General features: G+C 60.0%; 57 protein-coding genes, 1 tRNA gene and 3 pseudogenes (1 of these 61 cut by a window edge). 27 read left to right on the top strand and 34 right to left on the bottom strand.

Annotated features, from left to right (window positions below; all coding sequences use genetic code 11):
• The first annotated feature begins 460 nt into the window (after positions 1–460).
• The 4 genes and pseudogenes from BLW22_RS14340 to BLW22_RS35995 all read left to right on the top strand — a co-directional run bounded on the left by BLW22_RS14340 (position 461) and on the right by BLW22_RS35995 (position 5311).
• Positions 461–1561, top strand: a complete 1101-nt coding sequence (locus BLW22_RS14340) for an ABC transporter substrate-binding protein (protein WP_141691311.1) — start codon at positions 461–463, stop codon at positions 1559–1561.
• Positions 1562–1585: 24 nt separating this feature from the next.
• A pseudogene (locus BLW22_RS36005) lies at positions 1586–3898 on the top strand (ATP-binding protein); the annotation flags it as partial.
• A gap of 78 nt (positions 3899–3976) precedes the next feature.
• Positions 3977–4447, top strand: a pseudogene (locus tag BLW22_RS36000) (response regulator transcription factor); the annotation flags it as partial.
• Positions 4448–5311, top strand: coding sequence for an ATP-binding protein (locus BLW22_RS35995; protein ID WP_413038078.1), 864 nt, complete (start codon positions 4448–4450; stop codon positions 5309–5311).
• 119 nt (positions 5312–5430) lie between these two features.
• Here BLW22_RS35995 and BLW22_RS14330 read toward each other — a convergent pair whose 3' ends face one another.
• On the bottom strand, positions 5431–6264 hold the full coding sequence (locus BLW22_RS14330) for a glycosyltransferase family 2 protein (protein WP_065927461.1): 834 nt from the start codon (positions 6262–6264) through the stop codon (positions 5431–5433).
• A 320-nt stretch (positions 6265–6584) separates the two neighbouring features.
• On the opposite strand from BLW22_RS14330, the gene BLW22_RS34475 reads away from it, so the two are divergent.
• Complete coding sequence (locus BLW22_RS34475; RefSeq protein ID WP_143045135.1) at positions 6585–6932, top strand: hypothetical protein; 348 nt, start codon at positions 6585–6587, stop codon at positions 6930–6932.
• 98 nt (positions 6933–7030) lie between these two features.
• Here the strand turns inward: BLW22_RS34475 and BLW22_RS14325 are convergent, their stop codons facing one another.
• Complete coding sequence (locus BLW22_RS14325) at positions 7031–7579, bottom strand: thioesterase family protein (RefSeq protein ID WP_074846839.1); 549 nt, start codon at positions 7577–7579, stop codon at positions 7031–7033.
• 502 nt (positions 7580–8081) lie between these two features.
• Here BLW22_RS14325 and BLW22_RS14320 point away from each other — a divergent pair.
• Positions 8082–8489, top strand: a complete 408-nt coding sequence (locus BLW22_RS14320; RefSeq protein ID WP_074846838.1) for a hypothetical protein — start codon at positions 8082–8084, stop codon at positions 8487–8489.
• 184 nt (positions 8490–8673) lie between these two features.
• On the opposite strand, the gene BLW22_RS14315 is transcribed toward BLW22_RS14320, so the two are convergent.
• From BLW22_RS14315 to BLW22_RS14300, 5 genes are all read right to left on the bottom strand, one after another.
• The gene (locus BLW22_RS14315) at positions 8674–9039 is read right to left on the bottom strand and encodes a hypothetical protein (protein WP_074846837.1); all 366 of its coding nucleotides are present in this window, start codon (positions 9037–9039) and stop codon (positions 8674–8676) included.
• A 306-nt stretch (positions 9040–9345) separates the two neighbouring features.
• Complete coding sequence (locus tag BLW22_RS34470; RefSeq protein ID WP_143045134.1) at positions 9346–9786, bottom strand: hypothetical protein; 441 nt, start codon at positions 9784–9786, stop codon at positions 9346–9348.
• Positions 9787–9853: 67 nt separating this feature from the next.
• Positions 9854–10291, bottom strand: coding sequence for a hypothetical protein (locus BLW22_RS14310; protein WP_074846836.1), 438 nt, complete (start codon positions 10289–10291; stop codon positions 9854–9856).
• Between the two features lie 53 nt (positions 10292–10344).
• Positions 10345–10650, bottom strand: coding sequence for an NIPSNAP family protein (locus BLW22_RS14305; RefSeq protein WP_074846835.1), 306 nt, complete (start codon positions 10648–10650; stop codon positions 10345–10347).
• Positions 10651–10833: 183 nt separating this feature from the next.
• A tRNA-Leu gene (locus tag BLW22_RS14300) sits at positions 10834–10920 on the bottom strand.
• Positions 10921–11171: 251 nt separating this feature from the next.
• Here BLW22_RS14300 and BLW22_RS14295 point away from each other — a divergent pair.
• Both BLW22_RS14295 and BLW22_RS14290 read left to right on the top strand, forming a co-directional pair.
• Positions 11172–11609: a hypothetical protein gene (locus BLW22_RS14295; RefSeq protein WP_235865590.1), complete on the top strand. Its 438-nt coding sequence runs from the start codon at positions 11172–11174 to the stop codon at positions 11607–11609.
• Between the two features lie 95 nt (positions 11610–11704).
• On the top strand, positions 11705–11896 hold the full coding sequence (locus BLW22_RS14290) for a hypothetical protein (RefSeq protein WP_027606617.1): 192 nt from the start codon (positions 11705–11707) through the stop codon (positions 11894–11896).
• A 44-nt stretch (positions 11897–11940) separates the two neighbouring features.
• Here the strand turns inward: BLW22_RS14290 and BLW22_RS14285 are convergent.
• Positions 11941–12135, bottom strand: a pseudogene (locus BLW22_RS14285) (hypothetical protein); the annotation flags it as partial.
• A 116-nt stretch (positions 12136–12251) separates the two neighbouring features.
• On the opposite strand from BLW22_RS14285, the gene BLW22_RS14280 reads away from it, so the two are divergent.
• On the top strand, positions 12252–12710 hold the full coding sequence (locus tag BLW22_RS14280; protein ID WP_065927465.1) for a GFA family protein: 459 nt from the start codon (positions 12252–12254) through the stop codon (positions 12708–12710).
• Positions 12711–12712: 2 nt separating this feature from the next.
• On the opposite strand, the gene BLW22_RS14275 is transcribed toward BLW22_RS14280, so the two are convergent.
• From BLW22_RS14275 to BLW22_RS14240, 8 genes are all read right to left on the bottom strand, one after another.
• Positions 12713–13240 (bottom strand): DinB family protein, encoded by a 528-nt coding sequence (locus BLW22_RS14275; protein ID WP_065927466.1) that lies wholly within the window; start codon positions 13238–13240, stop codon positions 12713–12715.
• Positions 13241–13334: 94 nt separating this feature from the next.
• The gene (locus BLW22_RS14270) at positions 13335–14156 is read right to left on the bottom strand and encodes a hypothetical protein (RefSeq protein WP_074846834.1); all 822 of its coding nucleotides are present in this window, start codon (positions 14154–14156) and stop codon (positions 13335–13337) included.
• A gap of 19 nt (positions 14157–14175) precedes the next feature.
• Positions 14176–14523: a DUF2493 domain-containing protein gene (locus tag BLW22_RS14265; RefSeq protein WP_065927468.1), complete on the bottom strand. Its 348-nt coding sequence runs from the start codon at positions 14521–14523 to the stop codon at positions 14176–14178.
• Positions 14524–14588: 65 nt separating this feature from the next.
• Positions 14589–17303 carry a magnesium-translocating P-type ATPase gene (gene mgtA / locus BLW22_RS14260; RefSeq protein ID WP_074846833.1) on the bottom strand — a complete coding sequence of 905 codons (2715 nt, stop codon included), beginning with the start codon at positions 17301–17303 and terminating at the stop codon, positions 14589–14591.
• Between the two features lie 725 nt (positions 17304–18028).
• Positions 18029–18640: a LysE family transporter gene (locus BLW22_RS14255; RefSeq protein WP_027606610.1), complete on the bottom strand. Its 612-nt coding sequence runs from the start codon at positions 18638–18640 to the stop codon at positions 18029–18031.
• A gap of 84 nt (positions 18641–18724) precedes the next feature.
• Positions 18725–19210 carry an arsenate reductase ArsC gene (locus BLW22_RS14250; protein ID WP_065946958.1) on the bottom strand — a complete coding sequence of 162 codons (486 nt, stop codon included), beginning with the start codon at positions 19208–19210 and terminating at the stop codon, positions 18725–18727.
• Between the two features lie 13 nt (positions 19211–19223).
• A complete protein-coding gene (locus tag BLW22_RS14245; protein ID WP_074846832.1) occupies positions 19224–20507 on the bottom strand; it encodes an arsenic transporter in 1284 nt (427 codons plus the stop codon).
• A gap of 19 nt (positions 20508–20526) precedes the next feature.
• Entirely contained in the window at positions 20527–20883 is a 357-nt protein-coding gene (locus BLW22_RS14240) for a metalloregulator ArsR/SmtB family transcription factor (RefSeq protein WP_065927472.1), read from the bottom strand.
• A gap of 176 nt (positions 20884–21059) precedes the next feature.
• Between BLW22_RS14240 and BLW22_RS14235 the strand changes: the two genes are divergently transcribed.
• From BLW22_RS14235 to BLW22_RS14220, 4 genes are all read left to right on the top strand, one after another.
• The gene (locus BLW22_RS14235) at positions 21060–21275 is read left to right on the top strand and encodes a hypothetical protein (RefSeq protein WP_025856028.1); all 216 of its coding nucleotides are present in this window, start codon (positions 21060–21062) and stop codon (positions 21273–21275) included.
• Positions 21276–21346: 71 nt separating this feature from the next.
• Entirely contained in the window at positions 21347–22042 is a 696-nt protein-coding gene (locus BLW22_RS14230; RefSeq protein WP_027606606.1) for an AzlC family ABC transporter permease, read from the top strand.
• A complete protein-coding gene (locus BLW22_RS14225) occupies positions 22039–22350 on the top strand; it encodes an AzlD domain-containing protein (protein WP_065927473.1) in 312 nt (103 codons plus the stop codon). Before BLW22_RS14230 ends, BLW22_RS14225 begins: the two co-directional genes overlap by 4 nt.
• Positions 22351–22520: 170 nt before the next feature.
• The gene (locus tag BLW22_RS14220) at positions 22521–22874 is read left to right on the top strand and encodes a hypothetical protein (RefSeq protein ID WP_027606604.1); all 354 of its coding nucleotides are present in this window, start codon (positions 22521–22523) and stop codon (positions 22872–22874) included.
• 144 nt (positions 22875–23018) lie between these two features.
• Here BLW22_RS14220 and BLW22_RS14215 read toward each other — a convergent pair whose 3' ends face one another.
• The 6 genes from BLW22_RS14215 to modA form a co-directional block, all read right to left on the bottom strand.
• On the bottom strand, positions 23019–23723 hold the full coding sequence (locus BLW22_RS14215) for a YoaK family protein (protein WP_065946959.1): 705 nt from the start codon (positions 23721–23723) through the stop codon (positions 23019–23021).
• Between the two features lie 69 nt (positions 23724–23792).
• On the bottom strand, positions 23793–25415 hold the full coding sequence (locus tag BLW22_RS14210) for an ABC-F family ATP-binding cassette domain-containing protein (RefSeq protein WP_074846831.1): 1623 nt from the start codon (positions 25413–25415) through the stop codon (positions 23793–23795).
• 124 nt (positions 25416–25539) lie between these two features.
• Positions 25540–26589 carry a DNA topoisomerase IB gene (locus BLW22_RS14205; RefSeq protein WP_074846830.1) on the bottom strand — a complete coding sequence of 350 codons (1050 nt, stop codon included), beginning with the start codon at positions 26587–26589 and terminating at the stop codon, positions 25540–25542.
• 78 nt (positions 26590–26667) lie between these two features.
• The gene (modC, locus tag BLW22_RS14200) at positions 26668–27747 is read right to left on the bottom strand and encodes a molybdenum ABC transporter ATP-binding protein (protein ID WP_074848158.1); all 1080 of its coding nucleotides are present in this window, start codon (positions 27745–27747) and stop codon (positions 26668–26670) included.
• A gap of 5 nt (positions 27748–27752) precedes the next feature.
• The gene (gene modB / locus BLW22_RS14195) at positions 27753–28433 is read right to left on the bottom strand and encodes a molybdate ABC transporter permease subunit (protein WP_065927477.1); all 681 of its coding nucleotides are present in this window, start codon (positions 28431–28433) and stop codon (positions 27753–27755) included.
• Positions 28434–29207, bottom strand: coding sequence for a molybdate ABC transporter substrate-binding protein (modA, locus tag BLW22_RS14190; RefSeq protein ID WP_065946962.1), 774 nt, complete (start codon positions 29205–29207; stop codon positions 28434–28436).
• 232 nt (positions 29208–29439) lie between these two features.
• Here modA and BLW22_RS14185 point away from each other — a divergent pair, with 232 nt between their 5' ends.
• Complete coding sequence (locus BLW22_RS14185) at positions 29440–33189, top strand: hypothetical protein (protein WP_074846829.1); 3750 nt, start codon at positions 29440–29442, stop codon at positions 33187–33189.
• Here BLW22_RS14185 and BLW22_RS14180 read toward each other — a convergent pair.
• The 5 genes from BLW22_RS14180 to BLW22_RS14165 all read right to left on the bottom strand — a co-directional run bounded on the left by BLW22_RS14180 (position 33186) and on the right by BLW22_RS14165 (position 36649).
• Positions 33186–34256, bottom strand: a complete 1071-nt coding sequence (locus tag BLW22_RS14180) for an NAD(P)H-dependent flavin oxidoreductase (protein WP_065927480.1) — start codon at positions 34254–34256, stop codon at positions 33186–33188. The two genes, BLW22_RS14185 and BLW22_RS14180, sit on opposite strands and share 4 nt — an antisense overlap.
• A 105-nt stretch (positions 34257–34361) precedes the next feature.
• Positions 34362–35408, bottom strand: coding sequence for a bifunctional DNA-binding transcriptional regulator/O6-methylguanine-DNA methyltransferase Ada (gene ada / locus BLW22_RS14175; protein WP_065927481.1), 1047 nt, complete (start codon positions 35406–35408; stop codon positions 34362–34364).
• Between the two features lie 75 nt (positions 35409–35483).
• A complete protein-coding gene (gene alkB, locus BLW22_RS14170; protein WP_074846828.1) occupies positions 35484–36149 on the bottom strand; it encodes a DNA oxidative demethylase AlkB in 666 nt (221 codons plus the stop codon).
• 4 nt (positions 36150–36153) lie between these two features.
• Complete coding sequence (locus tag BLW22_RS34995) at positions 36154–36321, bottom strand: hypothetical protein (RefSeq protein ID WP_162844264.1); 168 nt, start codon at positions 36319–36321, stop codon at positions 36154–36156.
• A 25-nt stretch (positions 36322–36346) separates the two neighbouring features.
• The gene (locus tag BLW22_RS14165; protein ID WP_003173824.1) at positions 36347–36649 is read right to left on the bottom strand and encodes a DUF1883 domain-containing protein; all 303 of its coding nucleotides are present in this window, start codon (positions 36647–36649) and stop codon (positions 36347–36349) included.
• Positions 36650–36861: 212 nt separating this feature from the next.
• Here BLW22_RS14165 and BLW22_RS14160 point away from each other — a divergent pair, with 212 nt between their 5' ends.
• Positions 36862–37212, top strand: a complete 351-nt coding sequence (locus BLW22_RS14160; RefSeq protein ID WP_027606592.1) for a hypothetical protein — start codon at positions 36862–36864, stop codon at positions 37210–37212.
• A 20-nt stretch (positions 37213–37232) separates the two neighbouring features.
• Positions 37233–37463: a hypothetical protein gene (locus tag BLW22_RS14155; RefSeq protein ID WP_027606591.1), complete on the top strand. Its 231-nt coding sequence runs from the start codon at positions 37233–37235 to the stop codon at positions 37461–37463.
• A 9-nt stretch (positions 37464–37472) separates the two neighbouring features.
• On the opposite strand, the gene BLW22_RS14150 is transcribed toward BLW22_RS14155, so the two are convergent.
• Together BLW22_RS14150 and BLW22_RS14145 are read right to left on the bottom strand one after the other, a co-directional pair.
• Positions 37473–37754, bottom strand: coding sequence for a hypothetical protein (locus BLW22_RS14150; protein ID WP_065927483.1), 282 nt, complete (start codon positions 37752–37754; stop codon positions 37473–37475).
• Between the two features lie 141 nt (positions 37755–37895).
• The gene (locus BLW22_RS14145; protein WP_017528082.1) at positions 37896–38081 is read right to left on the bottom strand and encodes a hypothetical protein; all 186 of its coding nucleotides are present in this window, start codon (positions 38079–38081) and stop codon (positions 37896–37898) included.
• Between the two features lie 308 nt (positions 38082–38389).
• Here BLW22_RS14145 and galU point away from each other — a divergent pair, with 308 nt between their 5' ends.
• Positions 38390–39229: a UTP--glucose-1-phosphate uridylyltransferase GalU gene (gene galU / locus BLW22_RS14140; protein WP_003212579.1), complete on the top strand. Its 840-nt coding sequence runs from the start codon at positions 38390–38392 to the stop codon at positions 39227–39229.
• A 100-nt stretch (positions 39230–39329) separates the two neighbouring features.
• On the top strand, positions 39330–40688 hold the full coding sequence (gene gorA, locus BLW22_RS14135; protein ID WP_074846827.1) for a glutathione-disulfide reductase: 1359 nt from the start codon (positions 39330–39332) through the stop codon (positions 40686–40688).
• On the opposite strand, the gene BLW22_RS14130 is transcribed toward gorA, so the two are convergent.
• Complete coding sequence (locus BLW22_RS14130) at positions 40689–41696, bottom strand: DNA-binding protein (protein WP_074846826.1); 1008 nt, start codon at positions 41694–41696, stop codon at positions 40689–40691.
• A gap of 170 nt (positions 41697–41866) precedes the next feature.
• Between BLW22_RS14130 and BLW22_RS14125 the strand changes: the two genes are divergently transcribed.
• The 3 genes from BLW22_RS14125 to ahpF all read left to right on the top strand — a co-directional run bounded on the left by BLW22_RS14125 (position 41867) and on the right by ahpF (position 45192).
• Positions 41867–42799: a site-specific integrase gene (locus BLW22_RS14125; protein WP_065927486.1), complete on the top strand. Its 933-nt coding sequence runs from the start codon at positions 41867–41869 to the stop codon at positions 42797–42799.
• 133 nt (positions 42800–42932) lie between these two features.
• Entirely contained in the window at positions 42933–43496 is a 564-nt protein-coding gene (gene ahpC, locus BLW22_RS14120) for an alkyl hydroperoxide reductase subunit C (protein ID WP_003173835.1), read from the top strand.
• Between the two features lie 130 nt (positions 43497–43626).
• On the top strand, positions 43627–45192 hold the full coding sequence (gene ahpF, locus BLW22_RS14115; RefSeq protein ID WP_074846825.1) for an alkyl hydroperoxide reductase subunit F: 1566 nt from the start codon (positions 43627–43629) through the stop codon (positions 45190–45192).
• Positions 45193–45253: 61 nt separating this feature from the next.
• Here ahpF and gloA read toward each other — a convergent pair whose 3' ends face one another.
• Positions 45254–45775 (bottom strand): lactoylglutathione lyase, encoded by a 522-nt coding sequence (gene gloA, locus BLW22_RS14110; protein ID WP_053129696.1) that lies wholly within the window; start codon positions 45773–45775, stop codon positions 45254–45256.
• Between the two features lie 199 nt (positions 45776–45974).
• Between gloA and BLW22_RS14105 the strand changes: the two genes are divergently transcribed.
• Positions 45975–46511 carry a DUF4946 domain-containing protein gene (locus BLW22_RS14105; protein WP_065947029.1) on the top strand — a complete coding sequence of 179 codons (537 nt, stop codon included), beginning with the start codon at positions 45975–45977 and terminating at the stop codon, positions 46509–46511.
• 111 nt (positions 46512–46622) lie between these two features.
• Here the strand turns inward: BLW22_RS14105 and BLW22_RS14100 are convergent, their stop codons facing one another.
• The 3 genes from BLW22_RS14100 to BLW22_RS14090 form a co-directional block, all read right to left on the bottom strand.
• Positions 46623–46988 carry a histone-like nucleoid-structuring protein, MvaT/MvaU family gene (locus BLW22_RS14100; RefSeq protein WP_027606583.1) on the bottom strand — a complete coding sequence of 122 codons (366 nt, stop codon included), beginning with the start codon at positions 46986–46988 and terminating at the stop codon, positions 46623–46625.
• 183 nt (positions 46989–47171) lie between these two features.
• A complete protein-coding gene (locus BLW22_RS14095) occupies positions 47172–48728 on the bottom strand; it encodes an EAL domain-containing protein (RefSeq protein WP_074846824.1) in 1557 nt (518 codons plus the stop codon).
• A 31-nt stretch (positions 48729–48759) separates the two neighbouring features.
• Positions 48760–49686, bottom strand: coding sequence for a LysR family transcriptional regulator (locus BLW22_RS14090; RefSeq protein WP_065927490.1), 927 nt, complete (start codon positions 49684–49686; stop codon positions 48760–48762).
• Positions 49687–49763: 77 nt separating this feature from the next.
• Between BLW22_RS14090 and BLW22_RS14085 the strand changes: the two genes are divergently transcribed.
• The 5 genes from BLW22_RS14085 to BLW22_RS14065 form a co-directional block, all read left to right on the top strand.
• The gene (locus BLW22_RS14085) at positions 49764–50687 is read left to right on the top strand and encodes a DMT family transporter (protein WP_074846823.1); all 924 of its coding nucleotides are present in this window, start codon (positions 49764–49766) and stop codon (positions 50685–50687) included.
• A gap of 246 nt (positions 50688–50933) precedes the next feature.
• Positions 50934–52010, top strand: coding sequence for a 4-hydroxyphenylpyruvate dioxygenase (gene hppD / locus BLW22_RS14080; protein WP_027606579.1), 1077 nt, complete (start codon positions 50934–50936; stop codon positions 52008–52010).
• Positions 52011–52240: 230 nt separating this feature from the next.
• On the top strand, positions 52241–52804 hold the full coding sequence (locus BLW22_RS14075) for a fimbrial protein (RefSeq protein WP_065927492.1): 564 nt from the start codon (positions 52241–52243) through the stop codon (positions 52802–52804).
• 84 nt (positions 52805–52888) lie between these two features.
• Complete coding sequence (locus BLW22_RS14070) at positions 52889–53680, top strand: fimbrial biogenesis chaperone (protein ID WP_235865589.1); 792 nt, start codon at positions 52889–52891, stop codon at positions 53678–53680.
• A 167-nt stretch (positions 53681–53847) separates the two neighbouring features.
• Positions 53848–55216, top strand: partial view of a fimbria/pilus outer membrane usher protein gene (locus tag BLW22_RS14065; RefSeq protein ID WP_235865588.1) — the 5' portion only. Its footprint extends 1205 nt past the window's final position; 1369 of the gene's 2574 nt are visible here — the first part of the coding sequence; it begins with the start codon at positions 53848–53850; the stop codon falls past the right edge of the window.

Genomic DNA, 55216 nt, shown 5'->3' with positions numbered 1-55216 from the left:
CGGGTCTCCGATAAGTGGGTCGAGCAACAAGCGTAGAACAGCAGGCAGGGTTGAGTGGGGCGGCAGTCAAACACAAAACTATGGCTCGGAACGCCGCATCCGTTCACAGACCGCGAGCAAAGCGGGCACTTTGATACTATGCTCATTGCCAATGCGAGCCATCTACGGGTTTCAATGTTCGGCCGCCAAGGGCACCGACCCTGGCAAAATCATTGACGTTGGCCAGCAGCCTTGTATCGGCAAGACAGCCGGTGGGCGGGCTTCAGGCGTTTTCAACGGCTCACGCAACAACCCGCACGCGGCATACAGGGAAACGTTCAATGCCTGCCTCAAACCTCACCTGCTCGAAAATCTCCAATGTAGGGGCCAACGGCTCCAACCAGAACACGCCGTCGATCCAGGCTGTAAGCCGGTACGGGTGGATGACTGTTGGTAAATGCCAAGCACGATGGAGAACAGCATGAACACCCAGTCGATCCACAAGACCTTGGGGCGCTTCGCCGGCTGCGTGGCGGGGCTGGCGATAGTTGCCGCCAATCCGGCCCAGGCTGCCGCCGACGGCATCGCCAGCGGCCCTACCGCGAGCTACAGCATTGCCTTCAGCAATTCCTACGCAGGTAGCGATTTTCGCAAGGTGATGGTGCGCAACTGGCAGGAAATTGCGCTCCAGGCGCAAAAGGAGGGCTTGATCCGTGAGGCTCCCGTCGTCAGCGCCAATAACTCGGCTTCGGAACAGGCGGCTCATATCCAGGACATGATCGTCAAGGGCGTCGATGCCATCGTGATCCTCGCTGCCTCCGACACGGCCCTCAACGGGGTGATCCGCGATGCCTGCAACGCCGGCATCGTGGTGGTCGTCATGGCCAGCCTGGTCACCGAGCCCTGTGTCTATACCGTGGATTACAACTGGTCCGCCATGGGCCGTGTGGAAATGGACTACATCGCCGAGCGCCTGAAGGGCAACGGGACATTACTGGAGATCCGCGGCATCGCTGGCGATGCCACGGATAAAAACATCAGCGATGGCATTCGCAAGGCCGCCAGCGACTATCCGGGCCTGAAATTCGTCAAGACCGTATACGGGAACTGGACGGCTTCTGTCGCCCGCAGGGAAGTCACGCTGGCGCTGCCGTCGCTGCCCACCATTGATGCCGTGGCTACCCAGGGTGGCGACGGATATGGTGCGGCCATGGCGTTCAAGGCGGCGGGTCGCCCTTTACCGATCATCGTGATGGGGAACCGTCAGGACGAACTTGCCCTGTGGAAACAGGAACGCGATGCCAATGGCTACGAGACCGTCTCTGTCTCTGCCTCCCCGAGCGTCTCCCAGATGGGGTTCTGGGTGGCCCAGCAGATACTGGCGGGCAAGCAGGTGCCGAAGTTCGTCGAAGTGCCGCTGGTACGTATTGATGCCAAAGACCTGGACGCCTGGCTTGCCACTATGCCGGTGGGCGGTGCCGCCAATCCGTTCTACGGCCAGGCTTCCGTTGCGGCGATGATCGATGCGGCCATCAACCATACGGCGCCGCCGGCGCCTTTGCCGGAGGTGACGAAACAGTAGCGGCGGGCTAGGAGGCGAGGCCCCATGTTGACATTCAAATCAGCCACGGCCAGGCCTATTGCCGTCAGGATCGGCCTGGCGGTTGCCGCACTGGTGTTGCTGATGCTGGCGGTATCGCTCGTGAACCTCTACGGCCTGCGAGGCATGGTTCGTGCGGTGGATTCCGCCAGCCATTCCGCGGAAATTCTGGCCTCGGTCAACGGGGCTACCGGGCGGGTGGAAAACTTCATTGCCACCCGCGACCAGGACAGCGTGTCCCAGGCCGAAGGCTTGGTCGCGACGGCTATCAACGGCCTTAACGCCATCCCGGCGGCAGAGGCGCAATCGCTCAAGGGCAGCCTGGATAGGCTCGCTGCGGCGATCGCGTCCTTGCGGGTGGCGACGCTGACCATGGATGGCGAAACCGAGAATATGACCGCTCATTACGCTCGGATGCGAGAGGCGACGGCCCTCGTTGAACAGGGCATCGCCGCTGGGCTGAAGGGCCTGGACTCCCGCGCCGCCGACCACCAGGCGCGAGTGAGCAACGCCCAGAGCGCCCATCGCATCCTGGATATCCTGCGCAACGGCGAACGTATCATTACCGCCAATGTGGCCCAGGTGCTGGTGACCGGTGATGGTGCGGCCGCCACTGCGGCGCGCAACGCCTGTGCGGCGCTGCCGCCTGTGGTCGAGCAATTGCGTGAGTTAATGGGGGCGCCGCAACAGGTGGAGACCCTGGAGCAGTTGGCGACGGCGGTGGCTGCAGCCAGCCTGGCGCTCGAGCAGCTTGGCGAGGCTCCCAGGCTCCGGGGCGGCGAGGCTTTGCGGCATCTGGGGGCTGTTGGAGGCGTGGCAGAGCGCCTTGAAGTCATGTTGGCTGAAGTGGACGAGCACATTGCCCATGACGCCAGTGACATTCAGGCCGCCATCGGTTTGCTGCAAAACGCCGCCGCGTTGTCCAAGCGTTTCGCCGAACGTGTTGCCACCCTGGAGGCGCAGACCTTGTCGTTTCGCCTGGCGCCGTCGGCCGAGGTCGCCAGTTCTGTAGGCGTCATCCTCGATGAACTCTCCCGTCTCGCCCGGGTTCTGCCTTCGTCTGTGGGGCAGCAGGCCAGCGCTACGCCCCTGACGGTCAGCGATCAGATTGCTGGCTACCGGGCGGCATTTGCCGGGTTCCATCAGGCGAGCAACGCCTTGGGCGACGCGCGCGACCAGGTTCGTATCGAGGCACGCAGCGCTGGCCTGTTGGTTGCGCGCTTCGCAGGCGAAGCGCGTTCAGACGCCTTGGTCCACAAGGATCGCGGCATGCTGGCGACAATAGTCGCTGGCGCCGTCGCCATCCTGCTGGCCGGAGCCATCGCCTGGAGCACCTCGCGGTTTGTCGCGCAGCCCATCGTCGCCCTGGCTTCGGTCATGCGCCGGCTGGCTGCCGGTGACTTGACCGCCGAAATCGCCAGTGCTGGACGCGGCGATGAGATTGGGATCATGACTCGCGCCGTCCGGGTGTTCCAGGAGAATGCCTTGCGCATCCGGGTGCTGGAGGCCGAGGCCGAAGCCGAAAGACAGCAGGTACAGGCCTCTCTGGAGAGAATGGTCGCCGAGCGGACCGACACGCTGCACCGACAGACCGAGGTGCTGGAGGCGCAGGCGGTTGCACTTATTCAGGCGCGCAACCAGGCCGAGACGGCCAACCAGGCAAAGAGTGATTTCGTCGCCACGGTCAGCCACGAACTGCGCACCCCTTTGACCCTTATTCTCGCCCCGTTGGAGCAGCTCTCGGTGGCGATCACGCCGCCGGCGGACTGGCGCGTGCAAATCGAGCGCGCACAACGAAACGCACTGCGCCTGATGAACCGCGTGAACGATATCCTTGACTTCTCCAAGGCCGAAGCAGGCAAGTTTGAGCTGTGTCCGGCGCCCGTTGATTTGAACAAGGCGGTGGGTGTGCTGGCCGAGGACGCCGCCATGGTGGCCAAGGGCAAAGGCTGCACGTTGACCTGCAGCATCGATCCTGCCCTCGGCACCGTGTTCCTGGACCCTCGACACTTCGAGAAGATTCTGCTCAACCTGGTGAGTAATGCCATCAAGTTCACCCCTGCTGGCGGTACGGTGCATCTGGCAGTCACTGCGCTTGATGACGAGCGATTTGAGCTCGCGGTGCAAGACTCGGGCATTGGCATCGCGCCTGACAAATTACCCCTGCTGTTCCAGCGTTTTTCCCAGATCGACAATTCCGCCACGCGGCATTACAGCGGTACAGGCATCGGCCTGGCCCTGGTCAAGGATCTGGTCGAACTGATGGGGGGCGAAGTCAGCGTCAACAGTGAGCCTGGAAAGGGGTCGTGCTTCCTTGTTCGATTTCCTCGAGGAACCGAGCAAAACACGGTGCCGACCGAAGCCGGTCATCTGCATGAGGGATCGTCATCCACCGCAATGATCACAACCGAGCAGCGCCACTTGCTGTTCGATGACGGCCGCCGTGGCAGTAGCAACGACCAGGCGTCCATGGGCGATGCAGACAACGAGCAGCACCCGGAACGCACCTCGCAGTCCAGGGTCCTGGTGGTCGATGACAGCCCGGAAATGCTTGGCTACCTCAGCGAGCTTTTGCGCGACGACTACAGCGTCATCACCGCCGCTGATGGAGAGCAGGCCTGGGCCATGCTGCAGCGTCAACCGATCAATGTCGTTCTCTCGGATGTGATGATGCCGGAGCTTGACGGCTTTGGCCTGACCGCCAGAATCAAGGCGAGCGCCGGTTTTGCCCATCTGCCCGTCATCCTGTTGACCGCCCGCGGCGGCAGCGAGGCTTGCATCTCCGGGCTGGAGAGTGGCGCCGATGACTATATCGCCAAACCTTTCTCGCCATTGGAGCTCAAGGCTCGCGTACGCGCGGCGCTACGCATGAGCCAGGTGCAATCCGAACTGAATGCGAAATCCCGTCAGGCGGGCATGGCCGAGATCGCCACGACGGTGCTGCACAATGTCGGCAACGTCCTCAACAGCGTGAACGTTTCGGCCGAGTTGGTCAGCAGCCAGATGCGCACCTCCAAGGCCCAGGGCCTGGGCAAGGTGGCGCAGATGATGAACGAACACATCCATGAGCTGAGCGATTTTCTCACCCAGGACCAGAGGGGAAAGATGCTGCCCGACTACCTGCTCAAGCTGGCGAAGGCGGTGGCGGCAGAGCAGCAGGGCATCATCGAAGAGCTCGAGCAACTCACCAAAGGCATTGACCACATCAAGACCATTGTCGCTGCCCAGCAGTCCTATGCCGTTGCCGTCAGTGTCGTCGAGACAATACCGGTCTCGGAATTAATCGATGATGCCTGGCGCATGAGTGCCGGCTCACGGATGAATCAGGAGGTGACGGTGGTCAAGGACATTGCCGACTTGCCCCTGCTGTCGCTGGACCGGCACCGGGTGCTGCTGATTCTGGTAAACCTGATCAAAAACGCCAGGCAGGCGTTGGACTGCGTGGTCGATCGCAGCCCGTGCATCACGTTCAGCGCCTCCCTTATCGGTGACGGAGCAGTCTTGCGTATCACGGTGGCCGACAATGGCAACGGGATTACGCCAGAGCACCTGACGCGTATCTTTTCCCATGGCTTCACGACTCGCAAAGACGGTCACGGTTTCGGCCTGCACAGCTGCGCGCTCGCTGCACAGGAAATGGGTGGCAGCTTGACCGTGCACAGCGACGGGGAAGGGCAGGGCGCAACCTTCATCCTCGAGATCCCTCTTGATGCGCAGCAGAGTAAGCGATGAGTATCGAACAAGCGCCCTATGGGCTGGGCCGTGGATAAAGCCCTATCAGGTTCGATTTTCAAGCCAGCTGTGCGCTCCCACTCAGTTCGAATCTCGGGGGCCGGTCTTATCAGCAACCGTCATTTTTCCGTGCTGGTCGTTTTCGCGTCATTTGACGCCTCTTTTTGAAAGCGCAGCAGGGTATCGTGATACGTTTTTCTTCGACGATGGTCCGTGTCATAGCCGCCGTTAGCGGCGACAGTGCCGGCTTGAATATGGTCCAGATAACTGAACAATCTTCGTGCTGACAGAAAGCTGATCGCATAACCCAGCTTGACCATCTTGTCTTGTAGAGCGTATCCCGGTACCCGGTTATCCATCATGAAGCGCAAGTTATGTTGTTTAATTACATCGCAGTTCCATAAGGTGCAAAAACTTTTCAAGTGGGTTTCTCTGAAAGGCTTGGGGTTTTTAGAGGGTAGCCCCACGTAACGCATGAGCGTTCGGTAGTGGTACTTCATCAGTCGAGTACCGAACCGCCAGGCAGTTCTTAAAAAACCGCGATTGATCTGTTCTGTACAACCGACTGCCACTGTACGCGGCGTTGCAGTACTTTGGCTCATCATCATGCTGAACACATCGGTATCAAATACAAATGTGTCCGTATGAAGCAGGAATAAGTACGGAGTTTCAACGTATCCCAAAATCAGATCAAGGGCTTTACCATGCGCGATGTATCCGGCCTCTCGAGGGTGGGGAATCCGCTCTACCAAGTTGATCCAGTCAAGTGTCCGCAGGTAGTGGGTGCTTTCATCGGCGGAACCGTTATCCACTACCCAGACCGGAACTTGATGGTATATAGCGTAGTCGCGTAGCAATCCTAAGCAAAGGCGTGTCATGTGCAGCGTTTTATAATTAACCAGGGCGATACTGTACGAGGCATGTTTTGCCGAATGAGCGTTGTCGTCAGGCATTAGTCAAACACTCCAGAATGATATATCGGTAGTGCGTCGTTTTCGACTGGGCCGGCAGGCTTGATGGTGCGCCATCACCTCATGAGTGGCCGGGGGCAGGAGAGGCGCATCAGCCAAGCTTAATAGGTTGCTCTGTTTGGTAGCGTTAATTTATGGTTAAGGTGGGTAAATAACAGAGTGGGAAGTAACTCGGAGTGCTCGTGGTATTTACCATTACCTTACCGACTTCTGACATTTTTCAGGCTGGCTACGTCGTAAGCTTGTTCGTGATAGTGCGCAGTAGTGCTGGCACTGCGTAACCGATAAAAGTGGAGATGGTTATGTTGAGTAAACAATTCGCCAATGGCCCGTGTGCGTCTCGGCAGCTGGAAATATCTGGCTTGCACCAAGACAGTCTTCAGGATCAATTACGTAAGCTCCTCGGTCATGGTTTTAATCTGGTGTTATTTTGCAGCAGCGGCCAATATGGTGGTCGATACTGCCATGTGCAAATACACCATGACAAAAGTGGGATGGAGCTTGAGTTGCATGGCGTATTCGACGAACGCTTCGTGCATGAGGCGTGCCTGGCCATAGAGGAAATAAAGAAGCAAGTGCGCTTGGTGATAGGGCCACTTCGAGGTATACCAGCACCTGCTCGGAGAAAAGCACATACAGCCCGTTATTGACGAATTACACGGGCTGGCGAAGTTACGCCGCACACGCCAACGGCGGAGCAATCAACGGTCCCAATAGCGCACTGGTCATGGGCTGACTGCATGTCAAGTCAATCATTGGTGCTTTCTTCATCCCTGAGTTGCCGACTCATGGCATCGCAGCTCTGCGCCCACGAGGTCAGCCATTCCGGCATCTCTGGCGACCGTTCGGGCAGTCCCAGTTCTCGAACAAACTCGCTTGGCGGAACAATACCTTTCGCTGAACGGAATAGACCTCGCATTACGACAACGCCGATCACTCTGCCTTTACTCACAAATCGATGCTCCATGAAGCTCCACTTGTCGTCCCAGCCAAGCATCCTTGTGTGGATTTCAAACGCTTCAAACAGTCTAAGCTCGCGACGAAATTTACCCCAAGTATCTCCGACGATGGGCAGCGCCTTTGCTCTAATAGCTACTCGATAGGCGCCACTGCGCAAAACGAAATCCATGCGTCCGACATCGGCCAGGGTGAAATATCGGCCGTTGGTGACATGTCGATTGAAGTCGAGGTCCAGTGGCCAGACGCGCATTCGGATAACGGTCGAATCCAGCGCTTTTGCCGGTTTGCGCCAAGGTCGACGAAGCAGCATGATGAGAAGTCGAAACCAGAGATTCATACAGACGCCGATAGTTGAATGATTGGCGTACTTTAAAGTGCTGAGGGCTGAGCCAGGTAGGTCCCTAAATGACTTAATTCTGCGCAAAAGTACATTCCGATCACTCATTCTATGGTTTAAGTCTTTCGAGCGGGTTTCGCAGGCGCCAGTTTCACAAGCATTTCGATCAAATCACGCCCGTGCCCAATCCGCCGCTCTTTGAACATTATTCTCGCTATCGTGATGCTCTCCCTGGGCCAGAATTCATGAAGACGAGGAAACGCTCGGAAGTACCGAGTCGGGATGTTTCCCGGAAATAACGCTAGTGAATCTCGCGGCTTCGTGAGCATCAACAGTTGTTCATCCGCACAGGCCGGGATAGGGAAGGCGACTTCGCTGGACGGTTACGCACAGTCATTTCGTTTACCTCAGGTAAACGCCGCCCTCCAGTGAGTGGTTGGTGGCAATTTGATATGGTTTGGGGTTGAATGCTGCACTCATCCACATGGATTTGGAGGCTGGTATGTCGAAGGCGCGCGCGTTGCGATTATTCGGATTGGCTCTGATGATCACTCTCACCAGTGGTTGCATCTGCTACACCGAAAAAGCAGCGGAAGGGCTACCGGATTCTGACGTTGCGCGTATCGGTCTAACTGACAAGTCACTGTTCATTGCCACCATTGATGGCCGTAAAACCAATTTCGCGCTTGCTACCCAAACAGTATATCGACTCACTGCCGGTAGACATCGACTGGAACTCAGGCATTGGGCGGGCACCACCGTTTCTCTGGATCGAAAGTTCCGTGACGTTAATCTTGTCGCTGGCCGCACATACAAGCTCACAACCGCCCCGAGTAATACTTGGTGGGACATGATCATTGTCGACACGAGCACTGGGGCGCGAGTAGATGAGTACGTCCCGTCCAAGTAATCGCCAGGCTGCTGCGTCCGGTAAGGTTCAGGATTAAAGCCAGCAATGCTGATGTATTTGCCAAATGTCCAGCCGCTACTGCAAACGTGTTTTCGCTCATTTGACCTCCAGGTCATAAGTGCGCCGATATTGGCACTCCCCCATTCCTTGGGCTGCGGGCGAGGGGCTGGAGAAATCCATAAATTCAAAGACCAAGATCCATCCCTAGCAACTCGCCTTTGAGCCTGATCGGGCTACTACAATCAGGATTGTTCTCTCTAGCCGATAGGTAGTGGGCTAACTCATTTCCTAATTCGGCTGACCGTAAAGGATCTTCGTTTTCTAAAGGTGCTATGAGATCCATAATTTCTTGCAGATTCGAAAGTCGATGAGCGAAACGTTCGTTGCCCTTGAGAGCGTTTATCCGTTCCGCTGAAAGAGATAGGCGCATGCCCTCGCGGTCCTTGAAATCTTCAATTTCTAACATGATCGCGTAGCGCAGCCCACGGATCCACTGATGATCTTTGGCGGGTGCTACAGAGAATTGTCTTATCTTGTCACCTATTGCCATGGCTTCCTCATGCGCTCGATAAATTAGTGTGGCGCAACGCTATCATTTCGTAATGGACGTAGTTACTGGCATTCCATACACACTGGATGCCTGGCCAGGAAGATTGTAGATTCAGCCCTAAAGGATGATGCAAACCCGTGGAGTGGATTTTTTGCGCAAACTGATTGTTGTGCTTATGCTCGGTTTTCCGTGCAGTTTTCCCGCAATCGCTGGTGATGGCAGGGCGGTCAAGGTTTCGGCCTTTGGAGTAATTGTTTCATCGAGCCTAGCTGTGACTCTTTTCCCCGTTACGCTTACCGAAGACAGTCAAGAAAGTAGCCGCAATAGTTCAAAGAGAGGCGACACAAAGATAGTTGCCGCATCGCAATGATGCTGCAGCTTTCGTCGCGAGTGATGGGGCTTCTCGCTCACGATTGCAAAGCCTGCGCCAATTAAGGCTCCATGAAAGCTGAAGAAGTAACCCAGCCAAGCCATGGAATCAGCGTTCCTACCAGAAAACCAGAAGGCGAAAACACTCAAATACAGGGCCAACGCTATAGCTATTCCGCCCACTGATTCTCGGGAGGTCTTGCACGCCAGAGCCAGAGCAAGCACGGCTGCTTGCGGTAACCAGAGGTATGTAAAATTACCCAGGAAATACTCGTTTTTAGGGCTTATGTAGACGGCAACGGCTAGGCCCAGAGCAATACCTACTACTGCTATTGATATACCGGTAGATCTTGCTGCGTCCTTTTCTGCTGAACTCATTCCTCGTGACCTTTGTGACGTGCCGAAGGTGCAAAACGCCATGACCGAGTTGCAATGTCATCCCGTTTTACGAGCTTGCGGTCAGTGAGCGTCTTTTATCACGTTGAAGTTCAATAACAGAGGTGGCGGCAAGCCATGCAAAAGAAAGCATCCAAACGTAAAATCCGTAGCTGTAGCTTGTGATGCTTATCCTTCCGGCGCCATCGTTCCAGATGCTGGTGTAGGAGAACGAGGTTAGGCCCATCGCGATTGCTATGATTGAGCAAATCAGCGACTTTCTTGCATTCCTGTATAGATACGCCGGTATGAACGCGATGTTTGCAAGCCACGCGATGCCTCCGTCCATGACCGCAAGAATACCTGACAGCAAAATATGCCAGCCATATGAGTATGGGCTTACGTCGAAAACCTCATGATGCTCGTTTGTAGCCGGCAGCATCAGGCTCAGGCCGTAAAGCGCGAGAGCGAAGTCTTTCAACTCAAACTGGAGTGGGCGGATTTTCATCGGCAATCCGTTTTTTTCACGGTATGAAAGAGCCCGGCGGGCCGGGCCCTGGGTCAGTCGAGCACCGGCCGCAAGAAGGTTCTCTCGTAGCTGACGATGAATCGCTTCTCTGTTGCCAGCGCGAATGTGCTGACACATTCCGGATCAGTCTCTGATTCTTTGCGATAGCGCTCATAATCCGAAAGGCTCGGAAAGCTGAAAAGGCAATAGGCGACGTTATTGGCGCCCTCGGCAGGAAGGAAATAACCGTGGTGGGTGCCCCCCATTCGGTTGACTATGCCAATCCATAGTCTCGAATAGTTTTCAAAGGCGGGGATTTGATAGGGGTCAATCTGATACTTCAGATGGCAGGTGATCACGCGAGTCGTCCTTGTCCAGTTTGAATGAGCAGCTTACTGGACATCCATGTGATTGGTAAAACTCGACTGGATGCTAAGTTTTTGCGCAGTTGTATAAAGGGAATTGCGGTGCAGGGTCTAAAATTGCGGAGCCAAAAAGATAAGGGCCTGCATGAAGTTCATCATGCAAGCCCTTGATATATATGGTGCCCGAACCCGGAATCGAACCGGGACGCCCTTACGAGCGGGGGATTTTAAGTCCCATGCGTCTACCAGTTTCGCCATTCGGGCGGTAGCGCGTTGTTACAGGGTTGGGAATATATAGATCCAGGCGCTTCGACGCAAGGTCGGTCTGCCGCTTTCTTGCATGGACGGCGCCTGAAAAAGCTTGGCAGATCAGTGATCTACATCGGCTTTAACAGGCGAACCGGAGGATTCCTACAGTACGGGAACAAGCGGTATAAATGACAGTCATAGCGATATGCCATCTAGGCAATCTGGAAAGGAATCAGTTGATGCTCAGTGTTCGCAGGCGCTATTGGATGGTTATTGCAGGTGTCGTGGGACTGTTGGCCGGTACGGCACAGGCTGGGAGTGCGGTGAAGTGGGGGGATTTCAGCGCGTCAGGCGGTGATCGGTTGACGGGGACTTCGCTGGAGGCGGGCAATCAGTATGTGTTGAAGGCGTCGAGCATTTCGGTGGGGGATATTGAACAGCTGCAGGCTGCGCAGAAACGTACCGAGAGTGAGGTGCAAGGCCTGAAAGGCAAGCTGGAGGGGCAGGACCGCGCGTTCGATGAGTTCAAGCGCAGGGACGGTTCGAGCGCCAGTTCCAGTGACAGCCAGTTGGCGAGCCTCAAGCGCACGGTCGAGGATCAGAACAGCACGATCGAACGGCAGAAAAGCGATATCGAAGGTTTGAAGCGCAGCCTGGATGATCTCAAACGCAGCGTGGATACCTTGAGCAGCAAGGTCAAGTAGCCTGGCCGCATGCGACATGCGGTCGGTCATGAGCCTGGATGCGGGTGTAAGGTAGGGCGTGCAACGCTGGGAAATCTCAGGAAAGCGAGGTGACTATGAGCGCTCCACTGCTGAAGAAGCTGCATCTGAATGGGTACGACATCGTGCAGGTCAATTTCGGGCCATGGCGGGTGTGTACGCCCCAGGATCGGCTGGCGTCCTTCAATTCCCGTGAACAGGCACTGGCGTATGCCGCCACGTTGCCGGGTTACCAGGCACGCAACAGGCCGGTGTCCAATGATGATTGATTGAAAACGAAGCCCCGGTTTGTCCGGGGCTTCTGCGTTTCTGCTTATACGAAAGGCTGTGCGCCGAAGCCGCGGGGCAGGCGCTGTCGCCCTGGCAGATCGGTCAGGCGCTGCGTCCAGGCACTGCGCCAGTCGGTGCTGGTGTGGGTCTTGGCCTGGCGCGAAGCACGGCGTGCGGCGTTGCGCTGGTTGCGGCGCGCTTCCTTGTAGGCATCGGTGTTGCGGCAGGTGCGGCACTTACCTGAGGTTACGACCCCCATGGGCGCAGCAGCGTTCGGTTTTGCCCCTGGACCTGTTCAACACCCCCGCCTCGGCGCTACCCTGCCATGCCACTGATCATGAAAAGGAGTGTGTGATGAGCGTCGAGACCCTGCCCCTGGAAGGCAGTTGCCGTTGTAACCGGGTGCGCTTCAGCGTGAGCCAGGCGCCGGTGATTACCATGGCGTGCCACTGCACCGGCTGCCAGAAGATGACCGCCAGTGCGTTCTCCCTCAGTGCACTGATTCCCGCCAGCGCGTTCACGGTGACCCAGGGCTGCCCGGTGGTCGGCGGCCTGCACGGGGTCGATCGTCACTATTGCTGCCCGCACTGCATGAGCTGGCTGTTTACCCGCCCCCATGGCATCGATGAGTTCGTCAACGTGCGTGCGACGCTGTTGGATAATGCTGCGGAGTACGTGCCCTTTATGGAAACCTGGACCCGCGAAAAACTGGCCTGGGCTACCACGCCGGCAGTCGAAAGCTTCGAGCAGTTGCCGCAACCCGAGGACTTTGCACGGTTGCTGCAGGCCTATGCCGAATTCAGCGCTCGCTGAGTTCAGTCAATCAAGGCGAGCAGGTCCGTATCGCCCACGTCCTGCCCGGCCTGGGTCAGCAGCGTGGTGACCTGGCCTCTATGGTGGGTCTGGTGATTGAAAAAATGCACCAGCAGGGCGCCGAATGTCTTGCTGGCCGCCGCGCCGCGCATGTTGTGGTAGTGCAGGCGATGGTCGAGGTCGGGTTCGCGCAGGGTGTGCACCCAATCGATGATCAATTGGTCCAGCCAACGCCGCCGGGCGGCGAGTTCACCCAGGTCGGCGAACGCCAGTTGCTTGAGGTCCGACGGCGCGGCGATGCTGTTCAGCGGCGCCAGCGTCGCGTAGCCGGCGGGGTGCAGGGCAAAGCGTTTGAGCCAGACGGTGTCGCCCAACGTGAGATGGTTGAGCGTGCCGAAGACCGAGCCGAAAAACGCTTGGCGGTCCACGCGCAACTCATCGTCCGTAAGCCTGGCAGCCGCGTCATAGACCTTGCGGTTCATCCACTGGTTGTAGGTCGCCAGCAGCGTCATTTGTTCGATACGGTCCACGTGCTTTACCCCTCGTTGGCAATGGTGCCGCCATCATAAGGTAATTACCTGGACGACCCGCCACGGCAACTGCACCGGGAGCAGCAGGCCAGGCCTAAAACCTGAGCGTCGCACCGGTGGTCAGCCATTGATTGCGTTCACCGCCCAGGTAGCGCCCGAGCACCAGGTCGACGTCGACAAACTCCCCGAAGTGCAGGCGCGGCCCTGCTTGCCAGGCCTGGTCACCGCCTTCCTGGCCGTAACGTTCAGCGATCAACGTGAGGGCATCCATCAGTTGATACTCGACGCCGGTGCCCCAGCTCAGGCGCTGGTTTTGCTCGCCGTCGTTGTAGGCATGGGCCCAGCCGGCATTCAGGTTCAAGCGCAGGGGCGCCAGCGGTTGCCAGGTCAAGGGGAGGGTGAAGTCGGCGCCGTCGAACCCGTGTCGTCGATCAAGGGCAAGATGCGCCCCGGCGGAGATCGCCATTTCCAGCCCCAGGTCTTGCCGTGACAGCACCTGCGCCTTGAGTTGCGGACTCACCTGGGTCTCGCCCCGGCCTGCGCTGTCGGCCCGTGACAGCGCCGCGCCCCACTGCACCGAAGGCAGTACGCTGAACGTGCACGCGGGAGACAGCGTTGCCGTGTGCGTGTTGCCGGCGTGCCGGTCGGCGCTGTACCAGGCGTCGAGATTGCAGGCACCCGGTGCGTTGATTGCGCCGTCATCGACCACATAGGCGCCACCGGCGGCATGGGCCTTGGACACCAGGGCAATTAACAGGATCGAACCCAGGGTGATACCGATAAACAGCAGGTTGCGCCGCAGCGCCCGCTGTTTTGCCGGCGGCAACAGCAGCAGGGTCTGGCGCGCGCCGCGATAGTGCCGCGCACGGTATTTGGCAAACCCGTCCGGGCGCTTCGGGGTGTGTTTGTTGTGCATGATGCACCTCGCTTGAATGTCAGTTCTCTACGGTCAGCACCGAAATGCCGCTGGCCCTGGCCTGGCAGACCAGCTCCGACGTGTCGTCACCACCTGGCAGCGCGATGACCACATCCGCGCGGCTGTCGGTCAGCATGAAATGGTTGCGCTGGCGCTCCGCCTGCTTGCCGTGGCGTTGCCAGTTGGGCGGGTAGCGCACCACGTCGATGCCGAGTTCCCGCGCCCAGTCCTCGATGGCGCTGCCGAGGAACTGGTTGCCGCCGTGAATCAGCACCTGCACGGGGCGCAGGCGGTGGTAAGCGTCCAGCACTTGGCGGGACTTTTTGCAGTCGGCGTAATGACGACCGGCACAGATCAAGACGCGCATGATCCTATTCCTTGTAATGCACGGTGGCGGCCGGGCGACCGCCACCGTTTAAACGGCGGGGGAACTCAGTACCACTGCTTGAAGCGGCGGATGTAGAGGGTTTTCATCAGTTGGGCCACGCAGCAATAGCTGAGCAGCGTGCCGACCAGCCACGGGAAGTACGCCAGCGGCAGCGGTTGCAGGCCCACCAGGGCGCCCAGGGGCGAGAACGGTACGTAGATGCCCAGCGCAATCACCACGCCGGTCATCATCAGCACCGGCCATGCCGCCGTGCTCTGGAAGAACGGAATCTTGCGGGTGCGCAGCATGTGCACCACCAGGGTTTGCGAGAGCAGGCCCTCGATAAACCAGCCGGACTGGAACAGGGTCTGCATTTCCACGCTGTTGGCGGCGAACACGTACCACATCAGGGCAAAGGTGGTGATGTCGAAGATCGACGAGGTCGGCCCGATCCAGATCATGAAGCGGCCGATGTTCCTGGCGTCCCACTTGCGCGGTTTGGCCAGGTACTCCTTGTCCATCTTGTCCCACGGCAGGGCCAGTTGGGAGATGTCGTACATCAGGTTCTGCAGCAGCAGGTGAATCGACAGCATCGGCAGGAACGGGATGAATGCACTGGCCACCAGCACCGAAAACACGTTGCCGAAGTTGGAACTGGCGGTCATGTTCAGGTACTTCATGATATTGCCGAAGGTTTCGCGGCCTTTGAGCACGCCTTCTTCCAGCACCATCAGGCTCTTTTCGAGCAGGATGATGTCGGCCGATTCCTTGGCGATGTCCGTGCCGCTGTCTACCGAGATACCCACGTCGGCATCCCGCAATGCCGGTGCGTCGTTGATGCCGTCGCCGAGGAAGCCGACGGTGTGGCCGTTGGCTTGCAGGGCCTTGAGCACCCGGGATTTCTGTAGCGGCGTGAGCTTGGCAAATACCGTGCGCTCCTCCACATGGCGCGCCAGGGTGGCGTCGTCCATAAGCTCGATCTCCACCCCCAACAGCGGCCGGCCTGGTTCGAGGCCGACCTGGCGGCAGATCTTGCTGGTGACCACGGCGTTGTCGCCGGTGAGGACTTTGACCGTCACGCCGATCTGCTGCAGGGCTGCAATCGCCGGGCCGGCGGTTTCCTTGGGCGGATCGAGGAAGGTCAGGAAGCCCTGGATCACCAGGTTGCGCTCATCGGCGGTGGTGTACTGCTGGCGGGCCAGGGCCTTTGGAATGTTGCGCGTGGCCACCACCAGCACGCGGAAGCCGTCTTCGTTGTAGTCATTGGCGATCGCCAGCAACTCCTCGCGGCGGTGCTCATCCAGAGGCACTGCACTGCCGGCCTCCATCACGTGGGTGGCAATGTCCAGCATCTCCTCGACGGCGCCTTTGCACACCAGCAGATGGTCGTGGACAGCGTCCTTGACCACGATGGAGAGGCGACGGCGCACAAAGTCGAACGGCAATTCATCGACCTTGCTGTAGGCAAACGGCAGCTGGAACCTCGGGTTCTGCTCCGAGAACTGCACCACGGCCTGGTCCATCAGGTTTTTCATGCCGCTCTGGTGGTAGCTGTTGAGCCAGGCCAGGGACAGCACCGCATCATCGCGCTGGCCGAAGGCGTTGACGTGATGCTCGAGGATGATCTTGTCCTGGGTCAGGGTGCCGGTCTTGTCGGTGCACAGCACGTCCATCGAGCCGAAGTTCTGGATCGCGTTGAGGCGCTTGACCACTACTTTGCGCTTGGCCATCGCCGTGGCGCCCTTGGCCAGGTTGGCGCTGACGATCATCGGCAGCATTTCCGGGGTCAGGCCCACGGCAACCGCCAGGGCGAACAGGAACGCATCGCCCCAGTCACCCTTGGAGAAGCCGTTGAGGAAGAACACGATCGGTACCATCACCAGCATGAAGCGGATCAGCAGCCAGCTGACGCTGTTCACCCCGCGATCGAATGCGGTCTGTACCCGGGAGCCGACAATCGCCTTGGCCAGGGAGCCAAAGTAGGTGCGCGGCCCGGTCGCCACCACCACAGCTTTGGCGCGGCCGCTGACCACATTGGTGCCCATGAAGCAGATGTTCGGCAGGTCCAGCAGGTTGCCCTGGTCGGCGGCGACCGGCCCGGCGGATTTTTGCGTGACGTCGCCGAGGGTGTCGTACTTCTCCACCGGCAAGGCTTCGCCGGTGAGCACCGCCTGGCTGATAAACAGGTCCCGGGACTCGATCAGGCGGATGTCGGCAGGGATCATGTCACCGGCCGACAACTGCACGATATCGCCGGCCACCAACTCGCGCATCGGCACTTCGCGCAGGGTGGGCTGGCTGCCCACTTGCTCACGGCGCAGCACCGTGGCAGTGGTGCGGACCATGGCTTTCAAGGCTTCGGCGGACTTGGTCGAACGGTGCTCCTGCCAGAAGCGCAGCAGGCTGCTGAGCAGGACCATGGTCATGATGATGACGACCTTGGTGGGATCGGCTTCTTCACCGTCCTGCATCGGCAGCCAGCAGTCGGTGAAAAAGCTGATGCCGCCCAGGGTCAGCAACACGTAGATGAACGGGTTGTTCAGGGCCTGCAGGAATTGCACGATGGCGTGAGGCGGTTTGTCATGGGCCACTTCGTTGTGGCCTTCCCGTTGCAGACGGGCAGTGGCGTCCAGTTCAGTCAGGCCATCCTGGGTGGCGCGTACGTTGGCCAGGGTGGCCGACAGGCCGTTGTGGGCTTCGCGGGCGGCACGCATCGACAGTTTGGTGTCGCTGGCGGTGCCGGTTTTTTTCTGCAGTGGCGTGTTTTTTACGGCGCTCATTGTCTGTGCTCCTGTCGCCAATTCTCGACAAAACATACCCGGTACTTACCTGAATACAGGCGAGCGAAAGCATGCCGAGTCGCTGACTTCGCGATCGGTTTAAATAAGGTGCTTGGATAACTTCTACAGGCGCGTTAGTTATAAGGCGCGCAGCGAACTACAACTGGAAAGTTTCATAAAGAACTCCAGGGACTTAATCAGGAAGTTATTGTTTCAGCGGGATTGAACGGCGCGGGCGCTCAGCACTATCCCAGGCTGAAAAGCGGCGGTCTCTGCGGGTCTTTGGGGGAGGGGGCAACGCAGGGCGTGCGTCGTGGCAGAAAAACCACGCGGGCATGGCAACGCTTGGCTCGCAAGGCTGCGGCCAGTGTGGGTACATCGGGCCAAGCAAGGGTTGGGAAGGTCATAACACACCTCGGGACCGGACGGGCGACCGGCGAGGCAGTTACGGCGGAGCATCAAGCTCCAGCGCAGCTTACCGGACCGGGGAGGCGAGTCCTGTCATGTTCTGGATTGGGCGCCCGACGCCCGCCAGGGCGGTGCTCGGACAGCGACTGGATACTGTGTCCATTGGCTTCTTTTGTGAGGGTTAAAAAAGGCCCCAGTTGCGGGCAGGGGCAATCTACTCAGGCAGTTACAAAATGTCAACGCATGATTAATTAAATAGCCCGGTGTTCAGAGTTCATTCAGACAAGAGGCACTCGAAAGTTACCCGATATATAACTTCATACGCCCTGTGCGGCGAGAACGGCCAGATAGATCAGCACTAAACCGCAGGCGCCATAACTGATGCGTTGCCACATGGGCGATGCATTCTTGCGCAGCAGGTTCACCAGTGCGGCGATCAGAAAGCATGACAGCACCGAAGCCAGCATGAAGCCGGCGAAAAACATCAGCGTCTGCCCATGGCTGGGCGTAGCGCCGACGATGCCTGACAGCGCGCTGCCCAGCGCCCCCCAGTAGACGATGTTTTTCGGGTTGGCCAGGGAAATCGCCGCGCCCACGGCCAGCGCATTTTGTCGGGTGCTGGCCGGTGCATCATCGGCTTCGGGCAAGTGCCAGGCGTCGATCAGGCTGCGTACGCCCAGCCACGCCAGGTACAGGGCGCAGATGATCGTCAGCGGCACGCGCACGGCGTCATGCTGGATCAGCAGTGCGATGCCGGTGAGGCCGATCACTGCCCACACGGCATCGCCTACCAGCGAGCCAAACTGCACCAGCAAGGCGGGTGTGAAACCGTGGAGCAAGCCACGGCGCAACGTCTCCGCCAGCACCGCACCGGGGGAGAGGCAAAACACAAAGCCGAATACCAGTGCGTAAAAAAAGATCGTCAGCATGCCCGCGTCCTTTCAGGAAAGTGCGAGAGCATACGCTGGCAGAGGGATGGGAATCCATATCGCCGCAGCGGATTCATCCAGCCGTCAGGAGGTGGCCATTTCCAGCAGCGCTATGCGCTCGAGTTCGACCTTGAGCTCGCCAGGGCTGAGGCGGGCAAAGGGCAGGGCGAAAAACGCCCGGCAACGGCTGGCGATGGTCTCCAGCGTGGCATCGAATGCCGCCTGGATGCTGGCCTGGTCACCTTGAACCTCCGAGGGATCTGCCAAGCCCCAATGCGCCTTCACCGCCGGCCCGAAATACACCGGGCAGGCTTCGCCCGCCGCCTTGTCGCAGACGGTGATGACCACATCCGGCGGGCTGTCTTCAAATGCGTCATTGCCCTTGCTGTACAAGCCTTCGGTGCGGATACCCGCCGCCTGCAAGGTGCTCAGGCTGCGCGGCAGGACCTGGCCCTTAGGGAAACTGCCGGAGCTGACCGCGGCAAAACCCTGCGGGGCCAGGTGGTTGAACATCGCTTCGGACAAGATGCTGCGACAGCTGTTGGCGGTGCACATGAACAGGACTTTCATTGCGGTTTCTCCGTTAGATGCTCAGGCGCAACGCGAGGGCGGCGAGGGTGATCAGCAGCACCGGCAAGGTCAGCACAATCCCGACCTTGAAGTAGTAGCCCCAGGTGATGGTGATGCCTTTGCGCGCCAGGATATGCAGCCACAACAGGGTGGCCAGGCTGCCGATGGGGGTGATTTTCGGGCCCAGGTCGCTGCCGATCACGTTGGCGTAGATCATCGCGTCCTTGACCACGCCCACGGCATGGCTGGACTCGATGGACAGCGCGCCGATCAATACCGTCGGCAGGTTGTTCATCGCCGAGGACAACAAGGCCGTCAGCACGCCAGTGCCCATGGCCGCACCCCACACGCCGTAAGTGGCAAAGGTATCGAGCCAGGTCGCCAGGTAGGTGGTGAGGCCGGCGTTACGCAAGCCGTAGACCACCAGGTACATCCCCAGGGAAAAGACCACGATCTGCCACGGGGCTTCCTTCAGCACCTTGCGCGTGGAGATCTTGTGGCCCTTGGCGGCGATCACCAGCAGGAGTACGGCGCACACCGCGGAAATCGCGCTGATGGGAATGCCCAGGGGTTCCAGGGCAAAGCAGCCGATCAACAGGATGCCCAGCACCCACCAGCCGGCGCGGAAGGTGGCGCGGTCGTGGATCGCGCTGGCGGGGTCTGCCAGGTCGGCGGGGTCGTAGGCCTGGGGAATATCGCGGCGGAAGAACCACAGCAGCACCGCCAGGGTGGCGGCGACGCTGACGACGTTGACCGGCACCATGACCGCGGCATAGGCGTTGAAGCCGATCTTGAAGTAGTCCGCCGAGACGATATTCACCAGGTTCGACACCACCAGAGGCAGGCTCGCTGTGTCGGCGATAAATCCCGCGCCCATCACAAACGCCAGGGTCGCCGCCGGGGAAAAGCGCAGTGCCAGCAGCATCGACATCACGATGGGGGTGAGGATCAGCGCCGCGCCGTCGTTGGCAAACAGCGCCGACACCAGGGCGCCGAGCAGCACCATATAGGCAAACAAGCGCCGGCCACGCCCGCGCCCCCAGCGCGCCACATGCAGTGCCGTCCAGGCAAAGAACCCGGCTTCGTCCAGCAGCAGGCTGATGATGATCAGTGCGACAAACGTCCCGGTGGCATTCCAGATGATGTGCCAGACCGCCGGGATATCCGCCAGGCTGATCACGCCACAGGCCAGGGCCAGGATCGCGCCCATCGTGGCGCTCCAGCCCACTCCGAGCCCCTTGGGCTGCCAGATGACCAAGACGATGGTGAAAATAAAAATGGCGACTGCGACAAGCATGAATTAACGCTCCGGTGGCTCAGCAGCAGGTGCTGGCTCGTTGTGGTCTGTCGCCCATTGCATCCAGACGCTGTGCGTCGCTGTGCAACCATGGCTGGTTGGCTTGCAGGGTGATGTCCAGCACCTGGTTCACCCAATCGGGCAGTGCCGGGTTGACGCGGTAGTAGATCCATTGGCCCTGGCGACGATCCAGCAGCACACCGCAACTGCGCAGTTGCGCCAGGTGGCGGGAGATTTTTGGCTGGCTGTCGTCCAAGGCATGGATCAGTTCGCAGACGCAAAGTTCGCCTTCACGCTGAATCAATAGCGTCAGGCGCGCCCGAGTGGCGTCGGCCAGGCATTTGAACAGGGTGGGCGGTGTAAGGGGATCCGACATGACCATTGCCTATATACATATGGAAATTCGAATATACGTATGTCCATATGTTTCGGTCAAATCCTGTTTCAATTGATATGGATCAAACCTCGGGAAAACTGCCACAAGTGATTGAAATTAAAATGAAACACGAATGTCCTAAAGTGCCTCCCCATTGCTGATGAAGGAAGACCCGCGTGACCCGTGCCACTCGCAACCTGCGCAAAACCCTGGATTCCGTCGCGGAAAATAACGAAACCGCGGCATTCGACCTGATGCGTGCCGTTGAAAAACTCGGCGATGAAGTGCTGCGCCAGCGCTTGCTCAACACCATTCACCGGCTCAACCAGGACGCTCACGAACTGCGTGAAGCGCGGGATTCGGTGGAGCAGGTGTCGGTCAGGCTCGCCTGAGCAAGATCGTTCAAGACAAGCTCCATCTTGCGCTGGCATGCTTGTGGACTGTCTGTCGATGAGCCGTTTCCATGCCTGCTGCCTTACCTCATTACGCCTTCGCTCGTGGTGCAATCGCCGTCATTCCCCTGTCCCTGGCCTGTGCACCCTGGGGGCTGCTGGCCGGTTCCATGGCCATCGATGCGCAATTCACGCCACTGCAAGCCCAGGGCTTGTCCGCCATTGTGTTTGCCGGCGCTGCGCAGTTGGTCGCCATTGGCATGGTCAAGAGCGGTGCCAGCCTGATTTCCATCGTGTTGACCACCTTGCTGCTGACCTCCCAGCACCTGCTGTATGGCATGCACCTGCGCCCGATTCTTTCGCCGCTCAAGACCCGCTGGCGCATGAGCCTGGGCTTTCTGCTGACCGATGAGTTCTTTGCTCTGGTCAACCACTATGACCGTGAAACCTTCAATCGCTGGTACGCCCTGGGTGTTGGCCTGACGTTTTACATCGCCTGGAACCTGTTCACCCTGGCCGGCATCGTGCTTGGCAAAAGCATCCCAGGCCTTGATCAGTTGGGCCTGGAGTTCTCCATCGCCGCCACCTTTATCGCGCTGATCACCCCGGTGGTGCGCGACGTGCCGACGGTGGTCTGCGTGGCGGTGTCGTTGTTGTTTTCCGTATGGTTGAGCTTCCTGCACTGGGAGTCGGCCGTGGTGGTGTCGGGTGTGCTCGGCATGAGCGCAGGGTTTTTCTGTAAACGCCTGGGGGTTGGGCAGCGATGATTTACCTGATGATTGTGGCCATGGGCCTGGTGGTTTTTTTCAACCGTTATCTGTTTATCGAGCCGCGCCTGCCGGTGCGCCTCAACCGTGGGGCACGGGAGTTTCTCGGGTTTGCGGTGCCGGGCATGCTCACGGCGATCTGCGGGCCGATTATTTTCCTGGCTGATCACCAGCTCAACCTGAGCCCGGCCAATCCGTATTTGCTGGCCGGTATCTGCGCCGTGGCGCTGATGTTCTGGACGCGTAACGTATTGATGACCGTGCTGCTGAGCATGGGGTTGTTCTACCTGTTTCGCGGGTGGCTCTGAAGCGCAGGCGAAAAAAAGCCCGCGGGAGGGCGGGCAGAAGGACACTTCTAAAAATGAGCCAGGCCACTATAGGCGGCATATTCTCCCTCCACAGTGAAACAAAATTCATGGGGGCGTCAGTCAGCCTTGCGGCAATGGTACAGTCGCGTTTTTTCCAACGAGGCAATGGCATGCACAAGGTGGTAATGGGCGCATTGGTATTGACGGCACTGGCCGGTTGCGCGGGCTCGAAGATGAACGAGGCGCGCCTGGGGGCTCCCTACAAGGCCATGGCATCGGACAAGGCCACGCTGGTGGTTGCCGAGTGCATCCAGTTTGGCTGGCAGGATGAAAGCGTGTTTGGCGTCGACGCCGGTGGCTTCAAAGAGCCGAACGGGGCCGGTGGTTTCACCGTCTACACCACCGGTGGCGATTACTTCGTCGACGTGCAAAGCGCCGGTGCCGGTTCGTCCGTCAAGTACTACGCCGTTGAAGACACGATGCCGGCCAAGCGTCGCTTGGCGGCACTCGCGACCTGTCTGTAATACGTTGCCTTAGTCATTTCAGGAAACGCCCGGCGGGACAGCCGCCGGACATTCGCTTATGATTCAATCCGCCCGCCCGACATAATGGCTCTTTACCAGTACATGGACGTCGAGGCCTTACCGTCGGGCGGGCACCTTTAGTCTTTATCGCGGCATAAAACCCAAATGCCAGCGCCGGGGAATCTTCAGCGACACCAGCCCCAACACGCCCGCCAATACACCGCTGACCACCAGCGCCCTCAGCCCCATGTGCTGCTCCAGCAGCGCGCCAATCACCGCGCCGACAAACATCCCCGCCCACGGAATCAGTTGCACCCGCCAGCCGTTGCGGCGTTCCCCCAGCATCCAGCGTCCCAGCCCGCGCCCAAAGCGTGACAGTGCCCCGGTCACGTAGGTCAGCCCCACCGGCAAGCCGTTGACCTCTTCCACAGCTGCGTTGAGCATGCCCATCGCAATGATCGCCGCCAGCAGCGCCGGCAAGGTGTCGGCGAAGGGCAGCAAGGCTGCGCCGCAGAGCAAGGTGGCGATACACAGCAATAGGGGCAGGGCATGGCGCCGGCTGAGACGGCCGACCACTACGCCCAAGGCGTTACCGGCGACAAATGTGGCGACCAGCAACAGCAGGCGTGCGGTCAAGCCGAGATCCCCCACACTGATGGCCACGGCCAGGCGCGTGGTGTTGCCGCTCATGAACGAAACAAAGTCGCCGCTGGCCATGAAGCCGATGGCGTCAGTCATGCCCGCCAATACCGAAAGGCTGGCCACCAGCATCAGGCCGACGCGGCCGCGCCAGCGCTTTTGATGGGCCAGTGCGGCATTGGCATAAGGCTTTTTGGGCGAAGGCAGCATAGGGCCGGGTTCCTCGGTGAGATTATCCGGCCACTACCCTAGGACGCTTTGATTGCGCGCGCAATGACCTCAGACACACTCCAGGCGCCAACCCTCAGGTTGCCAGAGCAAGCGGTGGGTTGGCCCGAGCGCCTGGATGAACGCCTCATCATGGGATACAACCATCATTGCCCCGCTGAAGCCCTGCAGCGCCTGTTCAAAGGCGATCACCGATTCCAGGTCCAGGTGGTTGGTGGGCTCATCAAGCAACAGCAGTTGCGCGGGTGTTTCACCCCACAGGGCAATCGCCATCGCGGCTTTCAACCGCTCGCCGCCGCTGAGGTGCACGGTCGGTTGGGTGACCCGCCGGGCATCCAGTTGCAGCAAGGCCAGGCGCGTACGCAGTTCGGCTTCGGGCAGCGGTGTGTCGAGCAGGTTGAGCTGTTCGACGAGGGAGCGTCGGTCATCCAGCAGCGCCTGGTGCTGGTCGATATACGCGCAGGGCACCGGCACCGAGCACTCACCGCTGGCGGGCTGGCAGTGGCCGGCCAGTACCTTGAGCAGGGTGGATTTGCCGCAACCATTCGGTCCTTGCACAGCCACGCGCACCGGCCCTGTGAGGTTGAGTGTGAGGGCGGGATGCTCCAGCCAGGGCAACCGGACCTCCGTCAAGGCCACGACCTGTCGGCCATTGGGCACGACCGACCCCGGCAAGGCCAACAGGGTCGGCGTTTCATCCACCACGCGCTCGTAGGCTTGGCGCACCTGTTCATCCAGCGCGTGTTTGTAGGCGTGATGGGCACTGCGCACCGTGGCGACGACTTCGGTGGCGGCGCTTTTCCAGCGCGCCTTGGTAAACCGGTCCACATTGGCTGTCTCTGCGTGCTTGCGGGAGCGCGCCGCCTGGCGTTGCAGGCTGTCATGGTCTTTCTGCACGCGCCGGCGTTCGCGGTTGCGTTCAAGGCGTGCGTGCTCCAGCGCCGCGACGGCGGCGTGTTGTTCGGTGTCGCGCTGCAGGCGATAGGCATCATAGTTGCCGCCGTAGACGTGAGGGCCGAGTGGGGACAGTTCAATGATGCGCCCGAGGGTGTTGAGTATTTTTCGGTCGTGGCTCACCACCACCAGGCCGCCACGCCATTCCTGCAACAGGTGCAGCAGCCACCGGCGGCCGGCGCTGTCGAGGTGGTTGGTGGGCTCATCGAGCACCAGCAGTTGCGGTGCGGCCAGCACGGCGCCGATCAGCCTGAGCCGCGCCAGTTGTCCTCCACTGAGTTGATCGGCCGGCGTATCGACACCCAGCTGCGCAAGGCCTGCCGTATCGAGTGCGGCGCGCAAGCGTTCGGCAAGGTCCCAGCGATTGTCGATCAACTCAAGGTCATCGACCTGCGCCGTCCCTGCCGCCATGCGTGCCAGTGCCGCCAGCACGGGCGTGGTGCCCGTCAGGTCAGAGAGGGTGTCTCCCGCTGCAACCGCCATGTCCTGGGGGACATAGGCCACGCTGGCCGAGCGCTTGAGCGAACCGGAGGAGGGGGACAACACGCCGGCGATCAATTGGGCGAGGATACTTTTGCCCCGTCCATTACGTCCCACAATCCCGGTGGGCGTGTGGTCGATGGACAGGCTCAGGTCGTCCAGCAAGGTCTCGCCATTGGCGAACTGGAAGCACAGGTGTTGCAGGGAAACCAATACGGGCAGCCGGTTGACGTCAGTCATCAGCACCTCCAAAAAATGTCGGACAGGCCAACAAGCGCGCCAGGCGGCTCGTTGCGGGTACATTCTGGAAGGCTTAGTGATTCACGTCGGCGGTCGTCCCGGAAGTCAGAGGGGGGCCAAGAGCCTAACCCGCCTTGGCATTGCCGGGCAAGTCGGCGGCCAGTTGTTCAAGGAACATCGCCAAGGCGACTTCCTCGGCCTTCAGGCCTTTGCGCCCCCGTGGCTTGGGCAATCTGGACAATTCGCCCAGGCTGAAATGCTCCAGCACGGCCGGGTGGATATAACACTTGCGGCACACCGCAGGCGTATTGCCCAGTTGCCTGGCAACATCCTTGACCATCGCCACCACATGTCGCTTGGCGTCGGATTCCGGTTGCCATTCCAACTCCCGCAGCACCGCCAGCGCCATGGCGGTGCCGGCCCAGGTGCGGTAATCCTTGGCAGTGAAGTCGGCACCGGTAAGATCGTGCAGGTAGGCGTTGACGTCATGGGAGCTGACGGTGTGCCGCTCGCCGTCTTCGTCCAGATACTGGAACAGGTTCTGCCCCGGTAACTCCAGGCAGCGCTTGACCACCGTGGCCAGGCGCCGGTCCTTGACGCTGACCTGGTGCTCCACGCCACTCTTGCCGCGAAACTGGAACTGGATCTCGCTGCCTTTGACATCCACATGGCGGTTGCGCAGGGTGGTCAGCCCGTAGGATTTGTTGTCTCGCGCATATTGGGTATTGCCGACACGGATCAGCGTGGCGTCCAGCAGCATCACCACCGTGGCCAGGACTTTTTCGCGCGTGAAGCCGGGTTCGGCGATTTGCGATTCGAGCTGTTTGCGCAGTTTCGGCAGGGCGTTGCCGAACTCCTGCAGCCGCGCGTACTTGTCGCTGTCACGCACCTCACGCCAGCGCGCGTGATAGCGGTATTGCTTGCGTCCACGGGCATCGCGGCCGGTGGCTTGCAGGTGCCCGCGCGGGTCGGCGCAGATCCACACATCGGTATACGCCGGAGGGACGGCGAGGGCGTTCAGGCGCTTGATCTCATCGGCATCCCGGATGCGCTCGCCCTTGGCGTCGAAGTACTGGAACTTGCCGCGCACTCGCTTGCGGCGGATGCCGGGCTGGGTGTCGTCAACGTAATGCAGGTCGCGGGGCAGGTCGGCGGGCAGCGCGGAGTCGGGCATGGTGCGGGTTCCTTGGCAACGGATCAGGCCGGTATTCCTGATTGACCGCAGCCGTGTGCGGTCGTGCCAAAAGGTTTCTTATGCCAGCACGGCCACCGCCTTGATCTGCGCCCACAGCGCCTGGCCGGGGTGCAATTGCAACTGGTCGCGGGAGAACCGCGTGATCCGCGCCAGCAACGGCGTGCCATCCGCGTCCAGGCGCACCAGCACATGGGCGCTGTTATCCGCCGCGATCTCCTGGGTAACCGTCACCGGCAGGCGGTTGAGGATGCTGCTGTGCTCTCCGGCGTGCAGGCTGAGGCTGACGTCGCGCGCCTGTACCTTGACCCGCAATGCCTTGCCCAACGCCAGCGGTGCATGGGCCACGCGCAGGTGCTGGGCACTGTCGGGCAGTTGCAGCGTGAGCAGATGGTAGTGATCGTCGTAGGCGCTGACGCTGCCGTTGATCACCACGCCCGCGTCGTCCCCCAACGCCAGGGGCAGGTCGAGCCGCGCCAGGGTGTCGCCGATGGGACCACTGGCCAGGGCCTTGCCGTCGCTGAGCAACACGATGTGATCGGCCAGGCGCGCCACCTCATCCTGAGCATGGCTGACGTATAGCACGGGGATGTCCAGTTCGTCGTGCAGGCGTTCCAGGTAGGGCAGGATTTCGCTTTTACGCTTGCTGTCGAGGGCGGCCAGGGGTTCATCCATCAACAGGAGTCTTGGGCTGGTGAGCAGGGCCCGGGCGATACCGATGCGCTGACGTTCACCGCCGGACAAGTGTTGGGGGTGACGCTCCAGCAGATGGCCGATCCCCAGCAACTCCGTGGCCTGGAGCATATCCACCCGGCGTTGCGAGCGCGGGATGCGCTTGAGGCCGAACTTCAGGTTGGCCCGCACCGATAGATGGGGGAACAGGCTGGGCTCCTGGAACACGTAGCCGAGCGCGCGCTTGTGCGGGGGCACGAACAGGCCGTTGCGGCTGTCTTGCCAGACTTCATCGTTGATCTGGATAAACCCATCTTCGGCCCGCTCCAGCCCGGCAATGCAGCGCAGGCAGGTGGTCTTGCCGGAGCCGGAATGCCCGTACAGCGCAGTCACCCCTCGGCCGGGCACATGCAGGTCCACGTCCAGGGCAAAGCCTGTGTACTTCAAGTTCAGGCGCACATTGATCATCGGCATCAACTCCAGCCCATCCTGGTTTTACGGCTGGAGTAGAGCGCCAGCAACACGAGGAACGCGAACACCACCATGGCGCCGGCCAGCCAATGGGCCTGGGCATACTCCATGGCTTCGACATGATCGTAGATCTGCACCGAGACCACGCGGGTCTTGTCGGGGATATTGCCGCCGATCATCAGCACTACGCCGAATTCTCCGACGGTATGGGCAAAACCCAGGATGGACGCGGTGATAAACCCCGGGCGCGCCAGGGGCAGGATCACCGTGAAGAAGGTATCCCACGGATTGGCGCGCAGGGTCGCGGCCACCTCCAATGGGCGTGTGCCGATGGCGGAAAAGGCGTTCTGCAACGGCTGCACCACGAACGGCATGGAATAGATCACCGAACCGATCACCAACCCGGCGAAGCTGAAGGTGAGGGTGCCCAGGCCCAGCCATTGGGTGAACTGGCCGAAGTAGCCGTGGGGGCCCATGGTCAACAGCAGGTAGAAACCGATGACGGTGGGTGGCAGCACCAATGGCAAGGCCACCACCGCGCCAATGGGACCGCGCCACCATGAACGGGTGCGCGACAGCCACAGGGCAATCGGAGTGCCGATGACCAGCAGGATCACGGTGGTCAGTGACGCCAGTTTGAGGGTCAACCAGATTGCGGAAAAATCGGCACTCGACAGGGGCATTTACTTGCTCAGTTCATAACCGTAGGACTGGATGACGGCGGCGGCTTTCGGCCCTTTGAGGTAGTCGACCAGTGCCTTGGCTGCAGCGCTGTCCTTGCCCTTGTTGAGGATCACCGCGTCCTGTTTGATCGGGTCGTGCAGGGCGGCCGGGACGATCCAGGCCGAGCCGCTGGTGACTTTGCCGTCTTTATAGATCTGCGACAAGGCCACAAAACCCAACTCGGCGTTGCCGGTGGAAACGAACTGAAAGGCCTGGGTGATGTTCTGGCCTTCGACGAGCTTGTCCTTGACCTGCTCGGTCAACCCTACCTTGGCCAATACCTGGGTGGCGGCGAGGCCGTAAGGCGCGGCTTTCGGGTTGGCGATGGACAGGTGCTTGAATTCATTCCTCTTCAACACCTCGCCCTTGGCGTCTACATAACCTTCCTTGGCCGACCACAGCGCCAGGGTGCCCACGGCGTAGGTGAAGCGCGAGCCCTTGACCGTGTCGCCTTCGCTTTCGAGCTTTTGCGGGGTGGTGTCGTCGGCACTCAGGAACACTTCGAACGGCGCGCCGTTCTTGATCTGCGTGTAGAACTGCCCGGTGGCGCCGTAGGCTGCGACCAGTTTGTGGCCGGTGTCTTTTTCGAAGTCGGCGGCAATCGCCTGGATCGGTGCGGTGAAGTTGGCCGCTACGGCCACCTGGACTTCATCGGCGTGGGCCGCTGCGGTCGCGAGCAACGCAACCAATGCCGCCAGGCACGTGGGTACAAAGCGAGGGGTATTGAAAGTCATGAACGGCTCCGTTTGAGAAGGTGCAGAACCTGGTGCCGATTATAAGGGACGGGCGCTGCCAGGCGCTGTATGTATAGGTATATAGCGTAAAAATGGCAAGGGAAATCCATCCTTGGAATCGATGTCGGCGTGCGGTCGAGATTTCCTCCCGTCGACACCCCCATGGCTGACAGCCAGGCGCTGGTCGCAACGCGATAGTGAGCGGCGTGTTGATCTGAAACGGAAGCGCATCATGGGCAAGGAATACGCTTACATCGACGTGGGCGCGACAAACACCGAGAGCAGCGAGGCTTACACGCAAGCATGGATAGAGCGGGTATTGGCTCAATCCACGCTGGAACCTCAGGCCAAGGCACTGATCCGGGCGGACGCCCTGATCCCCGTCGAATTCTCGGTATTCGATACCGATGACAGCCAGCGACAGCCGATCATTGTCGAGAACGAGTCGTTGCCGCTGTGGCACATCCTCAACGATCGGTTTCCCTGGCAGGCATATGCCGGCAAGCAGCAAAACACCGACAGCGTACAAACCAAAGTCCTGATGCCGTATTTCTACGGTGAGGTGGCACGGGAGCTGAATTTCACGCGATTTTTCCTCGGTCGCATCCGCGTCGGTGGGCAGATCCACGCGGGCTTTTGGGTGCAGCATGAGTTGATGATGCCTTACCAGGCGGTACTCAAGACCGAGGTGGTGGTGCTATCGGTGTGGAACACCCACGCCGAAATGATGGCGGAAATCTGGTTCGACCTGCCTCCCACATCCCGGGGGGCCAACCAATGGCCCAAGGCGATCAGCCTGGAGTGGCCGGGCATGCGCATGGGTGTGCAGTCGGGCAGCCGCTTCGAGTATTCAGCCGATACGAGCCAGAACCGGCTGTGGCTCAAACCCTTCGAAGAGCCGGTGGGGGTTGCGATCTTGAGTATCCTTGCGCGGTGGACACTCAAGGACGTGCAGCTGCCAGACACTCACATAGAGCCCAATCAATTGCTCAAGGTGACCCTTGGCAATCTTCCAGGCGGTGCGCCAGCGCTGGAATACTCGATCACCGTCGCCCAGGAATATCGAGCGTCAGGACGCTGGCAATATTATCTTGCGGTCTATTTGAATCACCGTTGTCCTTGGGTGAACTGCGGGGTGATGGATGAAGAGGGCGTGATCCGCGCACAAAGTGACCAGCAGAATGTCTGGTTCGTGCGCAGCGACGCCTCCCAGGCGTCTTTTTCGATACAGATATTGCCTGGGGACCTGGCGCAGTGGCTGGAGGGCGTGCCGACGTCGATACAGCCGGTTACGCCCCCCAAGGCCTGGCAAAAATGGGACAACCTGCTGAGCAGTGTGTGGAACGCCGAACTCTCCAAGGACTATATCCAGAACCTTATCGAGCGCTGCCTGAACAAGTCCGGGCTGCCGCAACGGACGCAGGATCGGTTCAGGGACGAAAAACGGTTTCGCTATAAATACCAGGTGGGCTACCCGGTCTATTCGGCGGGCATGACCGCCTATGCGCCACCGCGCTACAAGCATTTTTCTTTCTTGCAGGTGCTGACGGGCGAGCCGCAGCGCACGGCGTATTTCCAGGAAACCATCGCCAACATCCATGTCAGCGGGGAGCCGCTGTCGAGCGTGGAAGTGCGCACCCTGGGCCGCTTGCGCGACATCCTGTATGAAACCTTTGTCGCCGATATCGACGAACTGGCGCGCAACACCGACTACAAACAACTGTTTGGCGAAACCTGCGAGGCCTTGGCCAAGGTCCGCGCGGCACAGTTCCTGGTCGATGATGCTGAGCAGGATGTGTCCCTGCGTGAACTCGCCCATCGTTTTCTGAAAGGGGAAGTCAAGCCGCGCCTGCTGCTGTTCCGGGAAAAAGTGGTGCCCAATGCGTTGGTGCTCAAGCTCAGTTCACAGAAGGCGCTCCTCATCTCACTGAACATGGCAGAGCTCACTTGGGCGGTGTGGCAGCCCAGCGGCGTGGCGGGGCACCCCAGTGACGACTTGATGCGGTTTATCACGCACCACCTGCCATTTCCGGAAAAACTCAGTGTGGAGCGCTCGGATTTCTATCCGCAGAAAAAGCGCTACGGCTATCACTACCGCCGCGTGCCACCGCAGCCGGTGGCTTTCCGGGAGGTGACGAACATCAACGATGCGCTGTATGAGATCGGTATCGGCGAACTCAAGCACATGATGAATTACGCGGTATTTTCCTCCGATGAAGAGCGGCGCCTGGCGAAATGGGGCCTGTTCAAGGTCGCTACCCGCGCGGTGTCCAGCCTGGTGATAGCGGCGGTCGGTCCCGCTTCGGGCGTCGGGGCTTTGCTGTTGTCCGGCGGTGTCGGCCTGATCGCCAATGTCGCGGACGCAAGCTTCTCCTACCAACTGGCCCGCAGCATGGACCGACCCGAGGATTACGCCGCCTATGTGTATGAGTGCAAGTTGGGCGTCTTGCTGGGCGTGGTGGAGCTGGTCGCCGACGTTACCCTGGCCAGGGGGCAACTGCGCACGCTGTTGAAACGGTCGGCCCAGACCGGGAAGTTGCTGTTGCCGGCCTTGAGATCCCGTGAGCGCCCGGCCCCCCCTGTTTCCCTGGAACAGGCGAGCGCCTCCACGTTATTCCTGCCCACATCAGCGGACCTGCTGGGCATGCGCGGTCGTCTGGAAAAGCTTTATCGCGACGCCAATAAGCTGGCCGAATTGGCGGGCGACTCCGAGGCTTCGAGTACAGGCGGCTTCGTTGAGTCCAAGCGCTGTGCGGACTACCTGTCAAGCCAGTCCTGGGGCGTACAGGCTATCGGCGTCTTGCTGTTCGCCGAACCGGACGACCCGCGTCCCCAGTGCCATTTCGCCCTGTCGGTTCGCAATGAAAGTGATGCGGCGGTGCTGGACACGGGGTTGGGGCGCCTGGACCCTTCGGCGCAGCAACTGGCCTATTTTGATTCCATCGCCGGTTGGGAGCAGCGCGTGCAGCAAGCACCGGCGTCGAGCGGCAAATTGGTGGTCTACAAGCTCTACGCCAACGTCATCGAGGCCAGCCATGAGCTCAACACGGTGTTCCGGCTGGGAGTGAGTTGGGGGCGTTTCTTCAATACCGGCAGCTATTCGGTCCTCGCGTGTCCGCAGCGATTTATCACCGCCATCCAACGCCAACTGCCCAGGTTATGGGATGTGCTTTCCCGGGAGCTGCCAGGGGGCGCGTCGCAGCTGACGACGGCGTTGCAAAATACGCCGCAGCCGTTCGATCACGCCGGCCTGTTGCTGCAGGTCAGTAACCTGCGGGGCTTGATCGATGAATCCGAGGATATGTTGCGCCGTACCGTTGGGGTGCCTGTGGTTGGCAACCTCAGGGCGCAACTGCTGGGGGCTTTCCGGAGCTGGCGCCACGAGTCGCTGGAAGAGTATGTGGAGCTGATGGACAGCGTTATCGCAGAAGAGGCGGAGTTGGTGCGCGGAGCATTGGCTCACCTGGACCAGTTGCAATCGGGCCTCGCCAGCCCGATTGCCACGGCGGAGAACGCCCTGGTCGATTGCGTCGACTGGATCGCACTGCGGGCCGGCCAGGAAGACGACGACTGGCGCAGTTTGCTGCGCAGCGAAATCGAACGCTATGTCACGGGGGATCGCGCCAGTGCGGACCTGTGTACAAGGGCGCAACTCGACTACCTGCACCAGACGCTGGCCGCCCATCGCGAAGTGCAGATACACCACGTACTGGGGGCCAGCTACGAACGACTCTCCATGAGCACCGGCCAGGCGCTGTTTGCTATCGGGCTGAAGTTGATCAACGCCATGGCCACCCATCGGCAGTCCGATTGCTTCTTCGCCTTGATCATGACCTGCCAGCCCTACGAGAACAGTAACGAGCACTTCGCCCGCATCATCTACGGTATCCACGCCCTGCGGCAAAAGCGCTTCATGGTACTGACCCAGGCCCACGAAAACCGCCTGAGCGGGCTACGACCTGCGGAACCTGTACCGCTCTAGTCCGGCGTGCGGGTAAGCGTCTTGAGGGCTTGCGCGGCGAGCAGCGTGGTCAGTTCGCGCGTCGACAGTGCGTGCTTGAGCCCGACGGCCTGCCCGGCCCACTGAGAGCCAAAACCGGCTTCCTCCCTGGCCTTTAATGGCATCAGCGCGCCGCCTGCCAGAGGAAAGGCCGGCGCCGCCGGGTTCACCGGGCCCAGCTCACGCATCAGGCGATTCAAGAGGCCACGGGCAGGGCGTCCGGTGAACAGGTTGGTCAGCGCTGTGCCACTGGCCTGGGCCGTCAGCAAGGCCAGATGGTGGGCCCGGCTGAGCGTCGCCTCCGGGGTGAACAGGTACGCGGTGCCGATCTGCACCGCCGAGGCTCCGAGGACGAAGGCCGCAGCAATACCGCGCGCATCGCCGATTCCGCCGGCGGCGATTACCGGGACGCTCACTGCGTCCACCACTTGCGGGACCAGGGCCAGCGTGCCGATCTGGCTGCTCAGGTCCGAAGCCAGGAACATTCCCCGATGCCCGCCGGCCTCATACCCCATGGCGATAATCGCGTCGCAACCGTGCCGCTCCAACCAGATCGCTTCCTCGACCGTGGTGGCCGAGGACAGCACCTTGGCCCCGGTCGCCTTGACACGTTCCAGCAGGCTTTTTTCCGGCAGGCCGAAATGAAAGCTCACGACCTCGGGGCGGTGTTGCTCCACCACTTCGCAACTGGCGACGTTGAACGGGGCGCGATTGGAGACCGGAGTCGGCGCATCGAAATCGGCGCCCAGTTCGCGGTAGTAGGGTTCCAGCAAGGCCTTCCAGTGGCGATTGCACTCCTCATCCGGCTCCGGCGGCTGATGGCAGAAGAAATTGACGTTGATAGGCCCGGTACTGGCATGGCGCACGGTGGCCAGGGTTTCATGCAGTTGCTCGATGCTCAGCATCGCCGCGGGGATCGAACCCAGCGCACCGGCCTGGTTGGCGGCAATCACCATGGCGGCGCTGGTCGCACCGGCCATCGGTGCCTGGATGATGGGCACGTCGATGCCCAGCAAGTCGAGAATACGGGTGTCTGGCCAGGTGCTCATGGGACGTGTCTCCAGTATCAGTGAGGCTTGTCGCTGTTTTAACAGGGCCCTTGGCACCCGGCCAGTCTGTTTTATTCACTGGACGAGGGACGCTTTTCGTGCGCGTCAGTGGTCTCTTTCCCGCTCCAGCAGCTGCCGCTTGCGTTCAACCCCCCAGCGATAGCCGGATAGATCGCCATTGCTGCGCACCACCCGATGACAGGGGATCGCTACCGCCAGGCTGTTCGCCCCGCAGGCTTGGGCCACCGCGCGAAAGGCCTTGGGCGCGCCGATGCGTTGGGCGATCTGCCCATAGCTGGCCGTGCTGCCCACCGGAATCTCGCGCAGGGCCTGCCACACCCGTTCCTGGAACGCGGTGCCACGCAAGTCCAGTGGCAAGTCCAGGCCCAGGGCCGGCGCCTCGATAAAGCCCACCACCTGCGCGATTAATTGTTCGAAACGGCGGTCGGCCCCCACCAGGTTGGCCCTGGGGAATTGATCCTGCAGGTCGCGCACCAGTTTGTCCGGGTCATCCCCGAGCAGAATCGCACACACGCCACGGGCGCTCTGCGCCACCAGGATTGCACCCAGCGAGCATTGCCCGACGGCGAACAGAATATCGTTGTTGGTGCCGCCGGCCTTGTAGTCGCTGGGCGTCATGCCGAGCCGTTGGTTGGCCGACTCATAAAAGCGGCTGTTGGAATTAAAACCGGCTTCATACAGCGCGTCGGTTACCGAATGCGGGCCCTTGAGCCCCTCGCGGACCTTGCGTGAGCGATGGGCGCTGGCGTAACCCTTGGGGGTCAAGCCGGTCACGCCTTTGAACACCCGGTGGAAATGGAACGGGCTCAGGCCGGCCCGGCTCGCCAGCGTGCTGAGGCTGGGCGCGGTGTCGGCGTGTTCGATCTGCCGGCACGCGTCAGCCACCAATTGCGCATGCTGCGCAGCCAGTTGTGTCTGGTCACCGGCTGCGCGTTTGCTGGCGCGATAACCGGCGGCCTCGGCCTGTGCCGGGGTGTCGAAAAACTCGATATTTTCCGGGCGGGGCAATCGCGAGGCGCTGCTCGGGCGGCAATACACACCGGTGGTTTTCACGCCGTAGACGAACAGCCCATCGGCTTTCGGATCGCGGGCAAGAATCGCAGCCCAGCGCGGATCTTGTTCGGTAGTCATGGTTGGCACTCTTGACGGATCCTGGCCAGATTAGCCGTGCTGCAGTGGCCTGGCACTCCGAAGCTTGCGGTCAAATCAGCCGGCGGTGCGAAAAGTGAGGTTGATACGTTGCGGGCCCATGATCGGGTGCACGCCTTCCTTGATCGGCATCACCCCATGAAAGCGCAGCCGATCGACCCCGCCCCAGACCACCACATCACCATGGAACAGCGAGACCTTGCGGGTCTTGTCACTGCGGGCGTGGCCACCGAACAGGAAAACTGCCGGCAGTCCAAGGGATATCGACACGACGGGCTCGCTGTAGCGACGTTCATTCCTGTCCTGGTGCAAGGACATTTTCGCGCCCGGAACATAACGGTTGATCAGGCAGGCGTCGGGGGCAAAGTCGACAAACCCGGCGTCTGCCGCGGCTTCTATGGCCAGTTGGCGCAAGGTGTCCGGCAGCGCTGGCCAGGGTTGCCGGGTGCGAGGGTCCAGGGGCGTGTAGCGGTAGCCGCTGGCGTCGCTGGTCCAGCCCAGCGCGCCGCAACTGCTCAAGGCCGCCGACATGGTAAAGCCACCGGGCGTAACCATTTGCCGAAATGGCGATTGCGCCAGCACACGGCGCAGTTCTGGCAGAAGGCGCTCAATCCAGGGCAGGGCATAGCCCCTTAACACGTAGGACTGTTCGCCGATCTGCTCACGTGCTGCGGGTTGTTGCAGGGCGTCATCGGCGAACAGGTCATCAGTGGGGCCGGGCATTGCCTTACAGCGCCTTGCTCACGTTGATGTCGCTGATGACATCGCTGGCATCGTGGATTTTCGCCAGGGCTTGCAGGGCCTCTTCCACGCTATTGTTCGTCAGTTGGGCGAACTCAAAGCGGCGTTCGCCGTTGAGCTTGTACTTGATCACGTATTTGGTGGTAGCAGTCACGGTGATTTCCTCTGGCGTCTTCGAGTCAGCTCAGCTTGGTGCTGGTGCGACGTACGATGCGAATCTTGTGGGACAGCGCCGGCTTGCGGGTGACGCTGATCGCGCGACGCGTCACCACGTCCAGGGTGATGTTCCAGAACCCGGTGCTGGGTGCGGTGATCTTGGCGGGGAACTTGTCGAAGGCGCCGCCGTGGTATGTGTGGCGACCGCCATTCTTGAAGCTGCGAAAATTCGCGTCGCTCATCAGGCGAATATTGCAAGTCTGCGAGCATTCGATGACGACAATGTCTCCCTCGTTGAGGTGCTCGCGCTGGTGGATAAATTTCATGAGGGTGTCTCCAGAAGGGCTTTTTCTGCAAAATCAGAATGATACGTAGGTTAAGATAGAGTTTATCAGCCCCAGCGCGTTTATTATCGGCCCGTCTTCAACGGCGTCGACAATTTAAAACAGTTATTTACCGAGTTATCAGGGATAAATCCTACGTGGGCGGGAGAAAATTACCATCTCCGCTGTCGTAGGGTCTTTATTGGAGGTTTTGTATGAAGTGGAGTGTGTTGGTTCTGGCCTTGGCGATAGGTGGGTGTGCTTCGGTTGCAGATATCAAGCAGACCCCGCCGACGTTGGCCGTCATTTCCGGGAAAAAACCCCAGGAGTATGCCGCGTGTGTGGTAAGGAAACTGTCGGCTACTCGTCGGCCGCCGCAGATTGAACCGCATAAAGACGGTGTGCAGGTTATCGTGCCGCAGAAATTTTCCGCCGATCCTTCGGCTATTTTCGAAATTGAAGAGCGCTCCAGCGGTAGCAGCATCAAGCTCTACGAGAGCATGTCCAACGTGCCGATCCGCCCGGGTGATGTGAAAAAAGCCGGGGAAGAGTGCATTTCCGGTTGAGGCCGCTGGGGAAAGCCGATATGAAGCGTGAACACGTCAAGGCCCGCCATGCCGAGGGTGAAATCTCGGCCACCCATGTCATCCAGAATCCCGCCGACCTGGGCGAGTGGATCGTGTTCTTCAAGAAAAGTGGCGGTCGCAGCTTTTTTCTGGTGGATGATCAGGATGAAGTCGAATCCTTTGCCAGTCTTGACGAACTGAGCGAAATCCTTCGGGAACTGGGGATCAAATTCGCCGAGATCCACCTGTAACCCGCGGGGTTACTTGCAGACCACCACCACACTGCGACTTTTGTAGTTGCCCACATCCTTGCCCAGAGTCTTGTCATCTTCGCTCAGCGCGGGTGTGCCCTCGGTGCCGATGATGCGATAGCCGGTGCCTGCGCAGGAGGCATCGGCTTTTTCGTAGCAACTGGCCCAGGAGTTGGCTTCGCCTGAACAGTCGATGGTCAGGCCTTGCTCGCCGTTCTTGAGGTAGACATCGGATGTGGTGGTGCAGCCGGCGAGTGCCAGTACCGCAGTCAGTGCCAGAAATTTGTTCATGTGTGTTCGTCGTCGAGGGTGTGGGAGGGGCGCTGACACTGTCGTGGGGCGTTTCTTGAAGATTATAGCGAACTGCCATCTAGGTACAGGCAAAACCAAAAAAGCCCCGTAAGTCGGGGCTTTTTGCATAGGCATGGAGGCTTACTTGCCCTTCGGCCTTTTGCTCGACGCGTGGCCTGCTTCATCCACAAACACTTCGGCGACTGCGATTGCCATGCTTTCGGTCTCGAAAACACCGGCGACGCTGTCTCCGTGGAAGTTGATCAGGTGCCAGCCGTCCGCTCGCTTGGTGATCAGGTAGCCGTTCACGCCTTTTGGTTCTGACATCTATTAACAATCTCATGGTCTGATTCAAGGGTGCAATGATAGCGCCAAATGTTCCAGGACCGCGCAAGTTATTCCAGGTCAGTGTTCCAGCCTGAAAAGCGTGCTAAAAGGGTTGCAGCCCCTTTAAGCATGAGCAGGCGGCTTTTTTTAGCGTGCCGGCAGAGCCGCTCTTTGTAAGATCAGCGGAACTTACGCCGACATTTTTTCTCTAGATGACATCGCAACGCCAGCAGGACCCATTGTAAGGTGACTGCGGCCTGATTAGACTGCGCCGAATTCCGTACGCACAGCCCTTTGTAAGGACTTATATGATCAAGAAATGCTTGTTCCCAGCAGCCGGTTACGGCACTCGCTTCTTGCCAGCGACCAAGGCCATGCCCAAAGAGATGCTGCCGGTGGTAAACAAGCCACTGATTCAGTACGGCGTCGAAGAGGCATTGGATGCCGGTCTGAACGAAATCTCTATCGTCACCGGTCGCGGTAAACGCGCACTGGAAGACCATTTCGACATCAGCTACGAGTTGGAAAACCAAATCAAGGGCACCGACAAGGAAAAATATCTGGTCGGTATCCGCAAGCTGCTGGACGAGTGCTCTTTCTCCTACACCCGCCAGACTCAGATGAAAGGCCTCGGCCACGCCATCCTGACCGGTCGCCCATTGATCGGTGACGAGCCGTTCGCCGTAGTACTCGCGGATGACCTGTGTGTAAACCTGGAAGGCGACGGCGTACTGACCCAGATGGTCAAGCTGTATCAGAAATACCGTTGCACCATCGTTGCGGTTCAAGAGGTCGATCCTCAAGAGACCAACAAGTACGGCGTGATTGCCGGTGACGACATTGGTGATGGCCTGATCCGCGTACGCGACATGGTCGAGAAGCCGGCGCCTGAAGATGCACCGTCGAACCTGGCGATCATCGGTCGTTACATTCTGACCCCGGACATTTTCAAGTTGATCGAAGAAACCGAGCCAGGCAAGGGTGGCGAGATCCAGATCACCGACGCCCTGTTGAAGCAGGCCAAAGACGGTTGTGTGATCGCCTACAAGTTCAAGGGTCGTCGTTTTGACTGCGGTGGCGCCGAAGGCTACATCGAAGCCACCAACTTCTGCTACGAGCACTTCTACAAGACTGGCAAGGCTTACTGATTCACGCAGGCCTGCCTTTGAAAAAGCCACCTTCGGGTGGCTTTTTCGTTTTTCAGCCCCATGTAAGTCGGTATGCTGATGTCCTGCCGAGGAGAATGAAATGGCCTACGATTTTGACCTGTATGTAATTGGCGCCGGTTCCGGCGGTGTTCGCGCGGCGCGCTTTGCTGCGGGCTTTGGGGCCAAGGTGGCCGTGGCGGAAAGTCGCTACCTGGGCGGCACCTGCGTGAACGTTGGCTGCGTGCCGAAGAAACTGCTGGTGTACGGTGCGCATTTTGCCGAGGACTTCGAGCAAGCCAGTGGCTTTGGCTGGTCCCTGGGTGAAGCGAATTTTGATTGGCCGACCCTGATCGCCAACAAGGATCGCGAGATCAACCGCCTCAATGGCATCTACCGCAACCTGCTGGTCAACAGCGGCGTGACCCTGCATGAGGGGCATGCGCGCCTGGTTGACCCGCACCAGGTGGAAATCAATGGCGAGCGCTTTACGGCCAGGCACATCCTGATCGCTACCGGGGGCTGGCCGCAGATTCCGGATATTCCGGGGCGGGAGCATGCGATTGGCTCCAATGAGGCGTTCTTCCTCAAGGCGTTGCCCAAGCGTGTGCTGGTGGTGGGCGGCGGTTATATCGCGGTTGAGTTCGCCGGGATTTTCCATGGCCTGGGCGCGCAGACCTCGTTGCTCTATCGCGGCGATCTGTTCCTGCGCGGCTTTGATGGTTCGGTGCGCACGCATCTGAAGGAAGAATTGACCAAGCGCGGCCTCGACCTGCAGTTCAATGCCGATATCGAGCGCATTGAAAAGCAAGCCGATGGCAGCCTCAAGGCCACCTTGAAAGACGGTCGCGTGCTGGAGGCCGATTGCGTGTTCTATGCCACTGGCCGACGTCCGATGCTGGATAACCTGGGGTTGGAAAATACCGGCGTGAAACTGGATGAGCGCGGTTTCGTCCAGGTGAACGACCAGTACGAGACTACTGAAGCTTCGATCCTGGCAATTGGTGACGTGATCGGTCGTGTGCAACTGACGCCGGTGGCCCTCGCGGAGGGCATGGCCGTAGCGCGTCGCTTGTTCAAGCCCGAGCACTACCGCCCGGTGGATTACGCGATGATTCCGACAGCGGTATTCAGCCTGCCGAATATCGGTACGGTCGGCCTGACGGAGGAGGAGGCGAAGAAAAACGGGCACAGGGTGCAGATCTTCGAAAGCCGGTTCCGCCCGATGAAGCTGACCTTGACCGAGTGCCAGGAAAAAACCTTGATGAAACTGGTGGTCGACGCGGACACCGACAAGGTGTTGGGCTGCCACATGGTCGGTCCGGACGCGGGCGAGATCGTCCAGGGCCTGGCGATCGCGCTCAAGGCCGGCGCGACCAAGCAGCACTTCGATGAAACCATCGGTGTGCATCCCACGGCGGCGGAAGAGTTCGTCACCATGCGCACGCCTGTGTCCGACTGATCAGGCTGGCGGTGTTGCCTCTGGCGCCGTTGCAACGGCGGCGGCCAGGCGCAAGGCTTCGATAGTGGCGTGGGCCTTCATAAGCTCCAGTTCCAGGCGCTTGTTGGTGTGCCCGTGCTCAGCCAGCGCTTGTTGGCGTGACTCACTTTCAAGCAAGGCCACCCGCAGGCGCTCCTGAAGGAGAGTGCGCTCGCTGTCGATCTGGCTCACGTGTTCGCTCAGCTTCAGTTGCTGGGCCTGGTCTTTGCGGGTTTGCTCCTGCAGCGCAGCCAGTTCCTTTGCCGTCACTCGGTGCTCGATCAGCAGGCGCTCGTTGTCACGGTGCAGCTGGGTGATTTCGTCCTGGCGAACCATTGCGCTTTGCTGGGCTTGGCGCAGCTCTGCCTGTACTTGCTGCAGCTGGCCTTCGTGGCGCCGTTGCTCCTGCTCGCGCTGCTCCTTGATCGCATTGCGGTAGTGTTCCAGCGCCTCGCGGGCGTGCAGGTGCTTTTCTTCCAGCGAGCGAATCTGTTCGTCCTTGTCGTTGATCCTTAGCTCGTAATCGCTGCAGGCCTGGCTGAGCCCGGCGTTGCGCGTTTGCTCGGTTTGCAGACTGGTATTGGTGGTTTGCAGGGCAGCGCTTTCTTCTGCCAGTGCAGCCGCCTGAATATCGAATTGTTGCTTGAGTTCGCCGTGAGCTTCTTCAAGCGCCTCGATCTGGGCGAGCAGGGCGGATTTTTGCTGTTCGAACTGCGCAAGGGCCAGGTCAATCGGCTCTTGAGCCTTGTCCTTCAAACGCTGCGCCAACCGTGCAACCAGCTCACCCAGCTCGTCGTCGATCGGCGCTTCGGTGATAGTCAGGCGGGCTTCGCTGTCGTCCAGCTCCTTCAAATAGCGGTGGATCGTGGTTTTCGAGCCGGTATTGCCCATCTCGATGCGTACCGCGTCGATGCTGGGGTTCTCGCCACGGGCAAGGATCGCCAGGCGTGCCGTTTGAACTACTGCTTTATTAATGCCGCCGCGAGCCATGGGGTCTCCGTCGATTTAGTACTGTGGTATGTATTATGTAGATACATACTCTAACACGAATAAAAACTCGTTAAAATTCATAATTTAACAGCTGGGATATTGGCGTATTATCCCGTGTCATGAGCGACTGGAGCGCTTATACCTCTGCCAGCAGTACGAATAGGCCTCCCATGAGCGATCTGGACCGTTACCTCAACGCCGCCACCCGCGATAACACGCGCCGCAGCTATCGTGCGGCGATCGAACACTTCGAAGTCAGTTGGGGCGGATTTCTGCCGGCCACCAGCGACAGCGTGGCGCGTTACCTGGTGGCGCATGCCGGCGTGTTGGCAGTCAACACCTTGAAGTTGCGGCTCTCGGCATTGGCGCAATGGCATACCAGCCAGGGCTTTCCCGATCCGACTAAAGCGCCGGTGGTGCGCAAGGTGCTCAAGGGGATTCGCGCCGTGCACCCGGCGCAGGAGAAGCAGGCCGAGCCGTTGCAACTCAGGCATCTGGAGCAGGTCGCGGCCTCCCTTGAGGCTGAAGCGCGAGAGGCCAGTGAGGCGCATGACCCACCGCGGTTGCTGCGCGCCAAACGTGACACTGCGCTCATCCTGCTGGGCTTCTGGCGCGGTTTCCGTAGCGATGAGTTGTGCCGATTAAGTATCGAACACGTGCAGGCAACACCCGGTGCAGGCATCAGTCTGTACCTGCCGCGCAGCAAAAGTGACCGCGACAACCTCGGCAAGACCTATCACACCCCGGCGCTGCTGCGCCTCTGTCCGGTGCAGGCCTACAGCGAATGGCTCAGCGCCTCGGCTCTGGTGCGCGGTCCGGTATTTCGCGGTATCGATCGCTGGGGAAACCTGGGGGAGGAGGGCTTGCACCCCAACAGCGTGATACCGCTGCTGCGCCAGGCGCTTGAGCGTGCGGGCATCGCCGCCGAGCAGTACACCAGTCACTCGCTGCGTCGGGGCTTTGCCACCTGGGCCCATTCCAGCGGGTGGGACTTGAAGTCGTTGATGAGTTACGTCGGCTGGAGCGACATGAAATCCGCCATGCGCTATGTTGAAGCGACGCCCTTTCTCGGCATGACATTGGCCACTCAACCGCTGCTTTGAGATTTCTTCTATTAATACCGTCACCTGATAGGGAAAACCAATCGTCAGCATCAGGTTTGCCAATGAGCCATCTGCCGAGAGAGTGGGTAGGATTCACCTCATCAACTTCTTAACCCCTGACGGAGAGTCAACGATGCCTATCATCAACAGCCAAGTAAAACCGTTCAAAGCAACTGCATACAAAAACGGCAACTTCGTAGATGTGACCGACGCTGACCTGAAAGGCAAATGGTCGGTAGTGTTCTTCTACCCAGCCGACTTCACCTTCGTTTGCCCAACCGAGCTGGAAGACCTGGCCGACAACTACGCCGAATTCCAGAAGCTGGGCGTCGAAATCTACAGCGTTTCCACCGACACCCACTTTGCCCACGCTGCTTGGCACAACACTTCGCCAGCCATCGGCAAAATCCAGTACACCATGATCGGCGACCCGACCCTGACCATCTCCCGCAACTTCGACGTCCTGATCGAAGAAGCTGGCCTGGCTGACCGCGGTACCTTCGTGATCAACCCGGAAGGTCAGATCAAGATCGTTGAACTGAACGACGGCGGTGTTGGCCGTGACGCTTCCGAGCTGCTGCGCAAAATCAAGGCCGCTCAATACGTTGCTGCCCACCCAGGCGAAGTGTGCCCAGCCAAGTGGAAAGAAGGCGAGGCTACTCTGGCTCCGTCCCTGGACCTGGTCGGCAAGATCTAAGTCTGTGAAGACGTATCAAGGGCGGAACTCCGCACTTAAGTAAGCTGCATCCGCCCTCAAAACGCCCGGGCGACAGTCGCTCGGGCGTTTTTTTGTCTGCAATAAACCGAATTAATAGGAAATCGCCCGTATGTTGGACGCCAATCTTAAAGCTCAGTTGAAGTCATACCTGGAACGGGTCACCCAGCCGATCGAGATCGTCGCCTCCCTCGACGACGGCGCGAAATCCCAGGAAATGCTTGCCCTTCTGCAGGACGTAGCCAGCCTCACCACGCTGATTACCCTGAAGACCGATGGCGATGATGCGCGTAAGCCATCGTTCTCCATCAACCGCCCGGGTGCCGAGATCAGCCTGCGTTTCGCCGGCATCCCCATGGGCCATGAATTCACTTCGTTGGTGCTGGCCCTGCTGCAAGTCGGTGGCCACCCGTCGAAGGCCAGTGTCGAAGTCATCGAACAGATCCGCGCGCTTAAAGGCGAGTTCAGTTTCGAGACTTACTTCTCGCTGTCCTGCCAGAACTGCCCGGACGTGGTCCAGGCGCTGAACCTGATGGCCGTGCTCAACCCGAACATTCGCCACGTCGCCATCGACGGCGCGCTGTTCCAGGCTGAAGTCGACGAGCGTCAGATCATGGCGGTGCCGAGCGTCTACTTGAACGGCGTGAACTTCGGCCAGGGCCGCATGGGCCTGGAAGAAATCCTCGCCAAGCTCGACACCAGCGGCATTGAAAAAGCCGCCGAGAAAATCAGCGCCAAGGAGGCCTTTGATGTGCTGGTCGTCGGCGGTGGCCCAGCCGGTTCCGCAGCTGCCATCTACGCCGCACGTAAAGGTATTCGCACCGGTGTTGCCGCCGAACGCTTTGGTGGCCAGGTGCTGGACACCATGTCCATCGAGAACTTTATCTCGGTACAGGAAACCGAAGGGCCGAAACTGGCCAGCGCCCTGGAAGCCCACGTGCGTCAGTACGACGTGGACATCATGAACCTGCAGCGCGCCAGCAGCCTGGTGCCGGCGAAGAATGCCGGTGATCTGCACGAAATTCGCTTTGAAAGCGGTGCGACCCTCAAGTCCAAGACCGTGATCCTGGCCACCGGCGCCCGCTGGCGCGAAATGGGTGTACCGGGCGAGCAGGAATACAAGGCCAAGGGCGTGTGCTTCTGCCCGCACTGCGATGGTCCGCTATTCAAGGGCAAGCGTGTGGCGGTGATCGGCGGCGGTAACTCCGGCGTTGAAGCGGCCATCGACCTGGCCGGGATCGTCAACCACGTGACCTTGCTGGAGTTCGACAGCAAATTACGCGCCGACGCGGTATTGCAGCGCAAGCTGTACAGCCTGCCTAACGTTGACGTGATCACCAGCGCGCTGACCAGTGAAGTCAAAGGCGATGGCCAGAAGGTCACCGGCCTGGCCTACAAGGATCGCGATACTGGCGAGTTCAAGACCCTCGACCTGGAAGGCATCTTTGTACAGATCGGCTTGCTGCCCAACACCGACTGGCTTAAAGGCACTGTGGAATTGACCCCGCGTGGCGAAATCATTGTCGATGCCCGTGGCGAGACTTCACTGCCAGGTGTGTTCGCCGCCGGTGACGTGACGACCGTACCGTACAAGCAGATCGTGATTGCGGTAGGCGAGGGCGCCAAGGCTTCCCTGAGTGCTTTCGATCACCTGATCCGTACCTCCGCTCCGGCGTAAGCCCAGGTCAGGAAACGAAAAACCCCATGAGTGATCATGGGGTTTTTTGATGTGTTGAAACTTACAGCGGCGCTGGCTGGATGATCTCGACCCAGTACGCATCCGGGTCCTTGATGAACGCCAGGCTTTTCATGCGGCCATCGGTCAGGCGTTTCTGGAAATCGCAGCCCAATGCTTCGAAGCGTTCGCATGCGGCGACAATATCGGGCACCGAGATGCAGATATGGCCGAAGCCGCGTGGATCGGTGTTGCCGTTGTGGTAGGCGAAGTCGGCATCGTTTTCGGTGCCGTGGTTGTGGGTCAGTTCCAGGATGCCTGGAATCGACTTCATCCATTGGGTACGCGCGGCGGCGTCGGCCGGGATCTGGGATTTGTCCACCAGGGCCAGGAAGTACAGGCTGAATTCGGCTTCCGGGAAGTCGCGCTTTTCAACCAGGGAAAAACCCAGGACGCGGGTGTAGAAATCCAGGGACTTGGTGATGTCCTTGACCCGCAGCATGGTGTGGTTGAACACGAAGTTCGAGGTGGCGGTGTCAGGTTGGGCGGTGACGCCCGGGAAGGTGTTCAGTTCGTGCAGGCTCATGGGCCCTCCAGAAAAAAATGGGGCAAACGCGGCTCCAGGTAAGAGGAGCGTTCCCTTGGCTTGCGGCTGGCGTCCGTGCAGCCGGGCCATGATACGCAAGGCCCGCTTGCTGCGCCAAATGAAAAAGCGCGCGCAGGTCTTGCGACCGGCCGGTGGCGGGGCTCACACTTTGTCGCTTGAACCTTGGGTGTCTTTTGCAATGATCGAATGTCGTATACCGCTGTTGAGCGCTCTGTGTTTGCTGTTGGCCAGCCCCTGGGTGTGGGCGGGCGCCCCGGAAATTCACTGGCCCAGCGGCTGGCAGGTAGAAGAGGTGGTGCCCGACGGCGACGCGCCGGCCACGCGGCAGCCGGTCTCGCGGCAGCGTGCGATCAAGAACGACGAAAATGGCAACACATTGATGGTGATGGAGTTGACGGGGACGCCGATCGAGGCCGGGCATAACGTTAATCTCCAGGGCGTATTGCTGGAGATGCGCAAGTCCATCCAGAAAGATTTTGCCCAGGGCGGTTATCAAAGTGTATGCAGCAAGATGCACTCGACAACACTGAGTCGCCTTGAGGCCGTGGAAACTACCTGTGTGATTACCGAGAATGGACGGCACGTCCTTTCGCAAACATTGGTGGGGGCTGTAGATACCGATAAAGCGTATGTTTTTTCATACGCGGGTCAAGCCGATGCCTACGAAGCCAGCAAGGATGAAGTCAGTTCGGTGCGCGCCAGCCTCAAACTTTAAGTGGGTTTCGCCCGTCGATTCTCAACAAGGTGAAATGTTATTTAAGTTCGGTTTCGAACCCTTGAATAAAAAAGCCCCGCATGTGCGGGGCTCTTTGTCAGTGCGCTGCGATCAGCCGCGAAGCCAGGAGTCTACAGTGGCCGCGCCATACTGTTCTTTCCAGGCCTTGAGGCCACGGTGGTTACCGCCCTTGGTTTCGATCAGTTCGCCAGTGTGCGGGTTGTGGTAAACCTTGACCACACGCGCACGGCGCTGTTTGGGTGCGCTGGCGGCGGCAGCGCTGGTCTTGCCCGGGTTTGGATCAAGGATCAGGATAATGTCGCGCAGGCCTTTGCCGTAGGTTTTCATCAGTCCTTGAAGCTTTTCTTCGAATTCGATTTCTTTCTTCAGGCCGGCGTCGTTCTTCAGGGACTCCAGCTGGGCGAGCTGCTCTTGAAGGGCTTTTTCTGCTGCGCGAAATTCGGCGAGTCTGGACAAAATCTGTACTCCAATAGTGTATTTGGCTGATGTCAACTACAGACAAAGCTATAAGCCAATAGCGTTAAGGCGACTCACAGAAGAAGTCGTCCTGCGAGTTCTGCACAGGCAAGAAAAATTGTAGTAGTTAATCCGCCACGAGTAAATCACGTCTTTTGTCGTATTAACATTATTTCAACGCCGCTAGTGCGTGCCTATTGAATGGCTGGCCAGGTTTTTAATGAAATCATCGCAGGGTAAAGGCCTTCCAAACAGGTAACCCTGCAGGAAATCCACACCATGAGCGGCCAGGTATTCGCACTGCTCGGCAGTCTCTACACCCTCGGCAACGATGCCCAGGTCCAGCTTGCCGGACAATTCGATGATGCTGTCCAGAATATGCCGCGATAGTGCATCGGCACCGATCATGGCGACAAAACTCTGGTCGATCTTCAAGTAGTCCACATTGAAGTTACGTAAATAACCCAGGCTGGAGTGACCGGTACCAAAGTCATCGATGGCAATCATCACGCCCAGTTGATGCAAGGCGTCGAACAGTCGACGGGTAATATCCGTGGGCTCGATCAACTCGCGCTCGGTCAGCTCCAGCACCAAGGTCACCTGGCCCGGCGCAAAGGCGGCGAGAAATTCACGGCAATCCTCCACCAGTGCAAGGTCGTGGCAATGGCGCGCGGTGATATTCACGCCGATATGGAAGCCCGGGCTGAACTGCGTCGCATGGGGCGCCAGTTGGGTGGCGGTCTGGCGCAGCAGGGCACGGGTCATTGGCACTATCAGGCCGGAATGTTCGGCCAGCGGGATAAACAGATCGGGCCGGACCAGGCCTTCCTTGGGGTGCTGCCAGCGCATCAGCACTTCGCAGCCGGCCCATTCGCGGGTGTCACCGCGCACCACCGGCTGGAAGTACGGGATGAACTCATTGGCCCCCAGCGCCCGTTGCAGCTCATGGGTGGGCGCCGAGGAGCGCTTTTGCAGCCAGTGCGCAAGCAGGCCCGCGAGGACGCCAAAGAACACCACCAGGCTGAACAGCGCCGGGTAACGTGCCTGCATATAGCGCCACACTTCACCGGCCGGCATGCCGGCGTCGACGCTGTAGCGATAACGCTCGGACGCCAGGTGATGATGGGCCACGGCAAATACCGGGACTGCAGTGTCGTGCACGTTGCCATCAGCGCCGAGCCAGTGAGGGCCGACGTGCAGCACAAGCTGCGCATAGCGGCTGATCAGGCGCAGGGCGTTGGTCAGGTGATAGCCGTCGATGGAGGCAAACGCCGCTTTGTCGCCGTCGACCAGGCGGTAGACCAGCAGCGCGGTATCCGGCGTAACCGGGTTGCCGTTCATCAGCCACAGGCGGCCATCGACGTAGTCATCCGGGTTTACCGGTGACTCGTAGTTGCTGCCGAACAGGGAGCTGCAATAAATGTTTCTCTGCCAGGACAAGGTCGTCGCCCGCACAAACGGCCGGCGCGTGACCTGTTCACGCAGCGCCAGTTGCGCGCCACTGTCACACGGCTGTCCGGCCAGGGGCAGCAAGGCCTGGGCGGCGAGGGCGGTATTGTCGAGCATCAGGTCGAATTGACGTACGGCTTCCTGGGCGGTTTGCGCGGTGCTTTGTTCGAGGGTGCGTTCGGCTTGCCAATACAGGATGGCCGCACCGAGCAGGATCGGCAGCACACCCGCCAACAGGCTGATCGCATAGCGGGTGAGAAGTCTTCGCGGGCCTTTGACAGTGAGGGGCATGGGTTCAGGCCTGTTGCGCAGGGGGAGGGCTTTACCGGCAGGCCGGCGGGGAATGTTCCGATGATAGATGGCCCGCTTGGAGTTTGCTCGCCCTGACAAGGCTTTGCGCAATCTCGATAAAGGCCACGGTGGCCGGTGACGACTGCCGACGATCCAGCACCGCCAGGCCGATCTGGCGCGGCACACGGGGCGAAAGGGGTCGCTTCACATAGCGCGGATCAAGTGCCTGGGGCAGCGACGCTTCGGCGACGATGCTCAGGCCATCGCCACGGCTGACCGCTTCCAGGGTGCTCAGCAGTTGTGCACAGCGGTAACGAATCCTTGGTCGCAGTTGTCTGGCGTCGAACAGGCGGGTGACCAGTTCCGAGGAGCCGGCTTCGGTCAGGATAAAGGCATCGTCGCACAGGTCCTGCAGGGCCAGCGTGTCCCGCGCAGCCAATGGATGATCTGCCGGCAGCAGCGCCACCAGCTCGTCCTCGAACACGGTAAAGGTGTCGTAGCGCTCCTGTTCCAGCACCACAAAGCCCACATCGATCCGTCGCTCATCCAGCCACTGCAGCACCTGGCGGTCGGGGCCTTCGTCCACATGCACCTCAATCCCCGGATGGGCGCTGCGAAACTCGCTGAGGATGGTGGGCAGCAGGCGAATCGACGCGGTCGGCCCGAACGAGCCGATGCGCAAGGTACCGCGCCGCATGCCCCGGGCATCGGCCGCTTCTTGTTGCAGGGTGTTGGCCAGGCCGAGCATGGCACGGGCACGTCCGAGTAATTGCCGGCCGATGTCGCTGGGTTCTACCAGTGACTGGTGGCGCCGAAACAGCTCCACACCCAGTTCCTGCTCCAGGGCCTTGATGGCATGGGACACCGCCGACTGGCTGATGCCCAGGCGGTGGGCCGCACTGGTAAAACCCTGCAGCTCGGCGACCAGCGAGAAGATTTCCAATTGGGTCAGGGTCATGAGTGAAAGCTCATTTTACGATGAATAGTTATTAGCTGAAGAATACGCCAATTCTCCCCGTACCTAGAGCCATCCCCATGCATCCCGCCTCCGACTACCTGACTTATTGCAAACTCGCCGCCGTCACCATGATCTGGGGCGGTACCTTTGTCGCCGGGCGCTTCCTGGCCGACCACCTCAATCCGCTGCTGGCCGCCAGCCTGCGTTTTATCCTCGCCAGCCTGGCGTTGTTGCTGTTCATGGCCTGCGCGCGTATTCGACTGTTACGCCCGAACCTTCGGCAGTTTGCGCAGCTGGCGGTGCTGGGCTTCTGCGGGATTTTTTTCTACAACCTGTGCTTCTTCTATGGGTTGCAGTACATCAATGCGTCGCGGGCTTCGTTGATCGTGGCGTTGAACCCGGCGGTGATCGGCCTGGCGAGCTGGCTGTTATTCAAGGAGCGGCTGAGTCGGATCAAGCTGCTGGGGATCCTGTTGTGCCTAGTCGGTGCCGGGACGGTCATTGTCAGCCGTAACCCGCAGTTGCTGCAGGCCACCGCCGATGCCTGGATCGGCGACCTGCTGATCCTTGGCTGCGTGGCAGGGTGGGGCGTTTATTCGTTGTGTGCCCGTGGGCTCAACCAAAGCCTGGGGCCATTGCAGACGGTCACCTGGTCGGTGCTGCTGGGCACGTTGATGTTGATCAGCACCGCGTTTGTCACCGCAAGCGTCAGCGTAGAAGCGCTCGGCCGCTTGCAACTCACCCAGTGGCTCAGCCTGGCCTACCTCGGCGTGTTGGGCTCGGCGCTGGCGTATATCGGTTACTACGACGGCATCCGGCGTATCGGCGCGACGCGCTCCGGCGTGTTTATCGCACTCAACCCACTGACGGCGGTGATCTGCGGTGCCTTGCTGCTGGGGGAGCAACTGACGGCGCCCATGCTGGCGGGCGGGGCCATCATCCTGCTGGGCATCTACCTGTGCAACAAACCCCTTGCACAGGCCAGGGCAATGGGGATTTGATAAGAGTACGGACAAACGCAGTTACGCTGTGTAGAATCGATTTACGCATACAAGAATATGGACTTGCGCTCACGCAAGCCTCGGCCGTCAGAGACTGATGTAACCATGAAGCTACTCGGCTCCCCCCTCATCTTTGGTGACTTCCTCGCCCGCAGTGTGCGAGGCCTTTCCTGCGCGCCGCCCTCCGACCTCATCCTTGCTCGCAAATAACCAATTGCTACCCACAAGAATGATGAGGCGCCGGCCATGACCGACCACTATGAAAACCCAATGGGCCTGATGGGCTTTGAATTTATCGAATTCGCATCGCCGACCCCGGGCACCCTGGAGCCGATCTTCGAGATCATGGGCTTCACCAAAGTCGCGAATCACCGCTCCAAGAACGTCCAGCTGTTCCGCCAGGGCGAGATCAACCTGATCCTCAACAACGAGCCCAACAGCATCGCCTCCTACTTCGCCGCCGAGCATGGCCCGTCGGTGTGCGGCATGGCGTTCCGCGTCAAGGACTCGCAAAAAGCCTACAACCGCGCCCTGGAGCTGGGTGCCCAGCCCATCCATATCGAAACCGGCCCGATGGAGCTGAACCTGCCGGCCATCAAGGGCATCGGCGGCGCGCCGTTGTACCTGATCGACCGTTTTGGTGAGGGCAGCTCGATCTATGACATCGACTTCGTCTACCTCGACGGCGTCGAGCGCAACCCCCAAGGTGCCGGCCTCAAGGTCATCGACCACCTGACCCACAACGTCTATCGCGGGCGCATGGCCTACTGGGCCGGCTTCTACGAGAAACTGTTCAACTTCCGTGAAGCGCGCTACTTCGATATCAAGGGCGAATACACCGGCCTGACCTCCAAGGCCATGAGCGCCCCGGACGGCATGATCCGCATCCCGCTGAACGAAGAGTCGTCCAAGGGCGCCGGGCAGATCGAAGAGTTCCTGATGCAGTTCAATGGCGAGGGCATCCAGCACGTGGCGTTCCTCACCGACGACCTGGTCAAGACCTGGGACGCACTCAAGAAGATCGGCATGCGCTTCATGACCGCACCGCCGGACACCTACTACGAAATGCTCGAAGGTCGCCTGCCGAACCACGGCGAACCGGTGGATCAACTGCAGGCGCGGGGCATCCTGCTGGACGGCTCGTCCATCGAAGGCGACAAGCGCCTGTTGCTGCAGATCTTCTCGGAAACCCTGATGGGCCCGGTGTTCTTCGAGTTCATCCAGCGCAAGGGCGATGACGGGTTTGGCGAGGGCAACTTCAAGGCGCTGTTCGAGTCGATCGAGCGCGATCAGGTTCGCCGAGGCGTGTTGACCGCCGACTGATCCATGTGGGGCCTGGCAGGCTGCCCAGGTGCTTGACGAACATGCTCCGTATCCCAAGGTACGGAGCATTTTTTTTGCCTGCCCATTCAGAACCAGCTTGAAACAAACGCCTTTTCCAGGCCTGGGAACCCGATTGATCGCGATTTCCACACATGGGGGGCGCAAGAGCTGATGTTCTCCTGTGTCGCAACCGTGCATTCCGCGAACCCAACTTTAAGGAAAGACTGACTATGACAAAACAAACTCTGGCGGCTGCAGTGCTGGCCTTTTGCGGCTTTGCCGCCAGCTCCGCTTATGCGGCAGACGGTACCATCACCATCACAGGCTCGGTCAGTGGCACCACCTGCACCATCAGTGGCGGTACCGGGGCCTCGCCAGGTTCGGGCGCCAACTTCCCGGTAGTGCTTGACCGAGTGCAAACCTCGGCCCTCAAGGCCGCAGGCGATACGGCCGGCGCCAAGCGCTACTTTGTCTATGTTGGCGGCTCGGGTGGGTGCCCGGACGGTACCAAGGTCGCCGTACGTTATGAGCCGACCAGCCCTGGCATCAACCCGGCAACCGGCAACTTGCGTAACACGGCCACGGCAACGCCGGCCTCGCGGGTGGAGGTACAAATCCTCGATGGTGCGACCTCCACGCCAATGGACTTGCGCACTGGCAACAACTCGACCGTTGCCACCGTTACCAATGGCCTGGCGACCTTGCCGTTCTACGCACGCTATATCGCCAACGGTGGCGCGGCGGGCGCGGGTAATGTCACCAGCAGTGTGCAGTACTCGGTCACCTTTCCTTGATGCAGCCACGCAGATGACCATCGCCTGAGATCCTCGCTCGACCCGGCGGTCGGGCGCAGGACAACTGTTATCAAGGATTACCCGATGCAGGATTTACTGATGATCTTAAGTCGTCGAGCGATGTGCGTGGCGATGAGCCTGTCCTTGGGGATGGCCTCGCACATGGCGCACGCGGGCGTGGTTATCGACGGTACGCGACAGATTTACCCCGAGCAGCGACGCGAGGTCACCCTACGAGTGACCAATGATGACAAACATGCACCCCGCCTGGTCCAGGCATGGCTGGACGCCGGTGACCCAGAGGCAGCGCCGTCGCTGAGCGATGTGCCTTTCGTCCTGTCTCCGCCGGTATTTCGCCTGGACTCAGGCAAAAGCCAGTCCATGCGCCTGTCCTACACCAAGGCACCGCTGCCTGCGGATAGAGAGTCGCTGTTCTGGTTGAATGTACTTGAGGTCCCTGGTGCGACCAGTGAGTTTGATCCCACGCTTGAAGACGACCAGCGGAACCACTTCAAGTTCGCGTTCCGTATCCGCACCAAAGTGTTTTTTCGTCCGGCGCAATTATCCGGAACACCCGAGGAGGCGCCCGGGCTGTTGCGCTGGTCCCTGGCGCGGGTCGCCCAGGGCAACGAGATACAGGTGCATAACCCATCGGCGTATCACGTCACCTTCAACGACATTGCCCTGCTCATGGGCGCTGATCCCGACGCGAAAAAACTGATCCTGCCGGAAGGAATGGTGGAACCAGGAGGCACATTGAAGGTACCGGTGCCGAAAGCCGCGAAGGCAATACCTGCTGATGCGCGGGTGAGTTTCACCTACATCAACGATTTCGGTGGCTTTTCATCGGTGCAGCCTGCTGTGTTGCACCGCTGAACGCGTGCCCGGAACGTTGATGATGGCAAGCAAACGTACATTTCCCAGCGGCCACTGAAGTCATAACTATGCCTAGTCACATCCAGGTAAGGGTGCATCGTTGCGCCCCGATTTTGCCATTCCAGCCTCGCACGATGATGTTGGGTGGTTTGATGAGTGCGGCCGTGATGGCAAGCGATGCCGCGCTTGCGTCTGAGTTGAGCTTTGATCTGAACGCATTCTCCAGTGGCCTGGCGTCGTCGGTCGACACGTCACGGTTCAACACCGGCAACCCGATGAGCCCCGGCCTGTACCGCGTAGATATCGTGGTCAACGGCCAGGCATTGGGCCGCAGGGAGGTGGAGTTCGTCGCAGCCCAGGCAAAGGCCGGTGCGCAGCCGTGCTTGAGTCGCGAAGTGTTGGAAAAGATCGGTATCGCGATGGATAAAGTCGATACCGAGGCCCATGGGCGCGAGGTCGGCAACCCTGCCGCAGCCGGCCAGTATTGCGGCGACCTGGGGCAGTGGATTCCGATGGCGTCCAGCACTTTCGACCCGGGTGCGCTCGAGTTGGCCGCCAGCGTGCCGCAGGCCTATATGAAGCGCTCCATGCGTGGCTACATTGACCCCGAGTCGCTGGATGAGGGGATTGCCGCAGGGTTACTCAATTACAACTTCAGCACCAGCGCAGTCACCGCCGGTGAAGGTGACGGTCGTACTTACCTGGGCCTCAATGCGGGGATCAATCTGGGCGCCTGGCGCTTGCGGCACCAGGGCGCCCAGGCCTGGAGCAATCGCACAGGCTTCGAGACTTATCAGAACACGACCACGTATGTGCAGCGCAGTATCATCCCCTGGCAGTCACAACTGACCCTGGGAGACACCTTCAGCAACGGACAGATCGTCGACGGGGTCCGCCTGCGGGGCGTGACCCTGGCCACCGATGACCGCATGCGCCCGCAGACGCAGCAAGGCTATGCACCGCAGGTACGGGGTGTCGCCGACAGTAATGCAACGGTCACGGTCAGCCAGAACGGCTACACCATTTATGAGACCACGGTGGCGCCTGGCCCCTTTGTCATCAGTGACCTGCATGCCACCGGTTACGGCGGTGATTTGATCGTCAGCGTGACCGAAGTCGACGGGCGTCGGAACACCTTCGTCGTGCCGTACTCAGTGGCCCCGCAACTGCTGCGGGCCGACACGACAAAATACAGCGCCACCCTGGGTGAGGTGCAGCAAAAGGGCATCGATGCCAAGGGGGCGAGCGTCTTTCAAGGCACTCTGCAACACGGCTTGACCGATGACCTGACGGTGTATGGCGGCGGCAGTCTTTCCAAAGGCTATGAGCAGGGAAAGGTCGGTGTTGCGTTGAATACGCCCGTCGGCGCGTTTTCGCTGGACACCGCCACCTCACGTACCGCGGTGCCTGACCATGGACGCCTGACCGGGCAAAGCCTCGGGCTTGGCTACAACAAAAGCCTGCCGGCATCGGGTACGCATTTTGCGCTGGGCGCGTATCGATTCTCCACAGAGGGATACCTGAACCTTCCGGATG

The organism is Pseudomonas marginalis, assembly GCF_900105325.1.
Classification (GTDB): Bacteria; Pseudomonadota; Gammaproteobacteria; order Pseudomonadales; family Pseudomonadaceae; genus Aquipseudomonas; species Aquipseudomonas marginalis.
The sequence above is the reverse complement of the archived record's forward strand: the minus strand, read 5'-3'. Positions and strand labels throughout refer to the sequence as shown.

Excerpts from the sequence above, each read along its gene's own strand:
- BLW22_RS14295 (WP_235865590.1), top strand. The coding sequence starts at position 11,172 with ATGGTTATTGCAGGTGTCGTGGGACTGTTGGCCGGTACGGCACAGGCT.
- BLW22_RS14270 (WP_074846834.1), bottom strand. The coding sequence starts at position 14,156 with ATGCACAACAAACACACCCCGAAGCGCCCGGACGGGTTTGCCAAATAC.
- BLW22_RS14090 (WP_065927490.1), bottom strand. The coding sequence starts at position 49,686 with ATGACCCTGACCCAATTGGAAATCTTCTCGCTGGTCGCCGAGCTGCAG.
- BLW22_RS14245 (WP_074846832.1), bottom strand. The coding sequence starts at position 20,507 with ATGCTTGTCGCAGTCGCCATTTTTATTTTCACCATCGTCTTGGTCATC.
- galU (WP_003212579.1), top strand. The coding sequence starts at position 38,390 with ATGATCAAGAAATGCTTGTTCCCAGCAGCCGGTTACGGCACTCGCTTC.
- BLW22_RS14125 (WP_065927486.1), top strand. The coding sequence starts at position 41,867 with ATGAGCGATCTGGACCGTTACCTCAACGCCGCCACCCGCGATAACACG.
- BLW22_RS14095 (WP_074846824.1), bottom strand. The coding sequence starts at position 48,728 with ATGCCCCTCACTGTCAAAGGCCCGCGAAGACTTCTCACCCGCTATGCG.
- BLW22_RS14145 (WP_017528082.1), bottom strand. The coding sequence starts at position 38,081 with ATGTCAGAACCAAAAGGCGTGAACGGCTACCTGATCACCAAGCGAGCG.
- modA (WP_065946962.1), bottom strand. The coding sequence starts at position 29,207 with ATGACTTTCAATACCCCTCGCTTTGTACCCACGTGCCTGGCGGCATTG.
- ada (WP_065927481.1), bottom strand. The coding sequence starts at position 35,408 with ATGACTACCGAACAAGATCCGCGCTGGGCTGCGATTCTTGCCCGCGAT.
- BLW22_RS14290 (WP_027606617.1), top strand. The coding sequence starts at position 11,705 with ATGAGCGCTCCACTGCTGAAGAAGCTGCATCTGAATGGGTACGACATC.
- BLW22_RS14185 (WP_074846829.1), top strand. The coding sequence starts at position 29,440 with ATGGGCAAGGAATACGCTTACATCGACGTGGGCGCGACAAACACCGAG.
- BLW22_RS14225 (WP_065927473.1), top strand. The coding sequence starts at position 22,039 with ATGATTTACCTGATGATTGTGGCCATGGGCCTGGTGGTTTTTTTCAAC.
- gloA (WP_053129696.1), bottom strand. The coding sequence starts at position 45,775 with ATGAGCCTGCACGAACTGAACACCTTCCCGGGCGTCACCGCCCAACCT.
- modB (WP_065927477.1), bottom strand. The coding sequence starts at position 28,433 with ATGCCCCTGTCGAGTGCCGATTTTTCCGCAATCTGGTTGACCCTCAAA.
- BLW22_RS14325 (WP_074846839.1), bottom strand. The coding sequence starts at position 7,579 with ATGAATCTCTGGTTTCGACTTCTCATCATGCTGCTTCGTCGACCTTGG.
- BLW22_RS14075 (WP_065927492.1), top strand. The coding sequence starts at position 52,241 with ATGACAAAACAAACTCTGGCGGCTGCAGTGCTGGCCTTTTGCGGCTTT.
- BLW22_RS14220 (WP_027606604.1), top strand. The coding sequence starts at position 22,521 with ATGCACAAGGTGGTAATGGGCGCATTGGTATTGACGGCACTGGCCGGT.
- BLW22_RS14320 (WP_074846838.1), top strand. The coding sequence starts at position 8,082 with ATGTCGAAGGCGCGCGCGTTGCGATTATTCGGATTGGCTCTGATGATC.
- BLW22_RS14310 (WP_074846836.1), bottom strand. The coding sequence starts at position 10,291 with ATGAAAATCCGCCCACTCCAGTTTGAGTTGAAAGACTTCGCTCTCGCG.
- BLW22_RS14150 (WP_065927483.1), bottom strand. The coding sequence starts at position 37,754 with ATGAACAAATTTCTGGCACTGACTGCGGTACTGGCACTCGCCGGCTGC.
- mgtA (WP_074846833.1), bottom strand. The coding sequence starts at position 17,303 with ATGAGCGCCGTAAAAAACACGCCACTGCAGAAAAAAACCGGCACCGCC.
- BLW22_RS14070 (WP_235865589.1), top strand. The coding sequence starts at position 52,889 with ATGCAGGATTTACTGATGATCTTAAGTCGTCGAGCGATGTGCGTGGCG.
- BLW22_RS14315 (WP_074846837.1), bottom strand. The coding sequence starts at position 9,039 with ATGGCAATAGGTGACAAGATAAGACAATTCTCTGTAGCACCCGCCAAA.
- BLW22_RS35995 (WP_413038078.1), top strand. The coding sequence starts at position 4,448 with ATGAGCCAGGTGCAATCCGAACTGAATGCGAAATCCCGTCAGGCGGGC.
- BLW22_RS14105 (WP_065947029.1), top strand. The coding sequence starts at position 45,975 with ATGATCGAATGTCGTATACCGCTGTTGAGCGCTCTGTGTTTGCTGTTG.
- BLW22_RS14165 (WP_003173824.1), bottom strand. The coding sequence starts at position 36,649 with ATGAAATTTATCCACCAGCGCGAGCACCTCAACGAGGGAGACATTGTC.
- BLW22_RS14255 (WP_027606610.1), bottom strand. The coding sequence starts at position 18,640 with ATGCTGACGATCTTTTTTTACGCACTGGTATTCGGCTTTGTGTTTTGC.
- BLW22_RS14130 (WP_074846826.1), bottom strand. The coding sequence starts at position 41,696 with ATGGCTCGCGGCGGCATTAATAAAGCAGTAGTTCAAACGGCACGCCTG.
- BLW22_RS14085 (WP_074846823.1), top strand. The coding sequence starts at position 49,764 with ATGCATCCCGCCTCCGACTACCTGACTTATTGCAAACTCGCCGCCGTC.
- hppD (WP_027606579.1), top strand. The coding sequence starts at position 50,934 with ATGACCGACCACTATGAAAACCCAATGGGCCTGATGGGCTTTGAATTT.
- BLW22_RS14230 (WP_027606606.1), top strand. The coding sequence starts at position 21,347 with ATGCCTGCTGCCTTACCTCATTACGCCTTCGCTCGTGGTGCAATCGCC.
- BLW22_RS14340 (WP_141691311.1), top strand. The coding sequence starts at position 461 with ATGAACACCCAGTCGATCCACAAGACCTTGGGGCGCTTCGCCGGCTGC.
- BLW22_RS14330 (WP_065927461.1), bottom strand. The coding sequence starts at position 6,264 with ATGCCTGACGACAACGCTCATTCGGCAAAACATGCCTCGTACAGTATC.
- ahpC (WP_003173835.1), top strand. The coding sequence starts at position 42,933 with ATGCCTATCATCAACAGCCAAGTAAAACCGTTCAAAGCAACTGCATAC.
- ahpF (WP_074846825.1), top strand. The coding sequence starts at position 43,627 with ATGTTGGACGCCAATCTTAAAGCTCAGTTGAAGTCATACCTGGAACGG.
- BLW22_RS14240 (WP_065927472.1), bottom strand. The coding sequence starts at position 20,883 with ATGTCGGATCCCCTTACACCGCCCACCCTGTTCAAATGCCTGGCCGAC.
- BLW22_RS14210 (WP_074846831.1), bottom strand. The coding sequence starts at position 25,415 with ATGACTGACGTCAACCGGCTGCCCGTATTGGTTTCCCTGCAACACCTG.
- BLW22_RS14180 (WP_065927480.1), bottom strand. The coding sequence starts at position 34,256 with ATGAGCACCTGGCCAGACACCCGTATTCTCGACTTGCTGGGCATCGAC.
- BLW22_RS14280 (WP_065927465.1), top strand. The coding sequence starts at position 12,252 with ATGAGCGTCGAGACCCTGCCCCTGGAAGGCAGTTGCCGTTGTAACCGG.
- modC (WP_074848158.1), bottom strand. The coding sequence starts at position 27,747 with ATGATCAATGTGCGCCTGAACTTGAAGTACACAGGCTTTGCCCTGGAC.
- BLW22_RS14265 (WP_065927468.1), bottom strand. The coding sequence starts at position 14,523 with ATGCGCGTCTTGATCTGTGCCGGTCGTCATTACGCCGACTGCAAAAAG.
- BLW22_RS14205 (WP_074846830.1), bottom strand. The coding sequence starts at position 26,589 with ATGCCCGACTCCGCGCTGCCCGCCGACCTGCCCCGCGACCTGCATTAC.
- BLW22_RS14250 (WP_065946958.1), bottom strand. The coding sequence starts at position 19,210 with ATGAAAGTCCTGTTCATGTGCACCGCCAACAGCTGTCGCAGCATCTTG.
- BLW22_RS34475 (WP_143045135.1), top strand. The coding sequence starts at position 6,585 with ATGTTGAGTAAACAATTCGCCAATGGCCCGTGTGCGTCTCGGCAGCTG.
- gorA (WP_074846827.1), top strand. The coding sequence starts at position 39,330 with ATGGCCTACGATTTTGACCTGTATGTAATTGGCGCCGGTTCCGGCGGT.
- BLW22_RS14160 (WP_027606592.1), top strand. The coding sequence starts at position 36,862 with ATGAAGTGGAGTGTGTTGGTTCTGGCCTTGGCGATAGGTGGGTGTGCT.
- BLW22_RS14155 (WP_027606591.1), top strand. The coding sequence starts at position 37,233 with ATGAAGCGTGAACACGTCAAGGCCCGCCATGCCGAGGGTGAAATCTCG.
- alkB (WP_074846828.1), bottom strand. The coding sequence starts at position 36,149 with ATGCCCGGCCCCACTGATGACCTGTTCGCCGATGACGCCCTGCAACAA.
- BLW22_RS34470 (WP_143045134.1), bottom strand. The coding sequence starts at position 9,786 with ATGAGTTCAGCAGAAAAGGACGCAGCAAGATCTACCGGTATATCAATA.
- BLW22_RS14215 (WP_065946959.1), bottom strand. The coding sequence starts at position 23,723 with ATGCTGCCTTCGCCCAAAAAGCCTTATGCCAATGCCGCACTGGCCCAT.